The sequence below is a fragment of the Novosphingobium sp. BL-S-32 genome, from assembly GCF_056857055.1.
Window position 1 is genome coordinate 3,103,200 of record NZ_CM166476.1, and the last position, 57,671, is coordinate 3,160,870.

Genomic DNA, 57,671 nt, shown 5'->3' on the forward strand with positions numbered 1-57,671 from the left:
AATGTCGCCCACCACCGTCTCGGTCTTGAAGCGCAGCGGGCCCGAGGGCTTCGAAACACCCCACAGGATATTGCCGCCCAGCCGCAACCCGCTGGTGCCGATGGCGAATTCGTGGCCCGCCTGAAGCACGGTCTGCTCATCGAAATCGAGCGTGTTGAACAGGCTGAAGCTGGTGCGGTCGGCCAGCCCGGTCAGCCCGTTGAGCGCAGCCTGCACGAAGACGCCGGTGGGCCCGGTGCTGCTGGAGCCGAGGTTCTGGATGCCGATGCCCAGTTCGAACGGACGGCGGTGAACCAGCAGGTCTCCCACCACGTCGCCCGGCTTGCCCTTGGCGGGGCGCAAGGTCAGGCGCACTTCGTAGCCCGGCATGTCGCCCAGCAGCAGCAACTGGCGCTCGGCCTGATGGGTGTTGAACCAGGGCTCATGCGTCAGCCGGTTCAGATAGGCGGCGATCTGCTTCTCGGCCGGGCCCGGCCTGCCACGCACCTGCACTTCGACAAGGTGGGCGACCATCACGTCGAAATGGACGGTGCCGTCCTTCTCGATCCGCTGCGGCGGGATCTGCACGGCGGCAAGGTAGCCCAGCGCGCGCAGCGCCGTCGCCGCGCGGTCGCGCACTTCGCAGAGCGCGGAAACCGGCAGGTCCTTGCCCGCCATGTCCCGCCAGGTATCGTCGAGGATCGCCGGATCGACGGCCTTCAATCCGCCGAATTCGACCCGGGAGAACCGCACGCGGGTTGCGGCAAAACCGGGCGCGGCAAGGGGGCAGGGGCCGCGCTCGATATCGTCGTCGATGGTCAGGCGGGGGCGAGCGGGCGTGGCCGGCGGGGTTTCCTGCCCGGCCTTCAGTTCCTCGCGCGTCTGCGGAGTGGGCAGCGGAAGCGGAGCCGCCACCTGGGCGAGCGCCATCCCCGGCGCCAGCAGCGCGGAGAGCGCCCCGCCGACGCCGGAAACTCGCAGCCATTCCCGATGCGAGGCATTCGGTTTCATTTCACATTCCCCCTCGCCGGACTTCCTCTGTCCGGCCGATCGTCAATTCATTGCGGTAGCGTGGCCCCGTCGGTAGCGCCGTCCGTGGCGCCATCGCTCGGCCCTCCGGTTGGCTCGCCGATCGCGCTTTCGTGCGGCCCGTCGCTGGGAAGCGCCAGAGCATGGGTCAGTACCGCGAGCTGTCCGTTGCAGCCGCGCCCCATCAATTGGGAGGCCAGCTGTTCGGGATCGCGCGGGGCCTGGGCAATGACCGAGAAGGTCAGGTCCACGGGCGGAGCCGATCCGTCCGACACTTCGTAGGATGCGCCGTCCTCGGCCGGGGCGGCAGTCTCGTCCCAGGCGGCGACTGTGGACTTGTCGGCAAAGGCCAGTGCGGTGCGCTTTCCGGCCGGCTTGTGGTTCACGACGGCAGCCGTGCTGTAGCTGACCGCGCCCTCCATCTCCGGTCGCCAGGCGCGGATCGGAACTCCGGCAATCACGCAGACCGGACCGGGCACCGTCACGTCGACGTACCACAGATTCGGACGCAGCGGCTGGCCGTTGGGCCCGGCGCCGCGCACGGCTCCGGTGCGCACGCGGCTGGCGTCACGCTGCTGGGTGAGGGCGACGAACGTGCTGCTGCGGCTGGCACCGGCAGGCGCGCCGACCGTGTAGGTGCCTGCGCCCTTGAGTACGCGCGTGCCCTTGGCGTCGAGAATGGTGACGCTGTCCGAGGACTTGAGCGTGACGGAAGCCGTGTCCGGCAGCTTGCGGCCGGGCGGATAGTCCTTGGCCGATGGGCCGCTGGAGGCAACGACGATACCCGCCATGGCAACAGCCGGAAGTGCGGCAACGATCAGTGCGGCGCCCAGCGCCAGCGGGCGGCGGTCAAGCCAGAACATAGGCTTTCTCCCCTTGGAGTTTACGGGTTCGTTCGAGCAGGCAGGCAATCGGCTTGTCATCGGGCCGGGCCGCCGTGAGCAGGGCCAGCCCCCCGGCAGCGGCGGCGGGATCGCTGTCGATCAGCGCCACGGCCGCTTCGAGCGCTTCGCGCTCATCAGCGGGCATGTCCGGCATGGGTTCGAGGATATCGACCGGGCGGGCGCGGCCGCGCAGCACCACGCGGCCAAGCGGGCGCCACCAGTCCAGCCCGGATCGTTCGGCGAACTCGCGGCTTACCACTACCGAGGTGCCGAGCGACTTGTTGGCCGATTCCAGCCGGGACGCGGTGTTCATCGCATCGCCCAGCGCGGTGTACTGGATGCGCCGCTCGCCGCCGAAGTTGCCGACCACGGCCTCGCCATAGTGGGCGCCGACGCGGGTGCGGCCGATGGGGGGCAGCGCGGGATCGACGGAGCGCCGGAAATCCTCGCCCGCCTGCCACATGGCGAGCCCGCAGCGGGCGGCTTTCTCGCCGTCGTCCGGCCGGGGGATCGGGGCGCCCCAGAAGGCAACCACGGCATCGCCGACGTATTTGTCCACCAGCCCGCCATGGTCGAGCACCACGCGCGTCAGCCGGTCGAGATAGTCGTTGAGCAGCCGCGCCACCACTTCCGGTTCAAGCTGGTGCGAGAGCGTGGTGAAGCCCTCCAGATCGCTGAACAGGATGTAGAGTTCGCGCTTGCTGCCCGAGAGCGTGAGCCGTTCGGGATTGTCGATGATTTCCTGCGCGATGTCGCGCGGGAGGTACTTGCCGAGCGCGTCCTGCGCGAAACGCCGCTCGACCGCGCCCGATGCGCGCACGGCGCTGGACACGGCGGTAAAGGCAAGGATCCAGCCCGCCACCCAGCCGAAAGCCGGGGTGCCGTATGTCTCGACCCCGCGCCACTGGAGCAGGAACGGCAGGCCGCCGATCACGACAAGCTGCGCGGCAAGCAACGGCGCCATGCGCCAGACCCGCGCGTCGACGAGTGCGGTCAGCATGGCGGCAAGGATCACCAGCAGGGCCACGGCCCAACGCTGCCAGGGCGCGACTTGCGTCATCCGCGCGCCGTCCAGCATCTGGGCGATGGTGGCGGCGTGGACCTCGATCCCCGGCACGGTCGATCCGGTATAGGCGGTGAGCGAGGTGGTCACCTGATCGGTGTCGATGATCTCGCCGCCGATCAGGACGTAGCGGTCCTTGATCTGCGCGGCGAGGGCGGCGGCCATGTCTGGATCGTCCAGCGCCGCGAAGAGGTCGATCGGCAGCATCGAGAAGACCGGCGCATCGGTGGCGGCGCGGCGATAGCGGATCGATCCGGCATAGCCTTCGAACGCGCGCGTCCGCTCCGCGTCAGGCCCGGCTTCGACCATGGCACGGCCGATCAGCGGGGGCAGGCCGGGCTCGATGCTGGGCCAGACGCGCGTGGCGCCCTGATAGTTGGACAGGCGGATAGAGGCGGGGTGCGCCTGCGTGCCATGAAGCCGGGCGAGCAGGCCCTTGAGGTACTGCTGCTGCTCGTAATTGATATCGTCCTTGTTGGTCGCCGTGTCGGCATAGGCGACGAAAGTCGGCGTGCGCATGGCACGAAGCTGGCCGACCAGCGCCTCGTCCTCGTCCTGCGGCTGGTCGAACAGGACGTCGATGCCGATGGCTTTCGCGCCCATGCCGTCAAGTTTTTGCAGCGCGCGGGCGAGCAGGCCCCGGTCCAGCGGAGAGCGCTTCTTGGCGGCGATCAGCGTCTGGTCGGTATAGGCGACGATCTGGATGCGCGGGTCCTGATCGACCACGGGCGCGGTGACGAAGCTGCGCAAGTCGTAGAGCGCGTCCTCGGCATTGCCGACCACCGGCAAGTCCCAGCTGAAGCGCGTGATCAGCAGCGCGGCCACCAGCATCAGCGCGGTCGCCGCAAGCTGCCGTCCGCTTGCCGCGCGCACGTTGCGCCAGCCTTTGCGGAGCAGGCCGCGCCAGCCGGTGCGGTTGGAGGAGGTCGAAAGTTCGGTCAAGGCCTGTGTCTCAGCGCCCCGGCACCGGGCGGGCGGCATCGCCGATGATCGCGAAACCCGCCCAGTAATAAGGGTGCGAGGTTGCCGGATCGTCCATCAGGCGGCGCTGTGAGGCCGTGAAGGCGGCGCCGATCGATGTGGCCTGTCCGGACTGGTAGAAGCCGTTGAACAGCCGCTCGGTGGCGCTGTAATCGTCCGGCGCGGGCCAGTGGCTGGCGATCACCTGACGGCCCCCGGCAGCAATGAAGGCGCGTACCAGACCGTCCAGCGCCTGCCCGCCGCCGCTCGACAGGCCCGCTTCGCGCGTGGCGTCAAGGCTGGCCCCGGAGGCGGTGTCGCAGGCCGAGAGCACGACGAGGTCGGCATCGAGGTGCAGGTCGAAGATCTCGCCGAACGAGAGCAACCCGTCCGAACCGGCGCCGCCGAACGAGGTCAGCAGGGCGGGGCGTACCGGGCAGCCGGTGTGCGGCGCGGTGACGAGGCCGTGGGTTGCGAAATGGACCACGCGGAACGTCGCCAGGTCTCCGCGCGCCTCGATCGCGGTGTCGGTGAAAGCCGAGCCGGTCATCAGCGCGGTGCCGCGATTTCCGAAGAGCCCGGCCGCCTGCTGGAGTTCGAGCGGCGAGATCGGCTGGTTCCACGTCGAAACCGGCCAGGAACAGTCGCTGTCGATGGCGGTTTCGCCGCCCGAACGCAGCATCGCGTGCTCCGCTACTGGCCCCAGCGGGACATTGTTGCCAAGGCCGAGATAGGCGCGCTGGGCCTTCGAGGCCGGTGCTGCCCGCGCGTCGCGGAAGCTGGCTGCCGACAGCGCGGTGGAGACCGCAAGGTTGCGGCCGAGCCAGCCGATGCCGGTGAAATCGTACTCGTCGCCGCCGGCCTTGACCCGCGCGTGATAGGCGGCAACGCCCTTGCCGTCGTCGGTCAGCAGGTTGATCGGCAGGCGCTTCAGCGCGCCGTCGGGCTCGAAGATCAGGTGCGAGAGGCCGGCGATCCGCTCGCGAGCGGGGCCGAGCAGAGCCTTGTCCAGCGTGACGGCCGTGTCCACGTCGAACGGATAGGTGGACTGCACGCCGTTGATCGTCAGCGAGATCGAATCGCGCAGGGTGTTCACCGCCTGCTCGGTCTGCGCCGCGTCCATGGCGGTCTTCCACGCGAGGACCTGATCGGTGCCCGCGTCGAAATAGATCGCGTAGATGCCGCCCGCGAGCTGGGCGAGCTTGAGATAGCCCTCGCCGGGTTCGAGCCCGCCGCGCATCTCGGCCAGCGGCACCGTGCGCTGGGCGACCGCGCGGTAGCGGGGATAGGCGGCGAGCGCCTGCATCGCTTCAAGCTGCGCCTGTTCGAGCTGGGCCTGCCGCGTGCGCAGTGCGTCGAGCGCGGCGGTGGCGGTTTGCTGGCCGCTCGGATCCGGCTGGCCGAGGCGGGCGATCTCGATCCGGATGCGTTCCAGTTCGCGGCTCAGCCCGAGCGAGCGGCGATAGAGCGTGGCGGCATCGTCCGATCCGCCGGCAAGCTGGCGCGAAAGCTGGCTCAGCGTATCCGCCGCGCCTGAGGATTCGAGCAGTTGCGATGCCTCGAACAAGGCAGCCACGGCATCGCGGTCATGGGTGCCCGCTTCCCCGCCCGAAAGCAGGTCGAAGTAGGGGCGCATGAGGTTTTCCATGCCCACCAGCGCGCCGTGGCTGGCCACGGTGTCGGCCACGACCGCGCGGTAGAGCGCGAGCGCCGGTTCACGCTCCCCGCGCCGGGCGAGGAAGCCCGCAAGCCGCGCGCGCACGACATTGACCGAGGCGCTATCCGGATAGCGGCTGTCGACCAGATCAAGTGCCGCGCGCAGGCTGCTTTCGGCGGCGCCGAAGCGGCCCTGCGCCTCATCCACCAGCGCGATTTCGGAGAGGATCTGCGCGCGCATGCGGGTGGCCGAGACGATGCGGCCGTCCTGCACTTGCAGCGTCTGGCGCTGAGCGGCTTCCAGCGCGGTGCGGGCATCGTCCGGGTGGCCTTGAAGGCGCAGGACGGTGCCGCGAAGCTGGAGCGCCTGCGCATCGATCAGCGCGGCGCGGTCCTGCGGCGAGAGCGTGCCCGGCTGGCCCAGCAGCCCGGTGAGCTGCGCCGCCGAACCGGCATTGAGCCCATCGGCCGTCCGCCGGTCGATGGTAAGCGCGCCCTCGGCCGAAACGGTGGGCACGAACTGCGGCACCGAACGGTCGAGCGCCGCCAGAGCCTCGTCCAGAGCGCCGCGGTTGATGGCATCTATCGCGCTGTAATTGCGGGCAAGGCGGGCCTGTACCGGATCGGCCAGCTTCATCGCCTCGGCCTCGGCAAAGCGGATGCGGGCCTGCGTGAAGTCGCCGAGATTGGAAAGCTGGAGCGCGTAATTGATCAGCGCTTCGTGCCGCCGGGCGGGCTGCTGCGCACTGTCGCCGCCTTGCATCTGGGCTAGCAAGGCCGGGGCGGCGGCGAAGAACTCGGCCGCTTCGGCATAGGACCCGGCGCTGTTGCCGCGATAGCCCTGACCCAGCAATTGCGCGGCGTCGCCATTGGCCGCGCGGGCCTTGGCAAGGCTCAGCGCGTCGGCGCCGCCGAGGTTGGCGATGGCGACCGAACCGCTGGCGACGCGGTCATCGACCAGCGAGGCAAGGGCGAGGCGCAGTGCCGGATCATAGGCCGCCAGTCCTTCCACCGCGACAATGCCGTCTGCGGTGCGCCGCCGGTAGACGCGCCAGGAAAGACCGGTGCGGCTTCCGGTGCAGGTAGCGCCTTCGGCGGAAAAGGCGGCGGCGGGATCGAGGCAGGCCAATGCTTCGTCGCGCGTGCCCTCAAGCCGGGCGGCGGCGTCCGTCCCGCCCCGCAATTGCCATGCGCTGCCTACCGGGCGGGTGACGTCGGCGCAGAGGATCGCCCATTTCCGATCGAACACCGAAGCGCGGGCCGCGCCCATTTCCACGCCCTGCACCTCGCAGGCCGGACCGGCGCCGCCGATCGAAAAGCTTTCCGCCGAAGAAGGACGCGCGGGGGAGGAACGGGAAGGCACAGGTGCCGCCTGCGCGCCCACTATTCCTGCACACCATGTCAATGCGCCCAATCCCCAGAGGATTGCCGCAAGACCGCACCTGCCCGCCACGTCGATTTCCCCCCGATGCCGAAATGGTTCGCCATGGATTTCCACGGCGAATGAATCGGGCACGTCTATTTGAAATCCCCCCTGGGATAATACCAATTCTAGCGTGCAATGATCGGGGCAGGCAACGTGTATTTGTGCCGGGACGGAGGGATCGGCCTTTTAATACAATCAATTCGAAACCGATGCCGTACCGGATCGGGACGGCATCGTCTCGGTCAATGCTCCGGTTCGTCGGGGCGCCGGGAAGCCACGGGAGGCAGCCATTGTTCGTCGCTCATCCCCTCGAACCAGGCCTTCGGCGCATCGCCCGCGACCGGCCAGAGTTCCCGCAGCGTGGCCGCCTCATAGAGGAAGCCGCCGCGCATCACCGAGGCGATTTCGCGCGCGGCCCGCACGTCTCCGCGCGGATCGGTGTCGAGGATCACCATGTCGGCGAGCTTCCCGGGTTCGATCGTGCCAACGTCGGCAAGGCGGCCGATCGTCTCCGCTGCGCCCGCCGTCGCGGCGTGGAGCACGGCCAGCGGCGTCATGCCGCCCACCTGATGTGCCTCCATTTCCCAGTGATAGCCGATGCCCGGTACTTCGCCATGCGATCCCATGCCGAGCAGGCCGCCTGCCTGCGCGAAAGTCCCCGCATCGTGCGCGATCTGCGGGAAGCGCGTCTCCTCAAGCGGGTGGAAATCGCGGCCGAGGGCGATCTTCTGGCGGATCGCCGGAGCGGGCCAGAAGCGGCGCAGCTTGTCGTCCACCACCGGGTCGTCATGGGCGACGAACCAGTCGGTCGCGGGCGAGCCGGAATTGGTGATGCTCAGCGTTGTGACGTAGCTGGTGCGCATCGCCTTCATCAGCGCGATCACGTCGTCGCCCAGCACGGGGGCGGGCAGGGCATGCTCGTTGCCCGCATAGCCGTCGAGGATCTGCGTCAGGTCCAGCTTGAGCGAGAGCGCACCCTCGGTCGTGGGCAGCAGGTGCTGCTCGCGCGCGGCCATGGAAACCCACTGCCGCACCGCGCGGCTGCCGGTGCGGTATTCCTTGAGATTGCTGGTGCGATAGCCTTCGGAATAGCGCGAAAGCACGCGCCGCGCGTCGTCGAGTGAGGTGATGCGCTGCTTGGAGAACACCGCCGTGCCGGTGGAGCGCATGCGCGGCCCCAGCACATATCCGGCATCGACAAGGCCCTGATAGGCCAGATGATCGGGCGACAGCGTCGAGGGATCGAAGCTGGTGGTCACGCCATAGGCCAACCGCGCGCGCATGCCCCACAGCTCGTTGGACGGATTGTTGCGGCGGATCTCGCCCACGTGGTCGTGATCGTCGATGAAGCCGGGCAGGATGGTCTTGCCGGTCACGTCGCGCACTTGCGCGCCTTCGGGCACCGTAAGCGTGCCGCGAGGCCCCACGGCGGCAATGCGGTCTCCGGTGACGAGCACATCGGCGTTCTCGATCACCCGGTCGCCATCGGCCATGGTCAGGACCCGCGCGCCGCGCAGCAGCAGTGAGCCTTGCGGCGCCGCGCGCGGGGCGGTCGCTTCAAGGCGCATGGCCGCCAGTTCCTGCCCGTCCGCCACGTTGCGGCGGGAGAACAGCGTGCCGTTCACGGTGTCGAGCGAGCCCGCTGCGCTCCATTCGAACCAGTCCGCGCCCATGCCGGGCAGGACTTTCGCGGGCGTGGCGGGCGCCAGCACGTCGATCTCCTTTGCGGGATCGGCAGGCGTGGGCATAATGTAGACGCGGTCGGCAATGGCGGCGGCAACGGTGCGGCCGTCCGGACTGATCCGCAAGTCGTCGGCATCGGCATTGCCCTCGGCGAAGTACCAGCCCGGGCCGGTGACATGGGCGACGGGCGAGAGCTTGCCGGAGGCGATGTCGACCCGCGCGAGGCCCGCGTCGTTGAGCAGGAATACGCTGCCCGGCGCGCTGGCCGCGAAGTGCGGCTTGCCGCCCAGCGTGCCCTCGGTGAGCACGCGCACATTGCTGCCGTCGCGCGCCATTGCCACCAGCTGGCCCCGGCGCAGCGGGCCGAATTCGAAGTTCGTCTGCCGGCGCTCTTCCAGCGCCGAGCGCAGGACGAGGATCGCCGCCCCGTCCGGCGTGAAGGCGGGGAAGCGGTAATAGGCGGGCATTGCGGCCACGCGCATTGCCGGCGCGCTGCCATCGGCGGGTGCGGTCCAGATCGCCGAACCGGCCCGCTCGCTCCATGTCACGAAGACCAGCGTCTTGCCGTCCGGCGACCAGCTTGGCTGCGCGGGGGCTTCAATGCCTTCACCGAGCGAAAGACGGTGGGCCTTGTCGGTGCCCAGGTCCTGCACCCAGATCCCGTCAAGCGCGGCGAAAGCCACATGCTTGCCGTCGGGAGAGGGCGCGGGGCCCATCGCGAGCTTGGGTTCGACCGGGCCGGTTTCCTCGCGCATGGCGAAGCGGGTGGAGGCGCCGACCGCCACGCGTGCGGTGATCGCGCGGTCGATGGCCGTGCTCCGGCCCGTCGCGATCTCGCGCCGTTCGAAGCGGCCGCCGTGGCTGAGGATCACCGCCTTGCTGTCCGGCGTGAACGCCATCGACGGCACCATGCCCATCCACGAGGAGGCCTGCATGGCGTCCAGTTCGGTATCGCCCAGCGCCTTGTCTTCGCCGGTGACGAGGTCGCGCACACGCAGGCGGCTCAGCCCCTCGCGCCGGGTGACATAGGCGAGCAAACGGCCATCGGGCGAGAGCAGCGGGGCGAAGAAGGTCTCTTCCTTGGTGCCGCGCGCGCCGGTTCCGGCAATCACCTCGGTCTCGGTTCCCGTGGCGAGGTCGCGGCGCAGGATCGTCCAGCGCGTGGGCATGTCGAATTCGAGGCCTTCGGTGCGGCGCGCGTAATAGACCGCCTTGCCATCCGGCGTGGCGGTGGCGCCCAGCGTCGAGCGCCATTCGGCGCGCGGGGCGCCGTCCTTGGGCTTCACCGGAACCAGCAGGCGCGCCTCGCCAGAGAGCGGGAATTGCCAGAATTCGTAGTTGTTGAGGTCTGGCCGGAAGCGGCTGGCCATGACCGAGCGGCCGTCTGCGCTCCAGATCGGGGAGGCGAGGGCGGTATCGTCGTCGAACCGCGTGATCTGCCGTGCCTGCTTGCCGTCGGGCCGGGCGATCCAGACGTTTTCGGCGCCGCTGCGGTCGCTGACAAAGGCGATCCACTGGCCGTCCGGCGAGAACACCGGCTGGGAATCGAAGGCAAGGCCCTCGCTGATCTGCCGCGCCTTGCCGCCGCTTGCGGGCATGGTGAATAGGTCGCCCAGCACGTCGAAGACCAGCGTCCGGCCATCGGGCGAGACCGACACGGAAGTCCAGGTCGTCCGCTCGGGATGGAGTGTCAGCACGCGGGCGGGCTGCATCGGTAAGCCCGATTGGGCCATGGCGGGAAGGGCGAGCGCGCTGGCGAGCAGCAGCGCGGGAACGAACCTCCGGATCACGTGAGGCGGGTCTTGTTCATGCGCTCCATCCATGCGCGCAGGGGCGCATCGGGATGGACCTCAAGCAGGCGATCCAGCACTTCGCCGTCTTCGTCCTGCGCCAGCTTGAACGTGCCGTCCAGCGCCGTGACGCGGGCCTCGAAGCCAATGATTGCCCCCAGCATTCCGGTATATCGCTCCTGCAATTCCGCGACAGTCCATGGCTGGGCGCGACCGCGTTCGCAAGCCTCGACAAGGCGGTCCAGCGCTTCGGCCGTCAGGTCCGCATCCACGCGCACTTCGGCCTCGATCTGCAGCGCGGCGTAGTTCCATGTCGGGCCCCAGCGCCGCCGCCCGGCATGCTCGGGCGAGACATAGCCCTGCGGGCCGGTGAACAGGAACTGCGCCCCCGGATCGGCCGTGAACAGTGCGCAGAGCGGGTTGCCGCGCGACATGTGGCCGACAAGGCCGGTCAGCATGCCGTCCGCGTCATAAGTACCCAGCATCGGCAGGAGGCTGGCGGAGGCGGCCGGGGCGCCGGGAGAGAGCACCCACGCGAGCGGATATTCGGCGATCAGCCGCTGCACATCGTCGGCGCCGAACTGGCGGAAGCGCGGGTCCATCATTGCGAGCGGGCCTCTGGCAAGGAGGAGGGGGAGAAGGAGGCGGTCATGGTCTGGTTCCGGGCGGTTCGTGGCGCAGGACGGCTGCCTTGCTGATCTTGAGGAACTGGCCCCCGGGCAATGTCCAATACCGAATATTTCGATGGTCCAAGCAGAGCGCCGCTGCTAGCAAGCCTGTTGGATCGCCCGAGAACAAGAACCCCGAACGGAGTCGAAGCATGCTGCGTCCCTGGCAGGTCACCCTGAGCGAACGAATCGACCCCGAGCGCGGGACGCCGATCTACATGCAGATCATCCGCGCCCTGATCCGCGATATCGAAACCGGCCGGCTGGCATCGGGCACCTACCTGCCGAGCAGCCGTGAACTGGCTAACGCACTGGGCGTCAATCGCAAGACCGTGGTGCTCGCTTACGAGGACCTGATCGCGCAGGGCTGGCTTTCGACCGAGGGCACGCGCGGGACGATGATATCGCGGGCGCTGCCCGTTGGGGTTTCGCCCTCGCTGCCAGTCGGCGCCTCGGCGCAGGAGCCATCGCGGCAGGCCGGTTCGCCGGAGCCCGAGCCGCGCGCCGGGCAGATCCACTACCGTTTCGCCGAGCCGCCCGCGCGGTCGCTGGCGCTGCCCGCGGGACGGGGTATCAAGCTCGACGAAGGCGCGCCCGACGGCCGCCTGTTCCCCGCCGACCAGCTCGCCCGCGCCTATCGTTCCGCGATCAGCCGCGCCTCGCGCGCCAATCGCCTGCAATACCGCGATCCGCGCGGCGCCCAGAGCCTGCGTGAGCAAGTGGCGGACATGCTGCGCAGCCAGCGCGGCCTGGCGGTGACGGCGGCCAATATCTGCATCACGCGCGGCAGCCAGAACGGGCTGTTCCTGGCGCTTCAGGTGCTGATCGAGCCGGGCGACGCGGTGATCGTCGAGGAACTCACGTATGAGCCCGCCGTGGCGGCAATCCGCGCGCTGGGCGGCCGGGTGGTCCCGGTCGGCCTTGACGAGGAAGGCATCGACGTAGCCGAAGTCGAAGCGATGTGCCGCCGCCATGCCGTGCGCGCGATCTTCGTGACACCGCACCACCAATTCCCCACCACCATCGCCATGCGGCCCGAGCGGCGGCTCCAGCTTCTGGAGATCGCGCGCCAGTTCGGCGTGGCGGTGATCGAGGACGATTACGACCACGAATTCCACTTCCAGTCGCAGCCGCTGCTGCCGATGGCGGCCTATGCGCCGGGGCAGGTGCTCTACCTTGGCTCGATGTCGAAGCTGCTGCTGCCGGCGCTGCGCATCGGCTATCTCGCCGCGCCGGAGCACGTCATCGACGCCCTTGCGCACCGCGTCTCGCTGACCGACGGCATGGGCAACACGGTGACCGAGGAAGCCGCCGCCGAACTGATCGCCAACGGCGAATTGCGCCGTCACTCGCGCAAGGCCTGGCGCGTCTATGCCGAGCGCCGCCAGTCCTTCGCGGCGCTGCTCGACGCGCATCTGGGAGATCGCATCGACTTCGCGGTACCGGACGGCGGGCTCGCCTTCTGGGTGAAATTCCGCGGCGACCTTGAGGCCATCGAGGAACGCGCCCGCGCGCAGGGCCTGCGCTTCGCCAGCCACCACTCCTTCATGACGCGTGACACGGCGGACAAGGGACTGCGGCTGGGCTTCGCGAGCCTCAACGATGGCGAGGCGGCGCGCGCCATCGCCGCGCTTGCCGAAGCGGCGCGATAAGCGGAGTCGGGTTGGACCCCTCATAAATTTGCAACTTGGCCGTTTCGGGTTCCAATCCGCCACCGCAAGTTCCTTTCAGACAGATAGCCTGACGGGACCGCATCATGACACGTTTCGACCGCCGCACTTTCCTCAATCGCGCGGGCGGCGTGGCGGCGGGCACGTTCCTCTACAGCCAGGCGGCATGGGCGGGCGCCACACCGGTCGACACCATCTACACCAATGGCCGGATCTGGACAGGCGAGGGCCGCGATGTCTTCACCGATGCGATTGGGCTGGTCGGCTCACGCGTCGTGGCGCTGGGCAAGGAGGCCACGCGCAGTCTGGCCGGCAAGGCGACGCGGGTGATCGATCTTGGCGGCGCTTTCGTCACACCGGGCTTCACCGACTGCCACGTCCACTTCACGATGGGATCGGCGACCATCGGCCAGCCCTCGCTGCGGCAGGCCAATAGCCGCGAGGCTTTCGTCCGCGCGGTGGCGGAAGCGGCACGCGCGATGCCCGCCGGGCAATGGCTGCAAGGCGGCAACTGGGATAACGATTCCTGGGGCGGCGAACTGCCCAATCGCGACTGGATCGACGCGGTGACGCCGCAGACCCCGGTCGCGGTGGTCCGCTACGACCTGCACATGGTGGTGGTGAACTCGCTTGGCCTGAAAATGCTCGGCCTTGGCGACGATACGCCCGAGGTTCCCGGCGGCGTGATTGTGCGCGATACCAAGGGGCGGCTCACCGGCGTATTCAAGGACGCGGCCAAGGACATGGTGCTCGCGCGCATTCCCGAACCGACCGCGGCGCAACGCGATGCCACCAACCGGCGCGGCATCGCTCTGGCGCTATCGAAAGGCGTGACGCAAGTCCACGAGACCGGGATCGACTGGAACACTTTCGAATCCGCGCGCCGCATGCGCGCTTCGGGTGAGCTTCCTTTCCGCTTCTACGCGATGATCCCGCTCAAGGACTGGAAGAAGCTGGCGGAAATCGTGAAAGCCGAAGGGCGCGGCGACGAATTCGTGCGCTGGGGCGGCTGCAAGGTCGTGTTCGACGGCTCGCTCGGTTCGCGTACGGCCTTGTTCTACGAGCCTTATCTCGACGATCCCAAGACGCGCGGCATCACCGTGACCGACCCCGAGGAAATGCGCGGGCTGATGCGGGAGGCCGATGCGGCGGGTTTCCAGATCGCCACCCATTCCATCGGCGACCGGGCCAACGACGTGGTGCTCGACATGTGGGAGGAAGTCGCGCGGATCAACGGCCCGCGCGACCGGCGCGGCCGCATCGAGCATGCCCAGCACCTCAATCCCGCCAGCATCGGCCGCTTTGCCGAGCAGGGCGTGATCGCATCGGTCCAGCCGTTCCACGCGGTCGACGATGGCCGCTGGGCCGTCCGCCGCATCGGTCCGGAACGCCTCAAGACCACATATGCCTTTGAATCGCTGATCAAAAGCGGCGCCCATGTCAGCTTTGGATCGGACTGGCCAGTGGCCCCCATTGATCCGCTCACCGGCCTCAAGGCAGCGGTCCTGCGCGAAACGCTCGACGGGGCCAATCCTAAGGGCTGGTATCCCGAACAGCGTGTCGAGATCCACGACGCGATGCTCTGCTACACGCGCGGCGCCGCCTTTGCCGGGCGGTCGGAAGCGGATACCGGAACCCTTGCTCCCGGCCGCCTTGCCGACTTTGTCGTGTGGGACCGGGACCTTACCGCTATCGATCCCGAAACCATCGACAAGGCGCAAGTGGTCTCCACCCATCTGGGCGGGACGAAAGTCTACGGCTGATCGGATTGGACCCCCGGGGCGATATCGGTTGGATCTCTGCAAGGGGCTAACGCACTTATAATTTTCACGCTGGCGGTCGCAGGGAAGACCGTCTAAATGCGACCAATTCGCATTAGCGCAACAGCGCAACGAACGTCGCGAATACATGAGGGCCAGTATGTCGAATATCGCTATGTCGAGTGTCGCGAAGATCACCAAAACCGCACGTCTGCACGCCAGCGGGCTTGTCATTGCCGCCGCGCTTTGCGGCTTCTCGGGCCAGGCCATGGCCGATGAGGCTGAGGCGGCAGCAGCATCGGCATCGGCCCCAGCACCGGCTTCGTCCGGCAGCTCTGACGACATCATCGTCCGCGCGCAGCGGGTGAACGCCACGCATGTCGAAAACGGCGGCGGCGCAGGCGTGCTGGGTAACCAGGCGGCGGAGAACGTGCCATTCAACTTGCGCAGCTTCGACGAGACGCTGATCCTCAACCAGCAGCCGCGCTCGCTGGGTGAAGTGCTCGACAACGATCCCACCGTCCGCACGACGTACGGTTACGGCAATGCCGCCGAAACCTTCGTGATCCGCGGCTTCGAACTGTTCGGCGATGATATCGGCCTCAATGGCCTTTACGGCATCACGCCGCGCCAGTTGATCGCACCCGAACTGTTCGAGAGCGTGCAGGTGCTGAACGGCGCCTCGGCCTTCCTCAACGGCGCGGCGCCGGGCGGCTCGGGCGTTGGTGGCAGCGTCAACCTGCTGCTGAAGCGCGCGGGCAACGATCCGCTCACGCGCGTGACGGCAGGCTTCACTTCGGATTCGCACTGGCTGGGCAGCTTCGACGTGGCCCGCCGTTCGGCCGACGGTCGCTGGGGCGTGCGCGTCAACGGCAGCTATCAGGACGGCAATCTCGGCATCAAGGGTGAGGACCGCCGTACCCGCGTGCTCGGCGCCGGTATCGACTATAGCGGCGACAAGCTGCGCGTTTCGCTCGACCTGGCCTACCAGCAGGTCCGCGTGGACAACCTGCGCCCGAAAGTGACGATCTTTTCCACCACTCTGCCGCGCGTGCCCAAGGCCGATGCCAATTACGCGCAAGACTATACCTACTCCAAGCTGCGCGACATCTTCGGCATGCTCAATGTCGAGTATGATCTGGCCGACAACGTGCTGCTCTATGCCAAGGCCGGCGCGCGCGATGGTTCGGAGCGGGGCATCTATGGCGGTATTTCGGTCAACGATGCGGAGACTGGCGACGGCTACGTTACCGCGCTCTACGTGCCGCGCACCGACAACAACGAAGCTCTTGAGTTCGGTACGCGCATCAAGCTGGGCAGCGAGATCACGCAAGAATTCAACATCGGCGGCTCGCTCAACTGGCAGGTCAACCGCAACGCCTTCGACTTCCGCTATGGCACCGATTTCAACGGCGTTCCCAATAACTTCTACAACCCGGTCCAGATTGACCTGCCCGCGTCGGTATTCGTCGGCGGCAACCTTGACGATCCGTTCCCGATCACGCGCAACAAGCTGTGGAGCGTCTTCGCATCCGATACGATCGGCTTCTGGGACGATCACATCCTGCTGACCGCCGGTCTGCGCCTGCAATCGATCGAGACCAAGAGCTACAACGCCTACAATGGCGGCCTGCTCGATTCGGTCTACGAATCCAGTGCGGTGACGCCGGTGATCGGCCTTGTGGTCAAGCCGGTGGACGGGGTTTCGCTCTATGCCAACCGCATCGAGGCGCTTCAGCCCGGCTCGATCGCGCCGCTGGGCACGACCAACCAGAACGAAGTCTTCTCCCCCTACAAGAGCACGCAGTACGAGTTCGGCGGCAAGGCCAAGGTGGGCCCGATGTTCGTGGGTCTGGCGCTTTACCAGATCAAGCTGCCCAACTCCTATGCGATCGACCTCACGCCCGATGACGGCCTGAACCTGTTGACCTTTGGCGTGTTTGGTCTCCAGCGGAACCGCGGCGTGGAATTCACGGTCAATGGCGAGCTTGCGCACGGCCTGCGCCTGATCACCGGTCTTGCCGTCAACGATGCCAAGCAGCTGCGCACCAGCCTTCCCTCGACCGAGGGCAAGGACGCCAAGGGCGTGCCGGACTGGACCGCCAATGCCAATCTCGAATGGGACACGCCGATGCTTCCGGGCCTGACGCTGACCGGCCGTGTGACCTACACCGGCAAGCAGTGGGTCGATGCGGCCAACACCATCCGCCTGCCGGACTGGGCGGTGTTCAACCTTGGCGCGCGCTACGTTCTGGCCGCTGGCGAGGTGCCTGTCACGGTGCGCTTCAACGTCGATAACGTGGCCAACAAGCGCTACTGGGCCTCGGCCTTCGATACGTTCGCGACCTCGATCCTTCAGGGGCAGCCGCGCACGTTCAAGGTCTCGCTCTCGGCTGACTTCTGACACACTTCGCGGCCCGGCGATTCCCTCGCGCCGGGCCGCGATCTATTCTCAGATCATGATTACGATCCCCGAAAGCCAGAACGACAACGACGATGTCGATCCCGAAATCCGCGCCTGGCTGGATCGGATGTTCGCCGCCTCCGCCGCGCTGGGATCGCGCCCCGGCCTTTCCGCGCCGGAACGGCGTGCGATTGCCGAGCGCCAGCGCGCGCCATGGACGCGCGGCGGCCCGGCAATGCATTCCAGCGAGGATCTCGCGGTAGGCCCGTCCGGCACTCGGATCCGCATCCATCGGCCCTCCGACACGCCTGACCTGCCCGTGCTCGTCTATCTCCACGGCGGCGGCTGGACGCTGTTCAGTATCGACACCCATGACCGCCTGATGCGCGAATATGCGGGCCGCAGCGGCTGCGCGGTACTCGGCATCGACTATCCGCTCGCGCCCGAGCATCCGTTCCCGGCCGCGATCCATGCCATCGGCCACGTGCTCGACTGGCTGGACGGCGAAGGCGCCGCGCACGGACTGGACTCATCGCGTCAGGTCATCGGCGGAGATAGCGCCGGGGCCAATCTGGCGGTGGCGGCCACGCTCGTCCGGCGCGGGCAGGGCAAGGCGCTGCCGAGTGGCCTGCTGCTCAATTACGGCGCCTGGGACGGAACCTGGACCGGCAGCTACGCCCGCTACGGCGACGGGGACCGCTACATGCTTACCGGCCCCGAAATGGACGAGTTCTGGGCGACCTATCTGGGCCCGGACCCCATCTCCGATCCGCTGGCGCGCCCCTTGCTGGCGGACCTTTCCGACCTGCCGCAGGCATGGCTCTGCGTGGCCGAATGCGACGTGCTGCTGGACGAGAACCGGGCGATGGCCGCGCGCCTGCCGCAGGCGGAACTGCGCGTCTATCCCGGCGCCACGCACAGCTTCCTTGAGGCCATGGCCGTAGCGAAGCTGGCGGACCGCGCGATTGCCGAGGCTTCGCAGTGGCTTGCCGCCCGCCTCTCGGAATAGCCCGCAAAGCCGTGGCGCCCGGCAGCGATCGGGTATAAGGGCGCGCGGATGATCCGCCTTTCCGACCTTACCTTGCCGCTGGACCACGCTCCGGCCGACCTTGAGGCTGCCGTTTGCACGCGCCTCGGTATCACGCCTGCCGATCTCGAACGCATGACCGTGGTGCGCCGGGGTAACGACGCGCGCCGCAAGAGCGCGATCAAGCTTGTCTACACGCTCGACTTGGTGGTGAAGGACGAGGCCGCGCTGCTGGCCCGCTTCCACGACGATCAGCACGTGCGGCCCACGCCCGACACCAGCTACAAGTTCGTCACCCATGCTCCGGAGGGCTGGTCCGGCCAGCGCCCGGTGGTGATCGGCACCGGCCCCTGCGGGCTGCTCGCCGCGCTTATCCTGGCGCAGATGGGCTTCAAGCCGATCATCGTCGAACGCGGCAAGGCCGTGCGCGAACGCACCAAGGACACCTGGGGCCTCTGGCGCCGCTCGGTGCTCGACCCCGAAAGCAACGTGCAGTTCGGCGAGGGCGGAGCGGGCACGTTCTCCGACGGCAAGCTCTACAGCCGCATCAAGGACCCGCGCCATTTCGGCCGCAAGGTGCTGACCGAATTCGTCAAGGCCGGCGCGCCGGACGACATCCTCACCGAAGCGCATCCGCATATCGGCACGTTCCGCCTCGTCACCATGGTGATGTCGATGCGCGAGACGATCGAGCAGCTCGGCGGCGAATACCGCTTCGGCACCCGCGTCGATGACTTCGAGATTGCCGAGGATACCGACGGCGCCCGCCGCATCACCGGCCTCCACCTCTCGACCGGAGAATTGCTGCCCGCCAGCCACGTCATCATGGCCGTGGGCCACTCGGCGCGCGACACCTTCGAGGTGCTGCACAATCGCGGCGTTTACATGGAGGCCAAGCCCTTCGCCATCGGCGTGCGGATCGAACATCCGCAAAGCTGGATCGACACCGCGCGCTATGGCGACAACGCGGGCAACAAGATCCTCGGCGCGGCGGCCTATTCGATCGCGTACAAGGCATCGAACGGGCGCACCGTCTACAGCTTCTGCATGTGCCCGGGCGGGCGCGTGGTGGCGGCGGCCAGCGAGGAAGGCCGCGTCGTCACCAACGGCATGAGCCAGTATTCGCGCGCCGAATTCAACGCCAACTCGGGCCTCGTCGTCGATATCGATCCGGACAAGGACTACCCCGGCGACCCGCTCGCGGGCGTGGCCTTCCAGCGCAAGTTCGAGGAACTGGCCTTCAAGGCGGGCGGCTCGAACTACAAGGCGCCGGGCCAGAAGCTGGGCGATTTCCTGGCGGACAGGCCCTCCATCGAATTCGGCGAAGTGACCCCCAGCTATCAGCCGGGCGTCCACCTGACCGAACTCAAGCAGTGCCTGCCCGATTTCGTGGTCGATGCGATCCGCGAGGCGCTGCCGGTGTTCGGCCGTCAGGTGCCGGGCTACGACCATCCGGACGTGGTGATGACCGGGGTGGAGACGCGCACCTCCTCGCCCGTGCGCATCACGCGCGGCAAGGACCTGCAAAGCCTCAACACGCGCGGCCTCTACCCGGCGGGCGAGGGCGCGGGCTATGCCGGCGGCATTCTCTCGGCGGCGGTCGACGGCATTCGCGTGGCGGAAGCGCTGGCGCTGGAACTGGCGCCGGTTTCGCAGTGATGTTTCCAAATATTCGGCATGAGCGGGGGATTGCGCCTCGCGTCCTTCACATTGCACGCCCTGAGCTTGCCGGTTCGGACGTAGCGGGGATGCTTCGACAAGCTCAGCATGAGCGGGGGGTGGTGGCTCTCCCCAATCACAGGGCTCGTCAAATCCACACCGCTCGTTCCACCCACACCGCTCATCCCACCCACGCCGCTCGTCCTGAGCTTGTCGAAGGACGGATGCCTTGAGCGACGCTTACGACGCCATCATCCTCGGTGCCGGTGCCGCCGGACTGTTCTGCGCCGCCACCGCCGGTCAGCGCGGCAAGCGCGTGCTGCTGCTCGACCATGCGGACCAGCCGGGCAAGAAGATCCTGATCTCCGGCGGCGGACGCTGCAACTTCACCAACGTCGATACCGCGCCCGATCGCTACCTCTCCGGCAATCCGCACTTCGCCAAGTCGGCGCTGAGCCGCTACACCGCCGCCGATTTCCTCGCGCTGGTGGAATCCTACGACATCGCCTGGCACGAAAAGACGCTGGGCCAGCTGTTCTGCGACGGATCGGCCAAGCAGATCGTGGCGATGCTGCTGGAAGAATGCGCCAAGGGCGGCGTCACGCTGAATTGCGGCGATGCGCTGGGCGAGATCGACCACGCCGACGGCCTCTACCGCGTCGCCTACGGCAATCGCATCGCCACGGCCCCCGCGCTGGTGATCGCGACCGGCGGCCCGTCGATCCCGAAAATGGGTGCGACCAGCTTCGCCTACGACCTTGCGCGCAAGTTCGGCCTCAAGATCGTGCAGCCGCGCCCCGCGCTGGTGCCGCTGACGCTGCCGGGCGACGAGGCGCTGTTCCGCGACCTTTCGGGCGTTTCGACCGAAGTGATTACCCGCATAGAGGGCAAGGCAGGCGGCAAGGCGGCCTTCCGTGAGGCGGCGCTGTTTACTCATCGCGGGCTGTCCGGCCCGGCGATCCTCCAGATTTCCAGCTACTGGCAGCGCGGGCAGACGGTGACGACGCAGTTCCTGCCGGACCGCGCCGAAGGCTGGCTCAAGGACGCCAAGCGCGAGCGCCCGCGCGCCACTTTGCGCAAGGTTCTGGGCGAGGGCTTGCCCGAACGTCTGGCCGAAGTGCTGTGCGAAAGGCTGGGGCTCTCCGGCGAACTCGGCATGATGTCGGACAAGGCGCTGACTGCGGCGGAGACGAAGCTGGCGCGCTGGCCGTTCGTGCCTGACGGTTCCGAAGGCTTCGCCAAGGCTGAGGTGACGGCGGGTGGCATCGACACCGGTGCGCTTTCGTCCAAGACCATGGAAGCGCGGAAAGTCCCGAGTCTCTATGCGATCGGCGAGGCGGTGGATGTGACCGGCTGGCTGGGCGGCTACAACTTCCAATGGGCCTGGGCGAGCGCGCGGGCGGCGGGACTGGCGATTTCGGCGGAAGCGTAGGCGGCGTGCCTGCATGAAGGGATTTCCGACCGTCCCCGATACGCGGGCTCTTGCGGACGCAACGTTCTAGAGTCGTTCAGATTCCCGATGCGATGAGGTGATTGCTTTCACGTTCAGGGCCAGGGGGGTGGGAATGAAGATGATTGTCATTGCGGCCTTGGCCGCGATCGGATCGTCGCTGGGGGCGTCTGCCGACGTGAGTGATATAGACGGTGTTATCCGGAACCTCGACCTGACCACGTTCCCGAATTCGACCGGATCGAGGCGGATGCCCGGCAAGACTTCGTTTGCCGACTATGGTTTTTTCGCCGCCGCGAAAACGGCGAACGGCGCGAATCTGATCCGCAAGAATGATGGCCGGTCGAAGAGTTTTGTCGTCATTTCAGACGGCCCAAAATACATGCGGCTGTGTTTTCACGACAGGTTCGTGGTGATGCCCGGCAGCGCGTTGCCACTTAAATACAATACGACCTCGGCTTTGCTTGTGACGAAATCGAGGCAAGGCAAGTGGCCTGCACAACTGGTTCGCGGGGGTTTCCTGAACTGTCGCAATGCTCCGGAGGCAACTTGAGCGAGTGAGCCGATGCAATGGTCGATTGGAAAGGTTCCAAAACACTCGTCATCCTGAACTTGTTTCAGGATCCATGTTGCCGCCTGCGCTGTGCTTCGATCAGCAACTCGCAATCGCCGCGCTCTTCGCGCTGCCGTCCGAGGCAGACCGCCAAATGGATCCTGAAACAAGTTCAGGATGACGTGGAGCGGGATGAGGTCTCGTGTCTGCCACCGGGCGCACTCGGCTCAACCTAACTCCCTCAATCCCGCTCAGGCTGAGCCTGTCGAAGCCCCCGGCGGCGTGGTGGGAGGCTTCCATCCTTCGACAAGCTCAAGATGAGCGGGGGAAGTCAAAGACTCGCCCGAAAACCCGCGCTAACCCACATAAAACTGCGGAAACCGCGTTTTCAAAGCCGCCACTTTGGGTGCATCCCAGCGCTGGATATAGCCGTTGCCGGGATTGCGGCGCATGAAGTCCTGATGCCAGGATTCGGCGGGAAAGAAGGCCCCGTTCTCGATCTTCGTGGCGATCGGCTTGTCGAAGCTATGGGCCTTGCCAAGCGCGGCAATATAGGCGGCGGCGAGTTGGCGCTGGGCGTCGTTTTGCGGGAAGATCGCCGAGCGGTAGCTGGGACCGCGATCGGGGTACTGGCCGTTTACTTGCGTGGGATCGTGCGCCACGCCGAAGTAGACCTGCAAGAGCTGGCCGTATGTGATCTTGGCCGGGTCGTAGACGATCCGCACTGCCTCGGCATGGCCGGTGGTTTCGGAGGACACCGCGTCGTAATTCGCCTTGGCGCGGTCTCCGCCGGCATAGCCCGAAGTCACCGAGACAACCCCGCGCACGTGCTCGAAAACGCCTTCCATGCCCCAGAAGCACCCGCCCGCAAGCACGGCCACCTGCCGGCCCGTGGGCTTGACGGTTTCCGGCGGCGGCGCGGGCAGGGCGGCGGCTTGCGCGGACTCTGAGCGCGGCAGCGTCAGGGTAAGCGCGGTTCCGGCAATTCCGGCCGCGACCATGACGGCCAGGGGGACAGGACGGATCGGCATCGCGGCAACTCCCGTGTCACTCGTAGTCGGGAGTTCGTCGCGGGCCGCCCAGCGGTTACATAAGTGTGGTTACATAAATTCTCAGAGCGTCATCAGGATGTCCCGGCGATTGCTGCCGGTCCAGTCCAGCGTGGCTTCGAGCAGGGCAATCGTCACGGCGCAGCGGTGGGCATCGCTGCCCTTGCCGTTGAGCGCGGCGATCACGTCGTTCTGGCCCAGTTTCGTTGACTTGAGGATCTTGCCGATCAGCTCACCCGGAATCATCGCGCTGTGCTGTCCGTCCGGCTTGGGCATGCCGAGCGCGTGCTGTTCCACCAAACGCGCGGCGAAGGCCCGCTCTTTCGCGCGCTGCTCGGGGGAGAGCGGCAGGGTACCGTCCAGCCAGCCGGAATCGCTCATTTGCCTGCAGGCGTGAGCGCTCTGCTCGCGGGCGGCCTGCAACTGGACGAGGCGCAGCTGCATCGCCGTTTCGAACAGCTCACCCGAAAGCTTGCGGCCGTTGAGGTAGCTGCGCATCCGCACGAGGGTCACGGCCTTGTCGATCATCGCGCCGCGATCGGTGCCCGCGTGCACGCCCATCAGCGTGTTGGAGGTGAGCGTCTGGGCCAGATCGGGCTGGTTCTTCCACAGCCAGCTGGCATCGCGGCCTTGCCCGAATGCCTCGACGACCGAGGCCTGGACCACGTCAGAGACTTCGCCGCTCTGCGGGGCCTGCATCTCGCTGGCGGGGGCATCATGCGTCGGATGCGGGGACGGGTTGGAGCTGTCGGCGATGGCGACGACGATGGCAAAGGCCAGGATGCCCAGCAGCACCAGCAGCCCCGTCAGCAAACGATTGCCGCTCTCCCACGAGGCGACGCGTTCGGGCGCGAAGTGCGATTCCAGTTCGGGGAAATGCTTGCGCACGCCGCGCAGCAGGGCATCGACATCGCTTTGCGCCGGGCCGCCCAGCATGCGGAAGGGGCCAGCCTTGCCGGGCTTTACAAGCTCGTTCCACGCCTTGTGGAAGCGGTGGTCGGGCTGGAGCACGTTCTGCTGGAAACGATAGCCGCGCAGGCGCGCGCCAAGGAACTGGACCGCCGGGCGCGCATCGTGGGCGCTCCATTCGCGTTCCCATCCGAACGCCTGATTGGCATCCTCCAGCAAGGGCGCGGAGCGCGGCCAGCCGCGTGCGAGGATCTCGGCCAGCCAGTCCTCGATCTGCTGCTGGCGCGAGACGTGGGCCTGCGTCGCTTCGTCAAGGATCGCGCGCAAGGCACGGGTCGCTTGCCGGGTTTCGGTTTCGGACAGCGGTTCGCCGGAATTGTCCCGCTCGGGATCGAGCAGGATGGTCAGCCGCTCGGCCGGGGTTTCGCCGGGGCGCAGGCCAAGCGCGTCGTCGCCGACGAAACTGCCCGAAAGCAGCGGGGCCGTGAAAGGGTCGATGGTGGTCAGCGGAATGCCCGCGCCGGTAACACCGCCTTGCTCGGTATCGCGCGCGGCGGCGGCGGCCCAGGCCATGCGTTCGAGCATGGTCGAAGCGTCGAGTTCGCCCGGCTTGGTCGACAGCGATTGGGTGGCCAGAGGACGGGCGGCGGGGTCGGCGAACTCATCCCATGCGCCGGGCAGCGCGGGCGCGGCGAAGGTCCAGCGCGGGGCGGCAGGTTCGGGGCGCTCGGTGGCGTTCGGGACATCCTCGGTGCCGTCAAGGACCGGGTCGGACGCGCTGCTATCCGGCGTCTCGCTCATGACACGGGCAAGGCGCAAGGCAAGGTCGCGGGCCTGCCGCAACTGGGCATAGCCGGACACGTCGTTGTCGACATCCATGGCCTTGAGCCGCTCGGCATAGGCCTTGCGGATGACGGAGGCCTCTGCGGTAGGCTCGATGCCCAGCAGCGACCAGGGATGGCGGTCCTGCGATGACGCGTCGCTCATAACGGACCCACGCTTTCGATCTCGTCGAGCCGGGTCGCCAGCATGGTGCGGGCGTCGGTGATCCGGCGCGGATCCTGGCTGTCGAGCGCGCCGGCGAACTGCGTGATCCAGTGGCCGATCATCTGGCGAAGGTCGCCGATATGGTCCTCATAGCAGCGTTCGGCGCGGGCCATCAGCGCGACGTGGAGCGCCTCCTCGCGCGGATGGTGCTTGAGCCGGGCCAGCGCGCCGCGGCGCTGGTCCAGCTCCTTGCGGTCCGGCCGGTCTTCCTCGTCCACGATCACGAGATTGCGCGAGGCGCCGTTCTCGGGAACGTGGACATCGATCTCCAGCAGGCCCGAACTGTCGTAGGAAAAGCGCACCTCCACCGAGATTTCGCCCGCCGCGCGGGGCGGCACCGGTACCGTCATGTCGCCCAGCTTGACGTTGCCGCGCACTTCGCGGGCCTCACCCTGATAGATTCCGAATTCCAGCTTCTTCTGGTTGTCGGACAGCGTTGAATAGGTGTTCACGCGGGAGACCGGAACGGCCGTGTTGCGCTCGATGATCGGCGAGAACAGACCGCGCTGGAGGCCGCCGTAACCGTCGCGCTCGGCCACTTCGATGCCCAGAGTGAAGGGGCAGACATCGGTAATGCGGATCTCGTCCAGCGCGGCATCGCGACCGGCGAGCCCGGCCTGAATCGCCGCGCCGAGCGCCACCGCATGGTCGGGGTGGACCGAGGAATTGGGGAAGCGGCCGAACAGCCGCGTGATCGCGCGGCGCACCACCGGCATGCGGGTGGCGCCGCCCACCAGCACCACGTCGGAAAGCTCGGCGGCATCGATGGCGCAATCCCGCAGGGCCCGCACCACAGGTTCGCGCAAGCGCCGCAGCAGCGGTTCGCAAGCGGCTTCGAATTCGGTTTCGGAGACGGTCGCGGCCAGGCGGGTCTCGTCAATCACCACGGCGAATTCGGCCTCGGCGATGGTCGAGAGCGTGCGGCGGCAGGCTTCGGCGGCGCGCTTCAGCAGGGCTTCGCGGCGCTCGGCGGGGAGGGCGGAGAGCTTCCGCTCGGGATCGATCCGGGGCGACATCAGGGCGGCCAGCGCATCGTCGAAATCGTCGCCGCCCAGCCGGTTATCGCCTGCCGAGGCGCGGACTTCGACGATGCCCTCGAACATCTCTACGACCGAGACGTCGAAAGTGCCGCCGCCCAGATCGAACACCAGGAAGGCCTCGCGGTCGCCCTTGTCCTGAAGGCCGAATGCGAGCGCGGCGGCGGTGGGTTCGTTGATCAGGCGGCGCACGGAAAGGCCAGCCAGCTCGCCCGCGCGGCGCGTGGCCTTGCGCTGGCGGTCGTTGAAGTAGGCGGGGACCGTGATGACTGCCTCGGTCGGCCTCTCGCCGGTCAGTGCCTCGACATCCTTGACCAGCGCTTCCAACACCAGCGCCGAGAGGTCTTCGGCCCCGTATTCCTTGCCGCCGAGCTTGGCATTGGCGACCGTGCCCATGCGGCGCTTGAAGCTGGTGGCGGTATCTTCGGGATGGGTCGCCAGACGGTCGAGCGCGGCGCGGCCGATCCAGACGCGACCGTCGCGCGCGATGCTGACCGCCGAGGGTGTGAGCAGATCGCCCAGCGCATTGGGCACGAGCTGGGCCGCGCCGTCCCGCCAGATCGCCACTGCACTGTTGGTCGTCCCGAGATCGATGCCGATCAGCATTGTGCCTCGCCGCCAAGGTCCCGAGTCACGCCCGTCCTTCCCCCGTATTCATTCGTCAAAAACGCATCTGTTCGTCGAAAGCGGCCGCCAAGCCGCACCCGGCATCGCCGGCCTTCGAAGCGGTGCTTAACGGCAAGGAAGGATGATCGAAAGCGCGAAGTGGCGTGATGTGCGGATCCGTTCGGGCATGGATCCTTTTGGCCACGGATGCCTTGCGGCAGATCCTTTAATCCAACGTGCTGGCGCGGCGGACAAGCGCGGGCGCCATGACGAGGCCGGGCGCATTCTCGCCCTCTATCCGGGCCTTCAGCCGTTCGACCATGGCGCGGGCACCGGCCGCGATTTCCTGCCGGATCGTGGTCAGCGGCGGCATCGTCTGCGCGGCGAGCGGCAGGTTATCATAGCCGATCACCTGCATGTCGCCCGGAACCGCGCGGCCGATTTCGTGAAGCGCGCGCAGGGCCGACATGGCGACGAGGTCGGTAGCGGCAACGATTCCGTCGACCGCCATGTCCATTTCCGCCAGAACGCTCCGGATCTGCGAGCCCATGTCCTCTCCCGCAAGCCCGGCGGAAAGGTGCGAGAGCGGGATACCGGCAGCCTCGGCCTCGGCGGCGGCGCCGCGAAAGCGCATGGCGATCTCCATCCCGGATGTGTCGCCGAGGAACACGAGCCTGCGCGCGCCGGCGTCGATCAGGTGGCGCGTGGCCATCCGGCCTCCGGCCTCGTTATCGGTGCCGACCACGCAGTGCGTCTGGCCGGGGCGATGGTGGCCCCACACCACCAGCGGACGGTAGTTCGCGGCAACCTGTTCGATTACGGCGAACTGGTCGGACTGGCCGATCACGATAACGCCATCGACCATGCCGGAGCTGGTCATGCGTTCCAGCCAGTCGCTTGTCCCGTCGGGGATCGCGCGGCTGAGCATGAGGTCATAGCCGCCTTCGGTCAGCTCGTCGGCCAGATAGCCGAGCAGGGTGAGGAAGAAAGGGTCGGAAACATGTTGCCGTTTCTCATGGCCGAGCGGGATGACCACGCCGATCACCCCGGTACGCCGCGAGCGGAGGCGGCTGGCCATCTGGTTGGGCCGGAAACCATGTTGACGGGCAATGGCGCGGATGCGCTCGCGCGTCTCTGCGTTAACCAAAGACTTGCCGGCCAGCGCGCGTGAGACGGTGCCTGCGGAGACCCCGGCAAGGCGCGCGATATCGGCGAGCGTGCGCACTTCGCCCGCCGCAATTCCGGCTTCCGCCCGTAGCTTTTCGTGGTTGCGTTTTCCGGTCATGGCCCCCCCGTCCGTCGTCGCGGCATTAACAGTATGAAACGCCACGAGGAAGCGGCTTGTGGGGAACTGCGGCCCGGCGATCCGGCATGGCTTCCGGCGGATTTGTGGCAGGCGGAAACGTCGTCTCGGCCCCTGCCGAAGGCCCGGATCCGGCCCTGTTCAGGGCATTTTGCGAATTCCCGAACGGCCTCGCTCCAGAGGGGAAGGGCGGCGTTGACCTCCAGCGCGGCATTGGCGTTGCGATTAAAATATTGAAAAGCTGCGAGTTAAGTCCTCGGCGGCGCCGACGGAAGGAAATCGACATGCCGAGTTCGCAACCTGGCATCGGCGCCCGCGCCGTTTCAGGGGTCACGCACGCTTGCGGCAGGGGCGAGCGAGTGGCAGGGACGCGGGCATGAACAGCATTGCCGGCATCGAACTGGGCGGTACCAAGACCGTGGTCGTGCGCGGACGTCCCGGCGCCATTGCGGCGCGTGAGGAATTTCCGACCACCACGCCTGAGGAAACACTCTCGCGGGCCATCGCGACGATCCGTGGCTGGCGGGAATCGGCGTCGATGGACGCCATTGGCGTGGCCAGTTTCGGGCCGATCCGTGTTGAACGGACGGCGCCCGATTTCGGGATCATGCTCGATACGCCAAAGCCCGGCTGGGCCGGGGCGGATGTTGCCGGTACGCTGGCGGCGGCGCTGGACCTCCCGCTCGGCCTCGATACCGACGTCAACGCTGCTGCGCTGGCAGAGCACCGCTTCGGCGCGGCGCGCGACTGCCCGACTTCGGCCTATATCACTGTCGGTACGGGCGTTGGCGTCGGCGTGGTGGTGAATGGGGCGGCGGTGCACGGTCTCATGCACCCGGAAGTCGGCCACGTGCGCCTGCGCCGCGCGGCGGACGACCATTTCGCCGGGGCCTGCCCGTTCCACGGTGACTGCATCGAAGGGCTGCTCAGCGGCCCGGCGCTGGCGGCGCGCTTCGGCCGCCATCCGGCCACGGTGGCGCCCGGCGATCCGGCGTGGGATCCCGTCGCTCGGGACCTTGCGGAGCTGCTCGCCATGCTGCTGCTGACACTTTCGGCGCAGCGGATCGTGGTTGGCGGCGGCGTTTCCAACCGGCAACCGCATCTCCTGCCCGCCGCGATTGCGCGGATGCCGGACCTGCTCGGCGGTTACTTGCGCGACTGCACGCCCGAGGCCCTGACGCGGATCTGTGTTCCGCCGGTTCTGGGCGACGATGCCGGGCCGATGGGTGCTCTGGTGGTTGGCGCAGGAAGGCTCTAATCCGCCGAAACCGTATTCAGAGGGCAGCCAAATGCCCCGCAGTGCAAATTATGCAATTTCGTCTCGTTAAACGATTGTTGCGCGTCAACGAAACCTCGTTACAACCCTGAGTCACGTTCACGGGCTCGAGCCGGTCGTCCGTGGCGCGCGATGGTGCATTGCATCGTTGAAATGGCTCGACCTTTCTCCGGCGGAAATTCCGGAAGGAAGGTGGATGCCGGAACTCATGACCGGCCCTATATTGTCGAAGGCAGGCGCTGCGCGCCTCATCGGGCGCAAGCGCTGCAAGCCTTTTGGATTGCGGGAGTGAGTCATGAGCGCAGACGGAGTGAAGGTCGCAGCAAAAGCCCGGTCGGACGAAGGACCGGGGGGAGCGGCGCTTCAAGCGGCGATCGTCTCGCGCATTCGCGACTCGCTGCTGCCTATCGAGGCTGCCGAACAGGATCTGGAATGGATCGACGGCGCCGCAGGCGTCCTTCTGGCCACTGCCGCCCGGCGCAAGCCCGGCACGGCGGTGATCGAATTGGCCTCCACCAGCGACGACCGACGCTATTTGCGCATCGCGCTCATCAACGACGACATGCCGTTCCTGGTCGACTCGGTCGCCTCCGCGATTGCCGACGCGGGGCTGGTGATCGACCGTCTTGCCCACCCGGTGGTGCTGGTCGAGCGTGACGAGGAGGGCAGCCTGATCGCGCTGCCCGAGCCCGGAACCGAAGGCTTTTCGCGCGAATCGATGATCTATATCGAGACCGAGCGCGTCGATGCCCGCCAGCGCGGCGAACTCCATCGTCAGCTTGCGGAAACACTGGAAGACGTGCGCGCTGCGGTCACCGACTGGCCGCAGATGGTGGCGACGATGACCGCCGATTCCGTGCAGGTGAGCGATGCCGAAGGCGCCGAGCTGCTGCGCTGGTTCGCGGGCGGCATGCTGACCCAGCTGGGCCATGTGACGCACCGCCGCGATGGCACCGATTCCGACTTGCTCGGCGTCTGCCGCCGGGGCCAGCCCGACCTGCTGTCCGAAGCCAGCTACCAGCGCGCGTTCGAGGACTTCGACCGCCAGCTTGCCGATAACGACGTGCGCGCGCCGATGGTCATCAAGGCCAACCGCATCGCGACCGTCCACCGCCGCGTGCCGATGGACCTGTTCCTGGTGCCGGTGATCGAGGACGGCAAGGTCTCCGCGCTTTCGGTCCACGCCGGGATCTGGACGAGCGCTTCGCTTGCCGCCACGCCCGACCGGGTGCCACGCCTGCGCACGCTGCTGGCAGGGCTCGGTTCCAAGCTCGGGCTCGATCCCAATGGCCATACCGGCAAGGCGCTTGCCCATGCGCTCACCAGCCTGCCGCATGACCTCGTGCTTGGGCTTGCCGAGGATGACGTGGAGCGGTTGGCAACGACGATGGGCGGCCTTGTCGACCGTCCGCGCCCGCGCCTGATCGTCACCAGCGCGCCCCTGTCGCGCCATCTTTTCGCCTTCGTGTGGATCACCCGCGACACGCTCTCCACCCAGATGCGCAAGCGTATCCAGACCCTGATCGAAGAGGCCGCGCAGGCGCCGACGCTCGATTGGGCGCTGACGGTCGAGGCCGGCAATCTGGTGATGATGCGCTACACGCTCGACATTCGCGACGGCGCGCAGGAACTGGATGAGACCGCGCTCGACAACCGCCTGCAAGTCATGCTGCGCGGCTGGGGCGAGGCGGTGGAGGCCGCGCTGGGCCAGACGCTGGAACCGGCACGTGCCGCTGCGATTGCCGCGCGCTATGCCGATGCCTTCCCGCTCGCCTATCGCAGCGACTACGGCCCTGCCGAAGCCGCGATCGACATCGCGCATATGCGCCGGATTGTCATCGGCGAAGCGGCCGAGGGCGAGCGCTTCCAGGGCCACCGCGATGTGCGCCTCTATGCGCATGAGGGCGACGGAGACGGGAATCTCCGGCTCAAGATCTACCAGGCGGAGGGCAGTCTCCAGCTCTCCGACGCCGTGCCCGCGCTGGAAAACTTCGGCTTCCGCGTGATCTCGGAAATGCCGACGCCGCTGGAGAAGGGCCGGATCGGCACGATCCACGATTTCACGCTGGCGCTGCCCGCCGGGCGCGAAGCCCATCAGGTGCTGGCGCTCTCGGCGATGATCGAGGATGCACTGGGCGGCGTGCTCAACGGGCTTGGAGAGGACGATCCGTTCAACCGCCTCGTTCCCTGCCTTGGCCTTTCCAAACGCGAGGCGAACTGGCTGCGCGCGTGGTATCGTTATCTGCGTCAGGCGGGCTCCAACTTCGGCATTACCACGGTGGTCGATGCCTTGCAGGCCGCGCCGCAAGTGACGCTGGGCCTGATCGACCTGTTCCGCGCGATCCACGATCCGGCGTTCACCGGTGACCGCGCCGTCGCTCGGGCCGCTGCGCAGGACGCCATCCGTGCCGGTCTGGCCGGGGTCAGCGCGATCAACGACGACCGCCTGCTGCGCGCCTATCGCGATCTTGTGAGCGCCATGCTGCGCACCAATGCCTTCGCGCCGGCGGGCCAGTTGGCACTCGCGTTCAAGTTCGATTCCGCCCAGGTGCCCGGCCTGCCCAAGCCACTGCCGTGGCGCGAGATTTTCGTCTATTCGCGCCGGGTTGAGGGCATCCACTTGCGCGCCGGCCCGGTTGCGCGCGGCGGGTTGCGCTGGTCCGACCGCCGCGACGACTACCGCACCGAAATCCTCGGCCTGATGAAGGCGCAGCGCGTGAAGAACGCGGTGATCGTGCCGACCGGCGCCAAGGGCGGCTTCTATCCCAAGCAGCTTCCCGACCCCGCGCTGGACCGCACCGGCTGGGCGGCCGAGGGGCAGGCGAGCTACGAGATTTTCATCGCCACGCTGCTCTCGATCACCGACAACATCGTCGGCACTTCGGTCGTCCATCCGCACGACGTGGTGATCCTTGATGGCGAGGATCCGTACTTCGTGGTCGCCGCCGACAAGGGCACCGCCAAGTTCTCGGACGTCGCCAACGGCATCGCCGAATCCCACGATTTCTGGCTCGACGATGCTTTCGCCAGTGGCGGCTCGAACGGCTACGACCACAAGGCGATGGGCATCACGGCGAAGGGCGCATGGCTCTCCGTCCAGCGCCACTTCCTGGAAATGGGCGTGGACGTGCAGAGCGATCCGGTGCGCGTGGTCGGCTGCGGCGACATGTCGGGCGACGTGTTCGGCAACGGCATGTTGCTGTCGCAGGCGCTGAAGCTGGTGGCGGCCTTCGACCACCGGCACATCTTCCTCGATCCCGATCCCGATGCGGGCAAGAGCTGGGCCGAACGCAAGCGCATGTTCGATCTGCCGCATTCGAGCTGGGACGATTACGACAAGGCGCTGATTTCCAAGGGCGGCGGCGTATTCTCGCGCAAGTCCAAGTCGATCCCGCTCACGCCCGAAGTGCGGGCCGTGCTGGGCATCGAAGCCAGCGAGATCGATCCGGACTCGCTGATTTCCGCCATTCTCGGCGCGCCGGTTGACCTGCTGTGGTTCGGCGGCATCGGCACGTATGTGAAGGCGTCGAGCGAGAACAACGTGCAGGTGGGCGATCCCACCAACGATTCGCTGCGTGTCAGTGCCAACGAACTGCGCGTGCGGGTGATCGGCGAGGGCGCCAATCTCGGCGTCACACAGGCCGCGCGTATCGAGTTTGCCGCGCGTGGCGGGCGTATCAATGCCGACTTCATCGACAATTCGGCGGGCGTCGACTGCTCGGACAACGAGGTCAACATCAAGATCGCGCTGGCCGCTGCCAAGCGCGCGGACAAGCTGTCCGAGGAAGGCCGCGTCGAACTGCTGCGCCAGATGACCGACGAGGTTGCCGAACTGGTGCTGGAGGACAACCGCCTTCAGGCTCTGGCGCTCTCGATTGCCGAACGCGGCGGCGCGGCGGCCATTCCGGCACAGGTCCGCCTGATCGAGACGTTGGAAGAGGGCGGCAATCTGGATCGCCGGACCGAAGGCCTTGCCGACAACGAGGCGCTTGCCCGGCGGGCACAGGACGGTCGCGGATTGACCCGGCCCGAACTGGCCGTGCTGCTCTCCAGCGGCAAGCTGGTCCTGCAGGACGCCATCGAGAAGAGCGACCTTGCCGCCGATCCCAGCCTTCAGCCGCTGCTGCTCGCCTCGTTCCCGCAGCCGATGCAGGCGCGCTTTGCCGGCTGCATCGAGGGCCACCGACTGGCGCCGCAGATCATTGCCACCAAGCTGGCGAACCGCATCGTCAACCGGCTGGGCATCGTCCATCCCTTCGAACTGGCCGAAGAGGAAGGCGCGGAACTGGCGCAAGTCGCGGCGGCCTTCGCGCTGGCCGTGCAACTGTTCGATCTCGACACGCTGTGGGACTGGCTCGAAAACGCGCCGATGAGCGAGAACGCGCGCCTTGCCCTGTTCGACAAGGCGGCGGGTGCGGTGCGCAGCCACATGGCCGACCTGCTGCGCGCGGGTGCCGGACGCAGCGCGCCTTCCGAAGTGATCGCGCGGATCGGCGGGCAGGTAGCGGCGCTGTCGGTCGATATCGAGGAACTGCTGGGCGAACGCGTGGCGCAGCATTCGCAGAAGCTGCGCCGGGGTCTGCTGGAACTCGGCGCGCCCGAGGAAGAGGCGGCGATGGTGGCCAATCTCTACGACCTTGATGGTGCTGTCGGCATTGCCGACCTTGCGGCAGAGACTGGGCTCGATCCGCGCCGGCTTGTCGGGGCCTTCTCGCGCGTGGGCGCGGGGCTGGGGCTCGACTGGGCGCAGTCCAATGCGGCGACGATGAACCCGTCCGATCCGTGGGAGCGCTTGCTGGTCGCGGGTCTTGCGCGGGACTTCCAGCAGATGCGGTTGGACTTCCTCAAGACGCTGGCGCGGACCGAAACCGGCAGGGCCGATCCTGCCGCCGCCGCAGAGGAATGGGGCCGCACGCACACCGCCGCGATCCGTACGTTCCGGGGCATGGTGCACCGCGCGGAGAATACCGTGCCGCTGACCCCGGCGATGCTGGCACAGATCGCCAGTCAGGCGCGCAATCTGTTGGGCCGGTGAGGCGGTAAACTCCTCCCCTGCAAGGGGAGGTGGCAGCGCGTAGCGCTGACGGAGGGGTGTCTCGGTTTCCGCCGTGCACTACTGAGAGGCTGACACCCCTCCACCACCCTCCGGGCGGTCCCCCTCCCCTTGCAGGGGAGGATTGGGGCGCTCAATCCTGCGGCGGCGCCACCCGGCGCGCCACGGTGCGGGCGATTGTCGGCCCCAGCAGCAGGATCGCGAACATCCGCATCGTCTGCATGGCCATCACGAAGCCCATGTCCACCGGCGAGTTGGCGGCGATGATGGCGATCGAGTCCATCCCGCCCGGGCTCGTCGCGAGATAGGCGGTGGCGATGCTGACATGGGCGATCCGGGTCAGCAGCAGGCCGAGCAGGAAACACGCCGTCATCATCGCCGCGATCGAGACGACCACGGCGGGAAAGGCCTTGCGGGCGCGCTCCACGGTCTCGCGGGTGAAGCGCATGCCGATGCCCCAGCCGACGATCACATAGGCCGTCGCCAGAAGCAGGCGCGGCAGCTCGAAGCCGGCCATCAGTCCCGACATTTGCAGCACGGTGCCCACGATCATCGGACCGAGCATGTTGGGCGCGGGCAGGCGCACCAGTCTGCCGCCCACGGCGCCGATCGCCGCCACCGCCAGCGTCATCGCCAGACCGGCAAGATTGACCGGCGCCAGCCAGTCCGGCCGGACATCGGCGGCGTGACCGCTGCCGGTCGCGAAGACCATTGCCAGCGTTGAGGCGCCGATGGCGACCATCAGCACGCGCAAATAGGTCATGAAGGCGACAAGGCGGTAATCCTCGCCATAATCGCGCGCCATCAGCACCATGGCCGTGGCCAATCCCGGTGCCGAGCCCCAGATTGCCACCGCGCCGGGCAGGATTTTCAGCCGCGCCAGCAGCAGCCCGGTTCCGAAAGCGACGACCAGCGTGGCGACCGAGACGAATACGAAGATCGGCCATTCCCGCAGGACCTGCGGCAGCATGTCCGGCCCCAGCGAGGAGGCGATAAGGCACCCGATCAGCGCCTGAGAGGCACTGAACATGACCGGAGGCGTGGAAAGGGGCGAACCGATCAGCGCGAACACGATCGCCACCAGCATCGGCCCCAGCAACTGACCGGCAGGCAGCCCCATCATCTCCAGCACGGCCGCAGCCAGCACGGAAAGCGCGATCAGCAAGGACCAGCGCAGCGGAGCAGGAAAGTGCTGGATGTCGATCTGGGGCATCGGTGGCGGGCTCGCGTGGTGTGGATCCGGCTATGAATGCGCTGTCGTTCGCGCAAGTGAATAGACCGCATGCGGCCCTGCATTGCGCGAATTCGGCTTCATTCCAATGGCAGCGCCCGCGCTTCCTTGACCGCTTCCAGCACGATGATCGATTTCACATCACGCACGCCGGGAATGCGCAGCAGTGTCTTCAGCGTGATCTGCGAAAGATGGTCCACATTGCGCGCCACGACGTGGACAAGGTAGTCCATGTCCCCCGTCACTGCATTGCATGCGATCACGTAAGGGTGTTCGCGGATCGCCTGTTCGAAGCGGCGGATGATCTCGTCGACATGGGCGTTGAGGTTGATGAGCACATAGGCCTCCAGCTCGAAGCCCAGCTTGCGCAAGTCCAGCACCGGCGCATAGCCCCGGATCACGCCTTCATCCTCCAGTCGCTTGATGCGGCGGCTGACCGGGGTGGCGGAGAGCGCGGCGCGCTCGGCCACCTGGGCGACGGGCATGCGCGCGTCTTCCTGAAGCGATGCGATGATCTTGCGGTCGAATTCGTCCAGCTGCATGAATCACCTGTCTGTGGCGCTATTTTTGGTTGAAGTCACCAATACCACCTTGAATGGCGGGTGCAATCGCACGCATCTCTTGCGATGCCTGTGTTATCCTCGCCGGACATGAAGACGCCGTGCACCGAGACAACTACAAGCGGCCTTCGCGGAGAGTACGAAGGCGCGGCTGACGACTACACGGTCGGCCAGCACTGGCACGCCTATACCCCCGAAATGCACGACCGCTGGCGCCGCCTCCACGCGCGCCAGTCGGCGCTTGTCGAGACCCACGCCTGCGCGGCATTCCGCGAAGGTCTGGCCCGGCTGGACTGTGCCGACGGCATCCCGCGTTTCGAGGATGCCAATGCCGTGCTCGGCCCGGCGACCGGCTGGCAGCTTGTCGGCGTGCCCGGTTTCATTCCCGACGCGGTGTTCTTCGACCATCTCGCCCACCGCCGCTTCCCGGTCACCCGCTGGCTGCGCGAGGAGCACGAGCTGGACTATCTGGTCGAGCCCGACGTGTTCCACGATTTCTTCGGGCACGTGCCGATGCTGCTCGATCCCACTATCGCCGATTTCCTCGAACTCTACGGCAAGGCCGGGGCGCGGGCGATGGCGATGGACGCGCTGCCGATGCTGGCGCGGATCTACTGGTACACCATCGAGTTCGGCCTCGTGCGCGAGCCTGAGGGGCTGCGCGTGTTCGGGGCGGGGATCATCTCCTCCTCGGGCGAGACGCAGTTCTCGCTGGAAGACCGCGAGGTCCTGCGCCTGCCGTTCGATCCGGTGCGGGTGATGCGCACGGGCTATACGATCGACAGCTTCCAGAAGGGCTATTTCGTTCTCGAAAGCCTGCCCCAGCTGATCGAGGACCTTGTCGGGCTGGACTTCGGCCCGGTCTACGAACGCTGGCGCCATGAGGCGCCGATCCCCGCCGGCGCGCTGCTGGCCGACGAAACCCCCTTCGGAGAAACGATCGCATGACCGACCTGTTCGAAAACCCCATCGGCCTCGACGGGTTCGAGTTCGTCGAATTCTCGGCACCGGAAAAGGGCATTCTCGAACCGGTGTTCGAGACGATGGGCTTCACCAAAGTCGCGCGTCACCGCTCGAAGGATGTGGAGCTGTGGCGTCAGGGCCAGATCAACTTCATCACCAATTACGAGCCGCAGAGCCCGGCGTGGTTCTTCAGCCGCGAGCACGGCCCCTCCGCCTGCGGCATGGGCTTCCGCGTCAAGGACGCGCGCGCGGCCTATGCCGAACTGCTCGCCCGTTCGGCCGAGCCGATTCAGGTCGCGACCGGCCCGATGGAACTGCACCTTCCGGGCATTCGCGGCATCGGCAATTCGATCATCTACCTGATCGACCGTTATGAGCGGGACGGTGATGGTGCACTGACCATCTACGACATCGACTTCGAATACCTGCCGGGCGTCGATCGCCATCCGGTGGGCGCGGGCTTCGACCTGATCGATCACCTGACCCACAACGTCTACGGCGGTCGCATGGCCTATTGGGCGGATTACTACGAGAAGCTGTTCAACTTCCGCGAGATCCGCTTCTTCGACATCAAGGGCGAATATACCGGCCTTACCTCCAAGGCGCTCACCGCGCCGGATGGCAAGATCCGCATCCCGCTCAATGAAGAGGCCGAGGGCGGGAAGGGGCAGATCGACGAGTTCCTGCGCGCCTTCAATGGCGAGGGTATCCAACACATCGCGCTGATCTGCGACGATCTGATCGCGGCGTGGGACAAGCTCAAGGCGCTGGGCGTGCCGTTCATGACGGCGCCGCCGGAAACCTATTACGAGATGCTCGACGAACGTCTGCCGAACCACGGCGAGCCGGCCGACCAGCTCAAGATGCGCGGTATCCTGCTCGATGGAACGACGGACGGCGGACAGCCGCGCCTGTTGCTCCAGATCTTCGCCGAGGCGCGCGTCGGGCCGGTGTTCTTCGAATTCATCCAGCGCAAGGGCGACGACGGTTTCGGGAACGGCAACTTCAAGGCGCTGTTCGAAAGCATGGAGCGGGATCAGATCCGGCGCGGGGTGCTGAAGGTTGAGGAACCGGCGGAGTAAGAATTTACTGCTGCCAACGTGTCGGGGATGACCCTTCGACAAGCTCAGGGTGAGCGGGATTTGGTTTATTGGGGTGGAAGAGAAAGGGCGGGGAGAAGGGGCGGCTTAAAACCTCCCTCCGCTCATCCTGAGCTTGTCGAAGGATCATGCCGGCTTGTCGAAGCATGAGCGGCACACCACCTCGGGAATACGGAGAGAACGGATGACTGAAATGGCCCTGCAAACCGCCCCCAAGCTCGGCGGCGTTCACCACGTGGCCTACCGCTGCCGCGACGCCAAGGAGACGGTGGATTTCTACCGCGACGTGCTCGGCATGGATTTCATGCTGGCCATCGCGGAAGATCAGGTGCCCTCCACCGGCGCGCCCGATCCGTACATGCACGTTTTCCTCGATTGCGGCGGCGGCAATGTGCTCGCGTTCTTCGAGCTGCCCAATTCCCCCGAAATGGGCCGCGACGAGGCAACGCCCGCATGGGTGCAGCACATCGCTTTCAAGGTGGAGAGCGAGGAAAGCCTGCTCGCCGCCAAGGCGCGGGTAGAGGCGCGCGGGCTCGACGTGATCGGGCCGACGCATCACGGCGTGTTCAAGTCGATCTACTTCTTCGACCCCAACGGCCACCGCCTTGAACTGGCATGGCAATTCGGCACCGCCGACCAGATGGCGAACCTCAAGTTGGTTGCCGATGACATGCTGGAAGAGTGGTCGCGCACACGCAAGGCACCGCGCCATGCGGCCTGGCTGCACGAGAAGATCGCGGCGGAATCGTAAGGCAGTGGGACCGGCGATGCGCCTTCACGGCTACTGGCGCAGTTCCACCAGCTATCGCCTGCGTATCGCCCTCAATCTCAAGGGCTTGGAATACGGGCAGGTTCCCGTGAACCTGCTCAGCGCGGAGCAGCGCTCCGGGGAATATCGCCGTCTGAACCCCTTCGGCGGTGTTCCCCTGCTGGAGGTCGACGGGCGCACCTATGTGCAGTCGATGGCGATTCTGGAATGGCTCGACGAGCGATTTCCGGATCGTCCGCTGCTCCCCCGCGATGTCGAGGACCGCTTTGCCGCGCGTGAACTGGCCATGGCCGTGGCGACCGAGCTGCATGCCCCGCTCAACTTGCCGGTGCTGCGCTATCTCAAGCACGATCTCGGCCATTCGCAGGACGAGGTGGACACGTGGTACCGCCATTGGCTGGCCCGTACGCTGGAGGGCCTCGAAGCGCGCCTGGCGCAGCGCGGGGCAGGGGACTTCCTGTTCGACGCGCCGGGGCTGTTCGAATGCGTACTGGTGCCGCAGTTCTACAACGCGCGGCGTTTCGATCTGGACTTGTCGCCCTATCCCGGCCTTGTGCGCATCGACAACGCTTGCTCCGATGTCCCGGCGTTCGCCGCCGCCCATCCGGACAACCAGCCCGACAGTCCGGCTTAACGGCAGAAACTCTTGCCATCGCCTTCCAGATGGAAGTGATTGGCGTGGGCGGCGTTATAGTCCGGCCCCAGCGTCGTGCCGAAGCGCTTGCAGGCGCTGTCGTGCGCAACGCGCAGGAAGCGGCGCTCGGCAGGGGTGCCGCCGTTCCAGTCTTCCAGCACGGTGACACGGCGGCCGTCCGCCAGCACGAATCCCGATACGTCGATAGCATTGGCGGTGGCATGGCCCGAACGGCGCGCGGTTCCGGCGATGTTGCGGCAGTTATAGCTGCCATACGTCTCGATGCTGATGATCCGGCTGCCCAGGATCTGTTGCGCCGCGCGGTCCACTCCGAAGCGGGCCCATGCGGCGAACGGCGTTGCCGTCGTGCAGGTTACCGGGCCGAGGTTGGTCACGGTGACGGTCGCGCTATCGGTGTTGAGCGCGGATAGCTTCACCGTGCCCACCGTCGAACAGCCGCTGCCGTAATAGCGATCCGTCACCGGCGAGAACACCGCGTGCTGGCTGCCCAGCGTGGCCATGCACTGCCGCGCTTCGGGGGAGGGCATCGGCGTAGCCGGCAGCGACGTCTGTTGGGGGCGCGATCCACGCCGCTCCGGCTGGTCGGACGAGCCGACGCAGCCGGCGATCACGGTGATCAGCGGCAGCGTAAGTATCAGTTTTGGGAGGGCTTTCATGGTCCCGCCTAATATCCGATCCTTTGGTGAACCCCAGATTAGCCTTGCGATGGATGCCTCTGGTATCGGGGGAGTCGAGTTTTCCACCGGCCATTGCAGGCATTGAGTGGCGGAAATTCGCGCGGGATCGCCCCGGCGTAACGATCTGGCGCAATCGGCCGGAGAATCGTTTGACAAATTTCCTGCTGTCTTTAGACGCGGCTCCGGGCCACGCGGCCCCAACGCCGCGCGAGCTCTCTGTAAGGAGAGTCAGAAATGACTGATATTATTAGCGTACCCGCGCGCAAACCTGCGCGTCCGCACTTCTCTTCCGGTCCTTGCGCCAAGCCGCCCGGATATGCCCCCGAAAAACTGAACACCGAAGCTCTCGGCCGCTCGCACCGCGCCAAGATCGGCAAGACGCGCCTTGCGTACTGCATCGATCTGATGCGCGAAGTTCTGCAGCTACCCGACACGCATCGCATCGGTATCGTCCCCGGTTCGGACACCGGCGCCTTCGAGATGGCCATGTGGACCATGCTCGGCGCCCGCGGCGTGACCGCGCTGGCCTGGGAAAGCTTCGGTGAGGGCTGGGTTACCGACGCCGTCAAGCAGCTCAAGCTGGAACCCACCGTGTTCCGCGCCGACTACGGCCAACTGCCCGACCTCGACAAGATCGACTGGTCCGACGACGTGCTCTTCACCTGGAACGGCACCACTTCGGGCGTGCGCGTTCCGGACGCCAACTGGATCCCGGCAGACCGTGAAGGCCTGTCCTTCGCAGACGCCACTTCGGCGGTTTTCGCCTACGACATCGACTGGTCCAAGATCGACGTTGCCACTTTCTCCTGGCAGAAGGTTCTGGGCGGCGAGGGCGGCCACGGCGTGCTGATCCTCGGCCCCCGCGCGGTCGAGCGTCTTGAGAACTACACCCCGGCATGGCCGCTTCCCAAGGTGTTCCGCCTTGTGTCGAAGGGCAAGCTGGCAGAGGGCGTGTTCAAGGGCGAAACCATCAACACCCCCTCGATGCTCGCCGTCGAGGACGCCATCTTCGCTCTGGAATGGGCCAAGGGTCTGGGCGGTCTCGAAGGGCTGAAGGCCCGTTCGAACGCCAATGCTCACGCGCTGGACAAGATCGTTGCCGAGCGTGACTGGCTTTCGCACCTCGCGATCGATAGCGGCACGCGCTCCAAGACCTCGGTCTGCCTCTCGGTCGAGGGCGCCGATGCCGACTTCATCAAGAAGTTTGCCGGCCTGCTCGAAAAGGAAGGCGCGGCTTACGACGTCGCCGGATATCGCGATGCCCCTCCGGGCCTGCGCATCTGGTGCGGCGCGACCGTAGACACGGCCGACATCGAGGCGCTGGGACCGTGGCTCGATTGGGCCTACGCCACCGTCAAGGCCGGCTGAGCCAGACTGTAATCCGATAAATGGCGTCGCCCCCGCGCAGGCGGGGGCCCCGCTTTCCTTCCTTCCGCCCTACGCCCAAGCTGCGTTCGACGAGCGGACCCCCGCAAAAACGGCGGGGATGACGATAAGGGAACAAGACCATGACCAAGCCCCGCGTCCTCATTTCGGACAAGATGGACCCCAACGCCGCCCGTATCTTCGAGATCCGTGGCTGCGACGTAGACGTCATCACCGGCGAAACGCCCGAGCAGCTGATCGCCCGCATCGGCGACTATGACGGTCTCGCGATCCGTTCGTCGACCAAGGTCACCAAGGAAATCCTCGCCGCCGCGAAGAACCTGAAGGTGATCGGCCGCGCCGGTATCGGCGTCGACAACGTCGATATCCCGGCCGCTTCGGCCCAAGGCGTCGTCGTGATGAACACGCCGTTCGGCAACTCGATCACCACCGCCGAACACGCCATCGCCATGATCTTCGCTCTGGCCCGCCAGATCCCCGAAGCCAACGCCCAGACCCAGCAAGGCCTGTGGCCGAAGAACGGCTTCATGGGCGTTGAAGTCACCGGCAAGACGCTCGGCCTGATCGGCGCCGGCAACATCGGCTCGATCGTCGCCAGCCGTGCGCTGGGTCTGAAGATGAAGGTCGTCGCTTTCGATCCGTTCCTCACCCCGGAACGCGCTGTCGAAATGGGCGTCGAGAAGGCCGATCTCGAGACCCTGCTCGAAAAGGCGGACTTCATCACGCTGCACACGCCGCTGACCGACCAGACCCGCAACATCCTCAGCCGCGAGAATCTGGCCAAGACCAAGAAGGGCGTGCGCATCGTCAACTGCGCGCGTGGCGGTCTGATCGACGAAGCCGCGCTGAAGGACATGCTGGACAACGGCCACGTCGCCGGTGCCGCGCTCGACGTGTTCCAGACCGAGCCCGCCAAGGACTCGCCGCTGTTCGGCACGCCGAACTTCATCTGCACCCCGCACCTCGGCGCCTCGACGACCGAAGCACAGGTGAATGTGGCGCTTCAGGTTGCCGAGCAGCTGGCTGACTTTCTGGTCAACGGCGGCGTCACCAACGCGCTCAACATGCCTTCGCTCTCGGCCGAGGAAGCGCCGAAGCTGAAGCCCTACATGAAGCTCGCCGAAATGCTGGGCTCGATGGTCGGTCAGCTGACCCGCGATTCGGTTCCCCGCATCTCGATCCACGTCGAGGGCGCAGCTGCCGAGCTGAACCAGAAGCCGATCACCGCCGCCGTGCTGGCCGGTTTCATGCGCGTCCAGTCGGACACGGTGAACATGGTCAACGCGCCGTTCCTCGCCAAGGAGCGCGGCCTTGAAGTGCGCGAAGTGAAGACCGAGCGCGAAGGCGACTACCACACGCTGATCCGCGTCTCGGTGAAGACCGAAGCGGGCGAGCGTTCGGTGGCCGGCACGCTGTTCAACAACGTCGAGCCGCGTCTGGTCGAGCTGTTCGGCATCAAGGTCGAAGCCGAACTGGCCGGCGACATGATGTACATCGTCAACGAAGACGCTCCGGGCTTCATCGGCCGCATCGGCACGCTGCTGGGCGAGAACGCGATCAACATCGGCACCTTCAACCTCGGTCGCCGCGATGCCGGCGGCGAAGCGGTGCTGCTGCTCTCGGTCGACAGCGCGGTTCCGGAGGACGTCCTCAAGGGCGCCACCGCGCTTCCGGGCGTGAAGACGGTGAAGGCGCTCAAGTTCGTCTGATCCAGCTTTTCAAAGAGCTCTCAACGGAAGGGGTCGGCATCTTCGGATGTCGGCCTCTTTTCGGTTTTGGGGAGGGCGGTGGGTTGGCATCCTTCGACAGGCTCAGGATGAGCGGGGTGGGTTTTGGCCTTGAGCAGGGCGGTCGAGATATAGTGCTAGGCCCGGCCGTGGCTCATTCGTCCAATCCCCGCTCACCCTGAGCTTGTCGAAGGGTGTCGAGACCACACACCACGTCAGACTGCGGACCGACACCGCGCCAATTCGCTTACCAGCACCCAGTCTCCGGCCATCATGGCTTCCTTCTTCGCGCGGCTCCAACCCTTGAGCTTGCGCTCAACGGCAAAGGCGTCATCTCGCGTCTGGAATGAATCCGCCCAAATGAGCGTTACCGGCCGTCGCGTCGCGGTGTATCCGCCGAGTGCGCCCGTCTGGTGTTGGGCAACGCGGTGCTCAAGGTCGTCCGTATGGCCAACATAGTAAGAGCCGTCGCGGCAGCGCAGGATGTAGGCGTGGAAGGCCATGCGCGATGTTCTGGCGTAGGTGGCCGGCCTTCGACAAGCTCAGGCTGAGCGGGGGTGGGTTAAACTTTAATAATCGTGCAGGTCATTCGCGCGGGCCCTACGCGATGCTCGCACAATTCCCATTCCACTTCCCAACCCGCTCAGCCTGAGCTTGTCGAAGGCGCCAGCGGCAAGGCGCAAGGAGTTTCGGCAGCCCAATCCCTACTGCTGAGCCGCCGCAGAAGGCGCAACCGGCCCGGGCTCATCCCGCGGCGGCATCCCGCCACGCATGCCACCCGGCCCACCGCGCGGACCACGGGGATGCAGTTCCTGCATCGACAAGAAGCCGTCATGATCGGTGTCCGCCGCATCGAACTTCGCGCCTTCATAGGCCAGAAGCTCATCCAGCGAGACGCCCGCATCGTAATTCGTATTGGCCTTGGCGATGACGGTCCCCGTGATCGGCTCGATCAGGCCCGCCAGCATGCGGTCGTCGTCGTCCTTGCCGAAATCGGGCATGATCGCGTCGGCGATCTGGTCTCTGCCTTCGCCGAAAGCGCCGTTCTCGTTGCTGGCCACCGAGCCCATCTGCTTTTGCCAGGCCGTGAATTCCGCCATCGAGATGTTCCCGTCGCCGTTCGTGTCGACCTTGGTGAAGCGGGCCTTGATCGCGGCTTCGCGGCGCGCGTTGATATAATTGTGGAATTCGTCGAGTGTCACCAGACCGTTGCGGTCGGTGTCGGCCTCCTTGAACATCGCGGTGACTATTTTGTTGTAGTGCTCGCGCGAGATGGGCTTGGGCATGTGCGGCGGACCGCCGCCGCCACCGCCGCCATGGCCTTCACCGCCCATGCCGCCGTGGTGCCGACCACCGCCGCCGCCACCACCACCTTCGCCTCCCATTCCGCCGCCCATGCCGCCCATTCCACCCATGCCTCCCATATCGCCGCCCATCTGGGCGTGGGCAGGGGTCTGCAGCAGCAGGAGGGGCAGGAGGATCAGGGAAATCTTGCGCATCGACCTCGACCGGTGTTCGCCGGGACAGGGCGCAAGGCGGGCAGGCCCCGCTTGGGAGCCGCGCTCACGCCTGACGATCCGGCCCCCGCAGGGAATGGGCTATCAATTCGAACGTTCGTCCCGCCAGACGACGGGCTGTGGGATACCGCGATGCACCGCGATTGTTGACAGAAAATTTCACGCAAATTGTCGCAGGCATTCTTGTGCGCGCTACAATCGCAGCGCGCATTCGACATTGCCCTTCCTTCGGGCTAAGGGCGCCCTCGCTATGCAGGACAACGACCGCGATCTCTTGCCCGAAGGACTGGGCGACCGTCTCCCGCAGCAGGCCTGGGCCTCGCAAACCGTGCGCCGTGCCGCGCACGACGTGCTGTCGAGCCACGGCTACGAGCGGGTCGAAACGCCCTTTATCGAGTTCGAGAAGGCGCTCGCGCATCGCATGGCGGGCGTGCAGGTGCGGCGGATGTTCCGCTTCGTCGATCCGATCTCGCTGCGCCTGCTGGCGCTGCGTTCGGACATGACCGCGCAGATCGCGCGCATCGCCGCCACCGGCCTTGCCGAAGCGCCGCGCCCGCTGCGCCTGTCCTATTCGGGGCAAGTCTGCACGATCAAGGGCGACGGGCTCGATCCGCGCCGCGAACGGCTCCAGCTTGGCGCCGAGCTGATCGGTACCGATTCGGTCGCCGCCGCTGCCGAGATCGTCGAACTCGCCATCGAGACGCTGACCGCCGCCGGAGCCACCGGCATCTCGGTCGACTTCACGTTGCCCGATCTGGTCGACACGCTGGCGGCCGAAGCCCTGCCGCTGCCTGCTGCCAATATCGAGGCGGTGCGTCAGATGCTGGACGCCAAGGATGCGGGCGGCCTGGTGGATGTGGGCGGCGAGGCATATCTGCCGCTGCTCTACGCCGTCGGTCCGTTCGAGAGCGCGATCGAGCGCCTTGCCGCCTTCGATGCCGGCGGCGCTCTGGCCAGCCGTATCGCCGGTCTGCGCGAGATCGCCGCGCGCGTTTCCGGCAAGGCGCGGATCACGCTGGACCCCTCGGAGCGTCATGGCTTCGAATACCAGTCATGGTTCGGCTTCACGATCTATGCCGAGGGCATTGCCGGCGGCCTTGGCCGTGGCGGCACCTATCGCATTCTCGGCCAGACTGGCCATCATCCCGAATCGGCGACCGGCTTCTCGCTCTATCCCGATACGCTGGTGGACCTGCTGGCCGGCAAGGCCGAGGCGCCGCAGCGCCTGTTCCTGCCGATGGGCCACGATGCGGCGCTTGCCGCCCGTCAGCGCGCGGTGGGCTGGGTGACGGTGGCTGCCCTGTCGGAAAGCGACGATCCGATTGCGCTCGGCTGTTCGCACCGGCTGGAAGGCGGCGAGGCGATCGCGCTCACCTGACCACGGGTCTGAGCGCGGACTTGACTAGCCATGCGCCTTGCCACTAGGGCGCGCACGAAAAGCCGGGGCGCTTCCGTCCCATGAAAATCCATATCGCCGAGTCCTGTCGAAGGGCGTTATTGGATCCACCGTGGCAGGGTGGAGGAGTATATCCATGGCCAATGTAACCGTGATCGGCGCCCAGTGGGGCGATGAGGGCAAGGGCAAGATCGTCGACTGGCTGGCAAGCCGCGCCGATGCCGTCGTCCGTTTCCAGGGCGGCCACAATGCCGGCCACACGCTCGTCGTCGGCGAGCAGGTCTACAAGCTGAGCCTCCTGCCTTCGGGCATCGTCACCGGCACGCTGTCGATCATCGGCAACGGCGTCGTGCTCGATCCCTGGCACCTCAAGTCAGAGGTCGAGAAGCTGCGCGGGCAGGGCGTGGAGATCAATCCCGAGAACTTCGCGATCGCGGACAATTGCCCGCTGATCCTGCCGCTTCACCGCGACCTTGACGGGCTGCGCGAGACGGCTGCCGGTTCGGGCAAGATCGGCACCACCGGCCGCGGCATCGGCCCGGCTTACGAAGACAAGGTCGGCCGCCGCGCCATCCGCGTCTGCGATCTGGCGCACCTCGACGCGCTGGATTCGCAGCTTGACCGCCTCTGCGCCCACCACGACGCGCTGCGCGCCGGCTTCGGCCAGCCGCCGGTCGACCGCGAGGCGCTGATCAACGAACTGCGCGAGATCGCGCCCTTCGTACTCCAGTTCTCGCAGCCGGTGTGGAAGCGCCTGAACAAGGTCCGCAAGGCCGGCGCGCGCATCCTGTTCGAAGGCGCGCAGGGCGTGCTGCTCGACGTCGATCACGGCACGTACCCCTTCGTCACCAGCTCGAACACGGTTTCGGGCACCGCGGCTTCGGGTTCGGGCCTTGGCCCCTCGGCCACTGGCTTCGTGCTGGGCATCGTCAAGGCTTACACCACCCGCGTCGGCTCGGGCCCGTTCCCGACCGAGCTGGAGGACGAGACCGGCCAGCGCCTTGGCGAACGTGGCCATGAATTCGGCACCGTCACCGGCCGCAAGCGCCGCTGCGGTTGGTTCGATGCGGTGCTGACGCGCCAGTCCTGCGCAATCTCGGGCGTGACCGGCATTGCGCTGACCAAGCTCGACGTGCTCGACGGCTTCGAGAAGGTGAAGATCTGCACCGGCTATCGCCTGCACGGCAAAGTGCTGGACTACTTCCCCAGCCACGCCGCCGACCAGGCCAATGTCGAGCCGATCTACGAGGAAATGGACGGCTGGCAGGGTACCACTGCCGGTGCCCGCTCGTGGGCCGATCTGCCCGCTCAGGCGATCAAGTATATCCAGCGCGTGCAGGAACTGATCGAGACCCCGGTCGCGCTGGTTTCGACCAGCCCCGAGCGCGAGGACACCATCCTCGTGCGCGATCCCTTCCTGGATTGATGACAATGCGGCGCGAGCTACCACTCGCGCCGCTTTTGTTTCTGCTCGGCATCGGCAGCGCCCATGCCGGGCCACCTTCCGAACAACCTTCCGCTGAGTTGGCGCCGATCGACCTGATCCGCGTCATCAAGTCCGACCGGCGCATGGAATTGTGGTCCGGCGGGCGGATCGTCCGCGTTATCGAGCATGTCCAGCTGGGCGGCCAGCCGCTGGGCCCCAAGCACTTCGAAGGCGACGGGCGCACACCTGAAGGGCGTTACGAGATCGACTGGGGCAACCCGGACAGCGCCTATCACCTCGCGCTCCACATCTCCTATCCGAACGCCGACGACAACGCCTATGCCGCTGCGCGCGGTCGCGCGCCCGGTGGAATGATCATGATTCACGGCCAGCCGGGTGGCATCGCCACGCGCGCAAGAGGCGACTGGACCGATGGCTGCATCGCCGTATCCGATGCGGAAATCGAAGCCTTGTGGCAGTCGGTGGGCGATGGCACGCCGATCGAAATCCTGCCCTGATTTCCCGATCCGCGCCCGCTTTTGGACGAAATCACCCCGGCGGCTGCCATTCGTTATTCGGGAGGTTTTCAGGATTTTAATCATGGGCTAGGGTTTTCGCCTAGGGCGGGAGTTCCCTGTGGAGTCGGGTCGGGACCGCGCGATGCTGCAAGACGTGAAATTGAACGACGAGCCGGGCCGTCTGGCGGCGCTGCGCAGTCTTGAAGTGCTCGATACGCCCCCCGAGGAGCCTTTCGAGAACATCGTTGCGCTGGTGCGCACCGTGCTCGGTGTGCCGATGGCGGCAGTCACCCTGATCGACGAGGATCGCCAGTGGTTCAAGGCGCGCAGCGGGCTCGGCGTGAGCGAGACACCGCGCAACGTCTCGTTCTGCACTTATGCGATCCGCCAGTCGGAACCCATGCTTGTCAACGACGCACGGCTCGATTCACGCTTTGCCGAAAATCCTTACGTAACCGGCGATCCCAATGTGCGCAGCTATGCGGGCGTGCCGCTGCTGACGCCGGAGGGCTACAACGTCGGCGTGCTCTGCGCGATCGACGACAAGGTGCGCACCTTCACGACAAGCGAGGTGGAGATGCTCTCCAATTTCGCGCGGATCGTAACGAACGAACTGTTGCTGCGCCGCATTGCCGAGCGCGACCAGCTGACCGGCGCGCTGACCCGTCGGGGCTTCATCGAGAAGGCCGGGCAGGAGATCGCGCGGTTCCGTCGCTACGGCAGGCCCTGCTGCCTGGCGCTTCTCGATATCGATCACTTCAAGGCGGTCAACGACACATATGGCCACCCCGCCGGCGATGCCGTGCTGCGCGAGATGGTGGCGAGCGTGGTCGGTTCCTCGCGTCCGGTGGACTTGCTGGGGCGGCTTGGCGGAGAAGAATTCGCCTTGCTCCTGCCTGAAACGGAGCCTTCGGATGCGCTAGTTGCGGTCGAGCGTTTTCGCGAGGGGCTGGCCGGTCTGGCGATCCCGCTGCCGGGCGGCGGGGTGATCCATGTCACCGTCAGCATCGGCATCGCGCCGCTGACCGACAGGATCGCCACGGCGGAGGAGTGGATCGCCGCAGCCGATGGCCCGCTTTACACCGCCAAGCGTGGCGGGCGGAACCGGTGCGAACTGTTGCACTGAGATAGGGGAAGGGGCGGCTTGTGCCGCCCCCACTCGTCAATCGAACCGATAGGCCGAAATCGCGGTGCTGAGCACGAGATCGGACCAGACTGTCTCGCCCGCCGCCTCGGAGGCGCCTGCCGCGACCATCAGCGGCAGCAGGTGTTCCTCGCGCGGGTGGGAGAAGCGGCCGCCCGGAGCCTCGGCCCAGTGGGTGAGCGCCTTGGCACGGGTTTCCGCAGGGGCCGTCGCCGCCGCGCCCAGCCATTGATCGAAAGCTTGCGAAGGCGCGGTGGCTTGCGGGTTGCCGTAGCCGCGCATGTTGTGGAAGCTCATGCCCGAACCCAGGATCAGCACGCCTTCGTCGCGCAGCGGGGCGAGCGCCTTGCCGGCGGCAAGGTGCATGGCGGGATCGAGCGAGCGGTCCAGCGACATCTCCACCACCGGCACATCGGCATTGGGCCAGGCGACCTTGAGCGGGATGAACACGCCGTGGTCGTAGCCACGCTGCGGATCGACGGCGGCGGTGAAGCCCGCGCTTTGCAGCAGTCCGGCCGCGCGGGCAGCCAGTCCCGGTGCGCCCGGGGCATCGAAGCGCAGTTCATAGGTGTGCTGCGGGAAGCCGTAGTAGTCGAACAGCAGTGTGGGGTTCTCGGCGCCGGTGAAGGCGAAGCCGTCGGTCTCCCAGTGGCCCGAGACGACAAGGATGGCCTTGGGCGGTTCCGGCAGGCGCGCGGGCAGCGAATCGAGGAATTCGGCCATCGTCGTCCAGTTGCCCTTGGGGTCGTGCATGAAAAAGCAGGGGCCACCGCCGTGGGGGATGAAGAAGGTGGGTTGGCGGGTCATGGGATTAGTCCTTTCAGAGATGGCGGCGCGTCGGCGAGAGCGCGAAAGCGCCGTCGCCGATCAGGGCCTGCACAAGGAGGGCGATCGACCAGAAGGCCGGATATTCCCAGCCGCCGCCCTTGGAATCGAAGAAGAAACCGTTGGCACCATGCACGGTGAAGATCGTGCCGAGCAGCAGCGGGATCAAGGCCAGCGCGACGATGCGCGCCTTGACACCGGCGATGAGGGCCAGTCCTCCCAGCAATTCGGCGGCCATGGTCACATAAGCGAGGGCGGGCGGAAGGCCGAGGCTGCCGAAGAACGCGGCGGTACCCGCGGGCGTGAAGACGAAGAGCTTGAGCGCGAAGTGCGCCAGGAACAGCGCGCCGAGTGCGACGCGCAGGACAAGTGCGCCGTAGCGCGCGGAAGTCTCGGGAAATGACGTAGCGTAAGTCGTGGGCATGGCGGGATATGTCCTTTCGCCAGCCTATGTGGACCTTTGCTCTTGAGGTGATAATATCGTCATTTGTTGAATGACTTTATACCGTGGGTGTCGAATGGATCGTCTGAAAGGCATCGAGGTTTTCGTGCGGGCCATTCGCCTCGGCGGGCTTTCCGCCGCCGCGCGCGAGCTTTCGATGTCTCCGGCGATGGCGGCCAAGCACCTGAACGCCCTTGAACAGCGCCTTGGCGTGACATTGGTCAACCGCACCACCCGCCGCCTCGCGCTTACCGAGGCGGGGGCGGCCTACCTCGACACGGCCGAGCGGGTATTGGCCGAACTGGAGGAAGCGGATGCCAAGGCGACCGCCCGCTCCGCCTCGGTTGAGGGGCTGTTGCGCGTCTCCGGACCGGCCGCTTTCGGCAGTGCCTATCTGGCCGAACTCGTCACCGAATTTCACGCGCTCTATCCGCAAGTGACCATCGAACTCGGCCTCAACGACCGTGTGGTGGACCTGCTGGAGGAGCGCTGGGACGTCGCCGTGCGCATCGGCCGGCTGGCGGACAGCAATCTCGTCGCCCGCAAGCTCGCGCCCGTGCGGATGGCGATCTGCGCCGCGCCGTCCTACCTTGCGCGGCGCGGCACGCCGTTATCGATCGACGACCTGCCCGGCCACGACTGCCTCGGCTACACGTTGAGCGGGGAGACCGGCACCACGCGCTGGGGCTTCGGCGCCGACGGCAGCCGTCCGGTGGCGGTGCGCGGCTCGCTGCATGCCAATAACGGGCAGGTTCTGGCGCAGGCGGCGATGGCGGGGATGGGCCTTGTCTACGGCCCGCGTTTCTTCGTTGACCGCGCCATTGCCGAGGGGCGGCTGGTCGAACTCGACCTCGGCGCCGAACTGATCGACCTTGGCGCGGTTCACGCGGTTACCCACCGCACGCGCCGCCCGGCGGCCAAGACGCGGGCGTGGATCGACTTTCTGGCAAAGCGGCTGCCCGCCATGGCACGCGATTGGTAGCGCGCGCAGTAACCCGGCCGTCAGCCCGCCTTAGAAATCGACGGCGATCCCGTTGCGTACCCAATCGCCATAACGGGTGGGGGAGATCCCGTCCGGATCCTCCTCATCCGCCTTGGCCGCCTCGGCAGGCGAGGGCTGGGGCGCGGGTTCGTTCGTCCAGTGGGCGGGCTTGGTAAAGCCTTCGGGACGTTTGGTGGCGCGTTCGGTCATTCGGCCCATGTGGTGTGACTGGCGCAAAAAGGCAATCCGCTATAGGGGCCGCAAATGGACATTCCCGGCCTTCCGGCGCGCCGTGCCGCGCTCAACCTTATCGATGCCGTGCTGCGGCGGGGCGAAACGCTCGACCAGGCGGCGGGCACTGCGCTCGCGCGGGTGCGTGGCGACGCCGACCGGGCGCTCGCCCGCGCCATTGCCGGAGAGGTGCTGCGCTGGCGCACCGACCTTGATGCGCTGATCGATTCCGCCACCCGCCTGCCGCTGGCCGACGACGCCAAGGCGCGCGCCGTGCTGGAGATCATGCTGGTGCAGGTGCTGCGGCTGGATACCCCGGCCCATGCCGTGATCGCCACCGGCCTGCCGCTGCTGATGGGCGGCCCGCGCCGCCTTGCCCACGGCGTGTTCTCCACCCTGACCAAGGCCGAGGCGAAGCTGCCCGACGTGCCCACGCTTCCCGAGGACGTGACCGAGCGCTGGGGCGAGCGTTGGGGGGATCGCATCGGCGCCATCGCTGCCGGGCTGGCCGATCTGCCGCCGCTCGACCTTGCCCTGCGCAACGCGGACGAGACCGCCGAGTGGGCCGAACGGCTGGGCGGCAAGTCGCTCATGCCTGGCCACGTCCGCCTGCCGCGTGGCACCGCCATCGAACTGCTCGAAGGCTTCCGCGAGGGCGCCTGGTGGGTGCAGGACCTTGCCGCCAGCCTGCCCGCGCGGCTGCTCGGCGCGGGTGAGGCCCGCAAGGTGCTCGATCTCTGCGCCGCGCCCGGTGGCAAGACGATGCAACTGGCCGCCGCCGGCTGGCAGGTGACCGCGCTCGATTCCTCGAAGCGCCGCCTTGAGCGCTTGGGCGACAATCTCAAGCGAACCGGGCTTGAGGCCGAGATCGTGCAAGCCGACGCGCTGAACTGGGAAACCGAGACGCGCTTCGACGCCATCCTGCTCGACGCGCCGTGCACCGCGACCGGCACCTGCCGCCGCCATCCCGACGTGCTTCACCGCATCGGCGAGCGCCAGATCGGCGAGATGGTGGAACTCCAGTCCGCCATGCTCGAACGCGCGGCCGCATGGCTCGCGCCGGGTGGCACGCTGGTCTACGCGGTCTGCTCGCTCGAACCCGAAGAGGGTGAGGAGCAGGCCGGGAAAGTGGCACTCGCCCCGGTGCCGATCGGCGCGGCGGAACTGCCCGAGGGGCTGGCCCCGACGGCCGAAGGCTGGCTGCGCACCGATCCGGCGATGCTGGCGGGCGAGGGCGGCCTTGACGGGTTCTTCGTGGCACGCTGGCGCCGCGACTGAGGGGAGCGAGTGAGGGGCGGCGCGGTATCGGCACGGCCGCTCATCCATTGGGGTAATCCATATGGATGAATGCAGCCAACCGCCCTATCCATGAGACGCGCTGCGCTGCGATGCCGTGGCGCGACTCGTAAGGCTCTGGCATTCTTGGGCGAAGGGTGAGCCTGAAGAGCATTGCGCCGCACTGCCGAATGTCAGGCGGACTGTCGGAAACTCTCGAAGGGAGTAATCGCGATGGTACGTTTAATCCCACAGGCCATCTTGTGCCTGCTGGACCGCCACGATCCCGAGCGTGAGCACGTCACATGGGACGGCGCCGGTTTCAGCGGCAACTGCCGCCACTGCGGCAACGACGTGCGCAGGGAAAAGCACAAGGTCTGGCGCAGGGGCTGAGAGACCGCCTGCAAATCTGGCCACAGCCAGTGTCGGGCCAAAAAGTGCTTTCGCGCAATTTCAAGCGGACCCCAAGGCATTGGGAAGATCAAATGCCGATCTTCAAACCGACACTCACATGGCAGCCGTTGCAGCTTCACCCGCCCGAGAACGCATGTTTTCCCGGGCGGGTGAAACTCTCGTCAAGCGCCGGTCGCGAACCCGATGTTGAAGCCTTCGGTCGCAAGCTGGTCCTTGATGTGTTTGAACCGTTCGTACTGGCTGATCGTGATCGGGCCGGTGTAGGTCGCGCTCTGGATCTTGCGCGGCGGATACTTGATATAGGTCTGCATCAACTTCTGCACTTCCTCGTTGATGGTGACCACCGCCCAGGTGTGCTCGGAGAAGCTGTTCATGAAGATGTCGTAGCGCTCCTGCGGATCCTGCCACAAGTCGAACAGTTGCGGCACGGTGGCCACGTAGCTTTCCGGTCCCTTCCAGCCCTGGTTGGAATCGACCGCAAGACCACCTGTGTGTGCGCCGTTATCGCCGCGCAAGTTGAAGCAGGCCTTGTACTGCTTTCTGCGCACGGCGCCGGGAGTCAGCTCGTTTTCGGTGAAGTAGAACCACACCGTCCGGTCTGAAGGCCCGGTTCCGAACAGTACCGGCGACATGTCGATGCTGTCGAAGATGATCGGTTCGCCTTCGCGATCTTCGGTCGGCAGCTTGGCGCCGGCCAGTTTGGCGAAAGTTGCCATGTAGTCCAGTCCGCCGACTATGTCCGAATTCTTGCTACCGGCCTTGATGCCGGGGCCCCATGCCAGCGCCGGGACACGGTTGCCGCCTTCGCGGATAGTGCCCTTGGTGCCGCGATAAGGTGTGAAGCCTGCATCAGGATAGACGTCCTGCCATGCTCCGTTGTCCGTGGTCCAGAACACGTAAGTGTTGTCGTCCAGGCCCAGTTCGCGGACCTTGTCCATGATCGCACCGATGCGGGCATCGTTTTCAACCATCGAATCGGCGTACTTCGACTTCGCCATCGACTTGTGCTTGAAATCGGGGTGCGGCATCGAAGGCTGGTGCATCTTCATGAAGTTGATGTGCATGAAGAACGGCTCTTCACTGTCCTTGACGGTATCGAGGTACTCAAGCGACGCCTTTTCGACATAGCCGTCAAAATAGGGGATGCCGACCACACCCTTTTCCGGCGTATCGACATATTGGCCGTTGATCTTGAAGTCTTCCTTGGCCTTTTCACCGGCATTCCCGGAAAGCGACCCCTTGGTGACTTTCGCGAACATTTCGCGCAGTTCATCGTCCATGTCGGGGAACCACTCGGGGTCGGCATAGGTGTAGGCATTTAGGTGGTAGAGCCCGCAATGCTTCATCACGTCGTAGCCGTGGGCGTTGGGCAGCGCGTAATCGTCCTCGCCAAGGTGCCACTTGCCGGAGAAGAAGGTCTTGTAGCCGACCGTCTTGAGCACCGAGGCCAGCGTCCATTCGGCAGCGGGAAGGCCGCCGCCCTCACCCTGGAAGGCCACCGTGGTCATGCCGGAGCGATTGGGGATGCGGCCGGTCAGGACCGCCGCGCGTCCCGGTGTGCAGCTTGGCTGGGCGTAGAACGAGAGGAATTGCAAGCCCTCGGCTGCAAGCCGGTCGATGTTGGGTGTCGGCGCGCCGCGATTCTCGCCGCCGCCATAGCAACCCGCGTCGCCGTAACCGAAGTCATCCGACAAGATCAGAATGATATTGGGTTTTTTCGCAGCCATTTGGTCCTCCTGGAACTGCCGGACAGGACGGCGTTGGAGCCATCGCTATTTCGGGAGAGGCACAAGTAGAAGGCGTTCCGTAATCAGCCCATCGGGGATTCCCCCGAGGTTGGAGCGGAAAATGGTGCATGCGCCGATGGACGGGACGGACAAGTCTGCCGTCGAAAATCGGGGCCAAGGATTGGGGGCGAACAATCGGGGAATCCCGGTTTTCAAAGCCGCCAATCGCCGTTACGGCCGCGAACGGCCATCATCCTGCAGCACTCCAGAGCGGGAGGACCCGCCAGTCACGCCACAACAGCGCAACCGGCGGGAAAAGGCTCAGCCCTTGACCTTGTTCTGGAAGCTCTTGCGCAGCTTCATCAGCTTGGGCGGGATCACCGCGAGGCAGTAGGGATTGCGCTGGCCTTCGCCGTCCCAGTATTCCTGATGGTAGTCCTCGGCCGGGTACCATGCGTCCTGCTGCGCGCCGTCGGCGAAGCCTTCGATGGTGGTAACCACTTTGCCCGAAAGCTCGGTGTTGGCGCGGGCGAGGGCGGCATCGGCCTCGGCGGCCTGCGCGTCGTTCAGGGGGAAGATCGCCGAGCGGTACTGCGTGCCCACGTCATTGCCCTGGCGGTTGAGCTGCGTCGGGTCATGCGTGCCCATGAACACGTCCAGCAGGTCTCCATAGGACAGCACCGAAGGGTCGTAGTTCACCTTGATCGCTTCGGCATGGCCGGTGTCGCCGGCGCAGACCTGCTTGTAGGTGGGATTGGCGACAGTGCCGCCGATATAGCCGCTCTCGACCGAATCCACGCCGATCACATCGCGGAACACTGCTTCGGTGCACCAGAAGCATCCGCCTGCAACGATTGCCGTTTCCATTGTATTCCAGATCCTCATGAGGGGGAGTTTGTCGCTAGATAGGTACACAAGTGCGGCTTGTCATTGGCGGCGAGACAACTACCTTCGCGCTTCGACCGACATTCCACGGGAGACTTGCCGATGCGCCGCGCCCTGATCGCCCTTTCGACGTTCCTTGGCATTCTTGCGGCGCCCGTGCCCGCCATCGCCGCCGACCCCGATTCAAAGGAAGTGCCCGCCGCCTGCAAGGGGTGTGAGGCGCTGCTGGAACTGGCCGCTGCCAACCCGCTGCGCGATGCCGACCGTGCGCGCGACAAGTACCGCCATCCGGTGGAGACGCTGAGCTTCTTCCGCGTTTCGCCGACGATGAAGGTGGGCGAATATGCGCCGGGCGGCGAGTGGTACTCGCGCCTGCTGGGGCTCTACCTCGGGCCGCAGGGGCATCTGGTGGGGCTCTACTTCAATCCGGACAGCCCGGCCTTCAAGCCCGAGACGCAGGACGGCATCCGCAAGGGCGCGGCCAGCTATCCGGCCCATGTCGCCCAGTTCACCGGCCTGCCGGCGGATCGCTTTGCCGCCTATACGCTGGGCGCGATCCCGGCAGGCGAGAAGGGCACGTTCGACGTCATCATCATCCCGCGCATGCTGCACAACATGCTGCGCTGGAACATCGCGACCAGCGAAGTGGCGGCGATGCGCGACTTGCTCAAGCCCGGCGGGCTGATCGGTATCGAGCAGCACCGCGCCAAGCCGGATGCTCCCGATGCCTATGCGGACGGTTCCAAGGGCTATCTGCGGCAGGCTGATGTCATCAAGTTCATGCAGGCACAGGGCTTCGATCTTGTCGGCCAGTCGGAAGTCAGCGCCAATCCGAAGGACAGTGCGAACTGGCCCGACGGTGTCTGGACCCTGCCGCCCACGCTCCGGCTCAAGGATCAGGACCGCGACAAGTACCTCGCCATCGGCGAGAGCGACCGGATGACGCTTCTGTTCCGCAAGCGAGGCTGATAGGGGCTCGCTCATGACCCAGATCACCGTTGCCGCGCTCCAGCTCGCGCTCAATTCCGCCGACGAGGGCGAGAACATCGCCGCCGTTTCCACGCTGGTCGAGGAAGCCGCCGCCAAGGGCGCGCAGATCGTGCTGCCGCCTGAGCTGTTCTCCGGCCCCTACTTCTGCAAGACCGAGGAAGAGGAACTCTTCGCGATCGCCCGCCCCACGGTCGAGCATCCTTCGGTGATCGCGATGAGGGCGCTGGCGGCGAAGCTGAAGGTGGTGATCCCCACCAGCTTCTTCGAACGCGACGGCCACCACTACTACAACACGCTGGCCATGATCGGCACCGATGGCGAGATCATCGGCACCTATCGCAAGAGCCACATCCCCGACGGCCCCGGCTACGAGGAGAAGTACTACTTCCGTCCCGGCAACGACGGGTTCAAGGTCTGGGACGTTCTCGGCACCAAGGTCGGCGTGGGAGTCTGCTGGGACCAGTGGTACCCGGAATGCGCGCGTGTGATGGCGCTGATGGGTGCGGAACTGCTGTTCTATCCCACCGCTATCGGCTCCGAGCCCTACGACGCCACGCTGGACACCAGCCGCATGTGGCGCCGGGCGATGGTGGGGCACTCGGTGTCGAACTGCATGCCGGTGATCGCCTCCAACCGCATCGGTGTCGAATCGGAATGCGGGACCGAGCAGACTTTCTACGGCCACTCGTTCATCACCGACGAATGGGGCGATTATGTCGCGGAGTTCGGCAAGGAGGAGACTGGCGTGCTGGTCTCCACGCTGGACCTCGCGCGAGCCGCAAAGCACCGCGCGGGCATGGGCTTCTTCCGGGATCGCCGGCCGCAGCTCTACACGCGCATCGCGCAAGACATCTGAAATCACAAAACGGGGAGCCGGGCAGTTTGGCAAA

The 57,671-nt window shown here is 66.4% G+C and carries 45 protein-coding genes (2 of these 45 cut by a window edge); 25 read left to right on the forward strand and 20 right to left on the reverse strand.

Annotated features, from left to right (window positions below; genetic code table 11):
- The 6 genes from AC1VVK_RS14660 to AC1VVK_RS14685 all read right to left on the reverse strand — a co-directional run.
- Positions 1-990 carry the 5' portion of a ShlB/FhaC/HecB family hemolysin secretion/activation protein gene (locus tag AC1VVK_RS14660; protein ID WP_482903538.1) on the reverse strand. The gene continues 816 nt to the left of window position 1, outside the view, so 990 of the gene's 1,806 nt are visible here — the first part of the coding sequence; the start codon lies at positions 988-990; the stop codon falls past the left edge of the window.
- A 47-nt stretch (positions 991-1,037) separates the two neighbouring features.
- Positions 1,038-1,871, reverse strand: a complete 834-nt coding sequence (locus AC1VVK_RS14665; RefSeq protein WP_482903539.1) for a hypothetical protein — start codon at positions 1,869-1,871, stop codon at positions 1,038-1,040.
- The gene (locus AC1VVK_RS14670) at positions 1,858-3,897 is read right to left on the reverse strand and encodes a CHASE2 domain-containing protein (RefSeq protein ID WP_482903540.1); all 2,040 of its coding nucleotides are present in this window, start codon (positions 3,895-3,897) and stop codon (positions 1,858-1,860) included. The genes AC1VVK_RS14665 and AC1VVK_RS14670 overlap by 14 nt, the downstream gene beginning before the upstream one ends.
- Before the next feature lie 10 nt (positions 3,898-3,907).
- Positions 3,908-6,934: a CHAT domain-containing protein gene (locus AC1VVK_RS14675; RefSeq protein WP_482903541.1), complete on the reverse strand. Its 3,027-nt coding sequence runs from the start codon at positions 6,932-6,934 to the stop codon at positions 3,908-3,910.
- A 305-nt stretch (positions 6,935-7,239) separates the two neighbouring features.
- Positions 7,240-10,470, reverse strand: a complete 3,231-nt coding sequence (locus tag AC1VVK_RS14680) for an amidohydrolase family protein (protein WP_482903542.1) — start codon at positions 10,468-10,470, stop codon at positions 7,240-7,242.
- Positions 10,467-11,075 (reverse strand): FMN-binding negative transcriptional regulator, encoded by a 609-nt coding sequence (locus AC1VVK_RS14685; protein WP_482903543.1) that lies wholly within the window; start codon positions 11,073-11,075, stop codon positions 10,467-10,469. The genes AC1VVK_RS14680 and AC1VVK_RS14685 overlap by 4 nt, the downstream gene beginning before the upstream one ends.
- Before the next feature lie 215 nt (positions 11,076-11,290).
- Between AC1VVK_RS14685 and pdxR the strand changes: the two genes are divergently transcribed.
- The 7 genes from pdxR (at position 11,291) to AC1VVK_RS14720 (ending at position 21,661) form a co-directional block, all read left to right on the forward strand.
- Positions 11,291-12,790: a MocR-like pyridoxine biosynthesis transcription factor PdxR gene (gene pdxR / locus AC1VVK_RS14690; RefSeq protein ID WP_482903544.1), complete on the forward strand. Its 1,500-nt coding sequence runs from the start codon at positions 11,291-11,293 to the stop codon at positions 12,788-12,790.
- Positions 12,791-12,894: 104 nt separating this feature from the next.
- Positions 12,895-14,571, forward strand: coding sequence for an amidohydrolase (locus tag AC1VVK_RS14695; protein ID WP_482903545.1), 1,677 nt, complete (start codon positions 12,895-12,897; stop codon positions 14,569-14,571).
- 157 nt (positions 14,572-14,728) lie between these two features.
- Entirely contained in the window at positions 14,729-16,972 is a 2,244-nt protein-coding gene (locus AC1VVK_RS14700; RefSeq protein ID WP_482903546.1) for a TonB-dependent receptor, read from the forward strand.
- A 55-nt stretch (positions 16,973-17,027) separates the two neighbouring features.
- Positions 17,028-17,981 (forward strand): alpha/beta hydrolase, encoded by a 954-nt coding sequence (locus AC1VVK_RS14705; protein WP_482903547.1) that lies wholly within the window; start codon positions 17,028-17,030, stop codon positions 17,979-17,981.
- Positions 17,982-18,029: 48 nt separating this feature from the next.
- Complete coding sequence (locus tag AC1VVK_RS14710; RefSeq protein ID WP_482903548.1) at positions 18,030-19,658, forward strand: NAD(P)/FAD-dependent oxidoreductase; 1,629 nt, start codon at positions 18,030-18,032, stop codon at positions 19,656-19,658.
- A 229-nt stretch (positions 19,659-19,887) separates the two neighbouring features.
- Positions 19,888-21,090, forward strand: coding sequence for a BaiN/RdsA family NAD(P)/FAD-dependent oxidoreductase (locus tag AC1VVK_RS14715; RefSeq protein WP_482903549.1), 1,203 nt, complete (start codon positions 19,888-19,890; stop codon positions 21,088-21,090).
- A gap of 133 nt (positions 21,091-21,223) precedes the next feature.
- The gene (locus AC1VVK_RS14720; RefSeq protein WP_482903550.1) at positions 21,224-21,661 is read left to right on the forward strand and encodes a hypothetical protein; all 438 of its coding nucleotides are present in this window, start codon (positions 21,224-21,226) and stop codon (positions 21,659-21,661) included.
- A 356-nt stretch (positions 21,662-22,017) separates the two neighbouring features.
- Here AC1VVK_RS14720 and msrA (AC1VVK_RS14725) read toward each other — a convergent pair whose 3' ends face one another.
- The 4 genes from msrA (AC1VVK_RS14725) to AC1VVK_RS14740 all read right to left on the reverse strand — a co-directional run bounded on the left by msrA (AC1VVK_RS14725) (position 22,018) and on the right by AC1VVK_RS14740 (position 27,594).
- Positions 22,018-22,692, reverse strand: a complete 675-nt coding sequence (gene msrA, locus AC1VVK_RS14725) for a peptide-methionine (S)-S-oxide reductase MsrA (RefSeq protein WP_482903551.1) — start codon at positions 22,690-22,692, stop codon at positions 22,018-22,020.
- Positions 22,693-22,773: 81 nt separating this feature from the next.
- Positions 22,774-24,606 (reverse strand): hypothetical protein, encoded by a 1,833-nt coding sequence (locus tag AC1VVK_RS14730; protein ID WP_482903552.1) that lies wholly within the window; start codon positions 24,604-24,606, stop codon positions 22,774-22,776.
- Positions 24,603-26,309: an Hsp70 family protein gene (locus AC1VVK_RS14735; RefSeq protein ID WP_482903553.1), complete on the reverse strand. Its 1,707-nt coding sequence runs from the start codon at positions 26,307-26,309 to the stop codon at positions 24,603-24,605. The genes AC1VVK_RS14730 and AC1VVK_RS14735 overlap by 4 nt, the downstream gene beginning before the upstream one ends.
- Before the next feature lie 226 nt (positions 26,310-26,535).
- Positions 26,536-27,594 (reverse strand): LacI family DNA-binding transcriptional regulator, encoded by a 1,059-nt coding sequence (locus tag AC1VVK_RS14740; RefSeq protein ID WP_482903554.1) that lies wholly within the window; start codon positions 27,592-27,594, stop codon positions 26,536-26,538.
- A 394-nt stretch (positions 27,595-27,988) separates the two neighbouring features.
- On the opposite strand from AC1VVK_RS14740, the gene AC1VVK_RS14745 reads away from it, so the two are divergent.
- Together AC1VVK_RS14745 and AC1VVK_RS14750 are read left to right on the forward strand one after the other, a co-directional pair.
- Positions 27,989-28,870 (forward strand): ROK family protein, encoded by an 882-nt coding sequence (locus AC1VVK_RS14745; RefSeq protein WP_482903555.1) that lies wholly within the window; start codon positions 27,989-27,991, stop codon positions 28,868-28,870.
- Between the two features lie 313 nt (positions 28,871-29,183).
- Positions 29,184-33,923, forward strand: coding sequence for an NAD-glutamate dehydrogenase domain-containing protein (locus AC1VVK_RS14750; RefSeq protein WP_482903556.1), 4,740 nt, complete (start codon positions 29,184-29,186; stop codon positions 33,921-33,923).
- Positions 33,924-34,074: 151 nt separating this feature from the next.
- On the opposite strand, the gene AC1VVK_RS14755 is transcribed toward AC1VVK_RS14750, so the two are convergent.
- On the reverse strand, positions 34,075-35,154 hold the full coding sequence (locus tag AC1VVK_RS14755) for an AbrB family transcriptional regulator (protein WP_482903557.1): 1,080 nt from the start codon (positions 35,152-35,154) through the stop codon (positions 34,075-34,077).
- A 98-nt stretch (positions 35,155-35,252) separates the two neighbouring features.
- Complete coding sequence (locus AC1VVK_RS14760; protein ID WP_132389450.1) at positions 35,253-35,714, reverse strand: Lrp/AsnC family transcriptional regulator; 462 nt, start codon at positions 35,712-35,714, stop codon at positions 35,253-35,255.
- 108 nt (positions 35,715-35,822) lie between these two features.
- Here AC1VVK_RS14760 and phhA point away from each other — a divergent pair, with 108 nt between their 5' ends.
- From phhA to maiA, 4 genes are all read left to right on the forward strand, one after another.
- Entirely contained in the window at positions 35,823-36,680 is an 858-nt protein-coding gene (gene phhA, locus AC1VVK_RS14765) for a phenylalanine 4-monooxygenase (protein ID WP_482905178.1), read from the forward strand.
- Positions 36,677-37,777, forward strand: coding sequence for a 4-hydroxyphenylpyruvate dioxygenase (gene hppD, locus AC1VVK_RS14770; RefSeq protein ID WP_482903558.1), 1,101 nt, complete (start codon positions 36,677-36,679; stop codon positions 37,775-37,777). Before phhA ends, hppD begins: the two co-directional genes overlap by 4 nt.
- 202 nt (positions 37,778-37,979) lie before the next feature.
- Complete coding sequence (locus AC1VVK_RS14775; protein WP_482903559.1) at positions 37,980-38,546, forward strand: VOC family protein; 567 nt, start codon at positions 37,980-37,982, stop codon at positions 38,544-38,546.
- 16 nt (positions 38,547-38,562) lie between these two features.
- Entirely contained in the window at positions 38,563-39,198 is a 636-nt protein-coding gene (gene maiA, locus AC1VVK_RS14780) for a maleylacetoacetate isomerase (protein ID WP_482903560.1), read from the forward strand.
- On the opposite strand, the gene AC1VVK_RS14785 is transcribed toward maiA, so the two are convergent.
- Positions 39,195-39,875, reverse strand: coding sequence for an extensin-like domain-containing protein (locus AC1VVK_RS14785; protein ID WP_482903561.1), 681 nt, complete (start codon positions 39,873-39,875; stop codon positions 39,195-39,197). The two genes, maiA and AC1VVK_RS14785, sit on opposite strands and share 4 nt — an antisense overlap.
- A 255-nt stretch (positions 39,876-40,130) precedes the next feature.
- On the opposite strand from AC1VVK_RS14785, the gene AC1VVK_RS14790 reads away from it, so the two are divergent.
- Positions 40,131-41,264 carry a phosphoserine transaminase gene (locus tag AC1VVK_RS14790; protein ID WP_482903562.1) on the forward strand — a complete coding sequence of 378 codons (1,134 nt, stop codon included), beginning with the start codon at positions 40,131-40,133 and terminating at the stop codon, positions 41,262-41,264.
- Positions 41,265-41,404: 140 nt separating this feature from the next.
- Positions 41,405-42,991, forward strand: a complete 1,587-nt coding sequence (gene serA, locus AC1VVK_RS14795) for a phosphoglycerate dehydrogenase (protein WP_482903563.1) — start codon at positions 41,405-41,407, stop codon at positions 42,989-42,991.
- Positions 42,992-43,224: 233 nt separating this feature from the next.
- Here the strand turns inward: serA and AC1VVK_RS14800 are convergent, their stop codons facing one another.
- Together AC1VVK_RS14800 and AC1VVK_RS14805 are read right to left on the reverse strand one after the other, a co-directional pair.
- Entirely contained in the window at positions 43,225-43,512 is a 288-nt protein-coding gene (locus tag AC1VVK_RS14800; protein ID WP_482903564.1) for a GIY-YIG nuclease family protein, read from the reverse strand.
- A gap of 201 nt (positions 43,513-43,713) precedes the next feature.
- Positions 43,714-44,508, reverse strand: a complete 795-nt coding sequence (locus AC1VVK_RS14805; RefSeq protein WP_482903565.1) for an EF-hand domain-containing protein — start codon at positions 44,506-44,508, stop codon at positions 43,714-43,716.
- Between the two features lie 268 nt (positions 44,509-44,776).
- Between AC1VVK_RS14805 and AC1VVK_RS14810 the strand changes: the two genes are divergently transcribed.
- From AC1VVK_RS14810 to AC1VVK_RS14825, 4 genes are all read left to right on the forward strand, one after another.
- Complete coding sequence (locus tag AC1VVK_RS14810) at positions 44,777-45,904, forward strand: ATP phosphoribosyltransferase regulatory subunit (protein WP_482903566.1); 1,128 nt, start codon at positions 44,777-44,779, stop codon at positions 45,902-45,904.
- 154 nt (positions 45,905-46,058) lie between these two features.
- On the forward strand, positions 46,059-47,348 hold the full coding sequence (locus tag AC1VVK_RS14815) for an adenylosuccinate synthase (RefSeq protein WP_482903567.1): 1,290 nt from the start codon (positions 46,059-46,061) through the stop codon (positions 47,346-47,348).
- A gap of 5 nt (positions 47,349-47,353) precedes the next feature.
- Positions 47,354-47,866: a L,D-transpeptidase family protein gene (locus tag AC1VVK_RS14820; protein WP_482903568.1), complete on the forward strand. Its 513-nt coding sequence runs from the start codon at positions 47,354-47,356 to the stop codon at positions 47,864-47,866.
- 145 nt (positions 47,867-48,011) lie between these two features.
- Positions 48,012-48,992, forward strand: coding sequence for a sensor domain-containing diguanylate cyclase (locus AC1VVK_RS14825; RefSeq protein ID WP_482905179.1), 981 nt, complete (start codon positions 48,012-48,014; stop codon positions 48,990-48,992).
- Positions 48,993-49,028: 36 nt separating this feature from the next.
- Here the strand turns inward: AC1VVK_RS14825 and AC1VVK_RS14830 are convergent, their stop codons facing one another.
- Both AC1VVK_RS14830 and AC1VVK_RS14835 read right to left on the reverse strand, forming a co-directional pair.
- On the reverse strand, positions 49,029-49,817 hold the full coding sequence (locus tag AC1VVK_RS14830; RefSeq protein WP_482903569.1) for a DODA-type extradiol aromatic ring-opening family dioxygenase: 789 nt from the start codon (positions 49,815-49,817) through the stop codon (positions 49,029-49,031).
- Between the two features lie 13 nt (positions 49,818-49,830).
- Positions 49,831-50,259, reverse strand: coding sequence for a DoxX family protein (locus tag AC1VVK_RS14835; RefSeq protein ID WP_482903570.1), 429 nt, complete (start codon positions 50,257-50,259; stop codon positions 49,831-49,833).
- Positions 50,260-50,353: 94 nt separating this feature from the next.
- On the opposite strand from AC1VVK_RS14835, the gene AC1VVK_RS14840 reads away from it, so the two are divergent.
- On the forward strand, positions 50,354-51,259 hold the full coding sequence (locus AC1VVK_RS14840; protein WP_132389476.1) for a LysR family transcriptional regulator: 906 nt from the start codon (positions 50,354-50,356) through the stop codon (positions 51,257-51,259).
- Positions 51,260-51,289: 30 nt separating this feature from the next.
- Here AC1VVK_RS14840 and AC1VVK_RS14845 read toward each other — a convergent pair whose 3' ends face one another.
- Entirely contained in the window at positions 51,290-51,469 is a 180-nt protein-coding gene (locus tag AC1VVK_RS14845; RefSeq protein ID WP_132389478.1) for a DUF1674 domain-containing protein, read from the reverse strand.
- A 54-nt stretch (positions 51,470-51,523) separates the two neighbouring features.
- On the opposite strand from AC1VVK_RS14845, the gene AC1VVK_RS14850 reads away from it, so the two are divergent.
- Both AC1VVK_RS14850 and AC1VVK_RS14855 read left to right on the forward strand, forming a co-directional pair.
- Positions 51,524-52,768, forward strand: coding sequence for an RsmB/NOP family class I SAM-dependent RNA methyltransferase (locus tag AC1VVK_RS14850; protein WP_482903571.1), 1,245 nt, complete (start codon positions 51,524-51,526; stop codon positions 52,766-52,768).
- Between the two features lie 231 nt (positions 52,769-52,999).
- The gene (locus AC1VVK_RS14855; protein WP_482903572.1) at positions 53,000-53,158 is read left to right on the forward strand and encodes a hypothetical protein; all 159 of its coding nucleotides are present in this window, start codon (positions 53,000-53,002) and stop codon (positions 53,156-53,158) included.
- Positions 53,159-53,340: 182 nt separating this feature from the next.
- On the opposite strand, the gene AC1VVK_RS14860 is transcribed toward AC1VVK_RS14855, so the two are convergent.
- Positions 53,341-54,906 carry an arylsulfatase gene (locus AC1VVK_RS14860; protein ID WP_482903573.1) on the reverse strand — a complete coding sequence of 522 codons (1,566 nt, stop codon included), beginning with the start codon at positions 54,904-54,906 and terminating at the stop codon, positions 53,341-53,343.
- Between the two features lie 321 nt (positions 54,907-55,227).
- On the reverse strand, positions 55,228-55,773 hold the full coding sequence (gene msrA / locus AC1VVK_RS14865) for a peptide-methionine (S)-S-oxide reductase MsrA (protein WP_132389484.1): 546 nt from the start codon (positions 55,771-55,773) through the stop codon (positions 55,228-55,230).
- Positions 55,774-55,893: 120 nt separating this feature from the next.
- Between msrA (AC1VVK_RS14865) and AC1VVK_RS14870 the strand changes: the two genes are divergently transcribed.
- The 3 genes in view from AC1VVK_RS14870 to folK are tightly spaced (at most 26 nt apart) and all read left to right on the forward strand, a layout consistent with a single transcriptional unit that may run on beyond the window.
- Positions 55,894-56,760 carry a class I SAM-dependent methyltransferase gene (locus tag AC1VVK_RS14870; protein ID WP_482903574.1) on the forward strand — a complete coding sequence of 289 codons (867 nt, stop codon included), beginning with the start codon at positions 55,894-55,896 and terminating at the stop codon, positions 56,758-56,760.
- A gap of 13 nt (positions 56,761-56,773) precedes the next feature.
- Positions 56,774-57,637: an N-carbamoylputrescine amidase gene (aguB, locus tag AC1VVK_RS14875; RefSeq protein ID WP_482903575.1), complete on the forward strand. Its 864-nt coding sequence runs from the start codon at positions 56,774-56,776 to the stop codon at positions 57,635-57,637.
- Between the two features lie 26 nt (positions 57,638-57,663).
- Positions 57,664-57,671 carry the 5' end (the start) of a 2-amino-4-hydroxy-6-hydroxymethyldihydropteridine diphosphokinase gene (gene folK / locus AC1VVK_RS14880; RefSeq protein WP_132389490.1) on the forward strand. It continues 502 nt past the right edge of the window, so 8 of the gene's 510 nt are visible here — the first part of the coding sequence; it begins with the start codon at positions 57,664-57,666; its stop codon lies beyond the right edge, outside the window.

Excerpts from the sequence above, each read along its gene's own strand:
- AC1VVK_RS14790 (WP_482903562.1), top strand. The coding sequence starts at position 40,131 with ATGACTGATATTATTAGCGTACCCGCGCGCAAACCTGCGCGTCCGCAC.
- AC1VVK_RS14785 (WP_482903561.1), bottom strand. The coding sequence starts at position 39,875 with ATGAAAGCCCTCCCAAAACTGATACTTACGCTGCCGCTGATCACCGTG.
- AC1VVK_RS14830 (WP_482903569.1), bottom strand. The coding sequence starts at position 49,817 with ATGACCCGCCAACCCACCTTCTTCATCCCCCACGGCGGTGGCCCCTGC.
- AC1VVK_RS14805 (WP_482903565.1), bottom strand. The coding sequence starts at position 44,508 with ATGCGCAAGATTTCCCTGATCCTCCTGCCCCTCCTGCTGCTGCAGACC.
- AC1VVK_RS14750 (WP_482903556.1), top strand. The coding sequence starts at position 29,184 with ATGAGCGCAGACGGAGTGAAGGTCGCAGCAAAAGCCCGGTCGGACGAA.
- AC1VVK_RS14665 (WP_482903539.1), bottom strand. The coding sequence starts at position 1,871 with ATGTTCTGGCTTGACCGCCGCCCGCTGGCGCTGGGCGCCGCACTGATC.
- AC1VVK_RS14735 (WP_482903553.1), bottom strand. The coding sequence starts at position 26,309 with ATGCTGATCGGCATCGATCTCGGGACGACCAACAGTGCAGTGGCGATC.
- pdxR (WP_482903544.1), top strand. The coding sequence starts at position 11,291 with ATGCTGCGTCCCTGGCAGGTCACCCTGAGCGAACGAATCGACCCCGAG.
- AC1VVK_RS14835 (WP_482903570.1), bottom strand. The coding sequence starts at position 50,259 with ATGCCCACGACTTACGCTACGTCATTTCCCGAGACTTCCGCGCGCTAC.
- AC1VVK_RS14840 (WP_132389476.1), top strand. The coding sequence starts at position 50,354 with ATGGATCGTCTGAAAGGCATCGAGGTTTTCGTGCGGGCCATTCGCCTC.
- AC1VVK_RS14730 (WP_482903552.1), bottom strand. The coding sequence starts at position 24,606 with ATGAGCGACGCGTCATCGCAGGACCGCCATCCCTGGTCGCTGCTGGGC.
- AC1VVK_RS14710 (WP_482903548.1), top strand. The coding sequence starts at position 18,030 with ATGATCCGCCTTTCCGACCTTACCTTGCCGCTGGACCACGCTCCGGCC.
- AC1VVK_RS14815 (WP_482903567.1), top strand. The coding sequence starts at position 46,059 with ATGGCCAATGTAACCGTGATCGGCGCCCAGTGGGGCGATGAGGGCAAG.
- AC1VVK_RS14700 (WP_482903546.1), top strand. The coding sequence starts at position 14,729 with ATGTCGAATATCGCTATGTCGAGTGTCGCGAAGATCACCAAAACCGCA.
- msrA (WP_132389484.1), bottom strand. The coding sequence starts at position 55,773 with ATGGAAACGGCAATCGTTGCAGGCGGATGCTTCTGGTGCACCGAAGCA.
- AC1VVK_RS14845 (WP_132389478.1), bottom strand. The coding sequence starts at position 51,469 with ATGACCGAACGCGCCACCAAACGTCCCGAAGGCTTTACCAAGCCCGCC.
- msrA (WP_482903551.1), bottom strand. The coding sequence starts at position 22,692 with ATGCCGATCCGTCCTGTCCCCCTGGCCGTCATGGTCGCGGCCGGAATT.
- AC1VVK_RS14810 (WP_482903566.1), top strand. The coding sequence starts at position 44,777 with ATGCAGGACAACGACCGCGATCTCTTGCCCGAAGGACTGGGCGACCGT.
- aguB (WP_482903575.1), top strand. The coding sequence starts at position 56,774 with ATGACCCAGATCACCGTTGCCGCGCTCCAGCTCGCGCTCAATTCCGCC.
- AC1VVK_RS14760 (WP_132389450.1), bottom strand. The coding sequence starts at position 35,714 with ATGCAGCTGGACGAATTCGACCGCAAGATCATCGCATCGCTTCAGGAA.
- AC1VVK_RS14685 (WP_482903543.1), bottom strand. The coding sequence starts at position 11,075 with ATGATGGACCCGCGCTTCCGCCAGTTCGGCGCCGACGATGTGCAGCGG.
- AC1VVK_RS14850 (WP_482903571.1), top strand. The coding sequence starts at position 51,524 with ATGGACATTCCCGGCCTTCCGGCGCGCCGTGCCGCGCTCAACCTTATC.
- AC1VVK_RS14740 (WP_482903554.1), bottom strand. The coding sequence starts at position 27,594 with ATGACCGGAAAACGCAACCACGAAAAGCTACGGGCGGAAGCCGGAATT.
- AC1VVK_RS14860 (WP_482903573.1), bottom strand. The coding sequence starts at position 54,906 with ATGGCTGCGAAAAAACCCAATATCATTCTGATCTTGTCGGATGACTTC.
- AC1VVK_RS14820 (WP_482903568.1), top strand. The coding sequence starts at position 47,354 with ATGCGGCGCGAGCTACCACTCGCGCCGCTTTTGTTTCTGCTCGGCATC.
- AC1VVK_RS14870 (WP_482903574.1), top strand. The coding sequence starts at position 55,894 with ATGCGCCGCGCCCTGATCGCCCTTTCGACGTTCCTTGGCATTCTTGCG.
- serA (WP_482903563.1), top strand. The coding sequence starts at position 41,405 with ATGACCAAGCCCCGCGTCCTCATTTCGGACAAGATGGACCCCAACGCC.
- AC1VVK_RS14755 (WP_482903557.1), bottom strand. The coding sequence starts at position 35,154 with ATGCCCCAGATCGACATCCAGCACTTTCCTGCTCCGCTGCGCTGGTCC.
- maiA (WP_482903560.1), top strand. The coding sequence starts at position 38,563 with ATGCGCCTTCACGGCTACTGGCGCAGTTCCACCAGCTATCGCCTGCGT.
- AC1VVK_RS14705 (WP_482903547.1), top strand. The coding sequence starts at position 17,028 with ATGATTACGATCCCCGAAAGCCAGAACGACAACGACGATGTCGATCCC.
- AC1VVK_RS14800 (WP_482903564.1), bottom strand. The coding sequence starts at position 43,512 with ATGGCCTTCCACGCCTACATCCTGCGCTGCCGCGACGGCTCTTACTAT.
- AC1VVK_RS14695 (WP_482903545.1), top strand. The coding sequence starts at position 12,895 with ATGACACGTTTCGACCGCCGCACTTTCCTCAATCGCGCGGGCGGCGTG.
- hppD (WP_482903558.1), top strand. The coding sequence starts at position 36,677 with ATGACCGACCTGTTCGAAAACCCCATCGGCCTCGACGGGTTCGAGTTC.
- AC1VVK_RS14745 (WP_482903555.1), top strand. The coding sequence starts at position 27,989 with ATGAACAGCATTGCCGGCATCGAACTGGGCGGTACCAAGACCGTGGTC.
- AC1VVK_RS14855 (WP_482903572.1), top strand. The coding sequence starts at position 53,000 with ATGGTACGTTTAATCCCACAGGCCATCTTGTGCCTGCTGGACCGCCAC.
- phhA (WP_482905178.1), top strand. The coding sequence starts at position 35,823 with ATGAAGACGCCGTGCACCGAGACAACTACAAGCGGCCTTCGCGGAGAG.
- AC1VVK_RS14775 (WP_482903559.1), top strand. The coding sequence starts at position 37,980 with ATGACTGAAATGGCCCTGCAAACCGCCCCCAAGCTCGGCGGCGTTCAC.
- AC1VVK_RS14720 (WP_482903550.1), top strand. The coding sequence starts at position 21,224 with ATGAAGATGATTGTCATTGCGGCCTTGGCCGCGATCGGATCGTCGCTG.